General features: G+C 73.7%; 52 protein-coding genes (3 of these 52 running past the window's edge). 32 read left to right on the top strand and 20 right to left on the bottom strand.

Features of this window, described 5'->3' with window-relative positions; all coding sequences use genetic code 11:
* On the top strand, positions 1-61 hold the final stretch of the coding sequence (locus O7628_RS24670) for a PaaX family transcriptional regulator C-terminal domain-containing protein (RefSeq protein WP_278134075.1). It extends 827 nt beyond the left edge of the window; only the last 61 of its 888 coding nucleotides appear in the window; its start codon lies off the left edge, out of view; it ends in the stop codon at positions 59-61.
* On the opposite strand, the gene O7628_RS24665 is transcribed toward O7628_RS24670, so the two are convergent.
* The 4 genes from O7628_RS24665 to O7628_RS24650 form a co-directional block, all read right to left on the bottom strand.
* Positions 1-1,511, bottom strand: partial view of a long-chain fatty acid--CoA ligase gene (locus tag O7628_RS24665; RefSeq protein ID WP_278134073.1) — the 5' portion only. It extends 16 nt beyond the left edge of the window; the window shows 1,511 of its 1,527 coding nt (coding positions 1-1,511); it begins with the start codon at positions 1,509-1,511; its stop codon lies beyond the left edge, outside the window. The genes O7628_RS24670 and O7628_RS24665 overlap by 77 nt on opposite strands.
* A gap of 87 nt (positions 1,512-1,598) precedes the next feature.
* A complete protein-coding gene (locus O7628_RS24660) occupies positions 1,599-2,051 on the bottom strand; it encodes a MaoC family dehydratase (protein ID WP_278134070.1) in 453 nt (150 codons plus the stop codon).
* A gap of 17 nt (positions 2,052-2,068) precedes the next feature.
* The gene (locus O7628_RS24655; RefSeq protein ID WP_178064308.1) at positions 2,069-2,950 is read right to left on the bottom strand and encodes an amidohydrolase family protein; all 882 of its coding nucleotides are present in this window, start codon (positions 2,948-2,950) and stop codon (positions 2,069-2,071) included.
* Positions 2,951-2,975: 25 nt separating this feature from the next.
* On the bottom strand, positions 2,976-3,902 hold the full coding sequence (locus tag O7628_RS24650; protein WP_178064307.1) for an SDR family NAD(P)-dependent oxidoreductase: 927 nt from the start codon (positions 3,900-3,902) through the stop codon (positions 2,976-2,978).
* An 82-nt stretch (positions 3,903-3,984) separates the two neighbouring features.
* On the opposite strand from O7628_RS24650, the gene O7628_RS24645 reads away from it, so the two are divergent.
* On the top strand, positions 3,985-4,464 hold the full coding sequence (locus O7628_RS24645) for a MarR family winged helix-turn-helix transcriptional regulator (protein ID WP_178064306.1): 480 nt from the start codon (positions 3,985-3,987) through the stop codon (positions 4,462-4,464).
* A gap of 22 nt (positions 4,465-4,486) precedes the next feature.
* Here O7628_RS24645 and O7628_RS24640 read toward each other — a convergent pair whose 3' ends face one another.
* The 4 genes from O7628_RS24640 to O7628_RS24625 form a co-directional block, all read right to left on the bottom strand.
* Positions 4,487-5,227: an IclR family transcriptional regulator gene (locus O7628_RS24640; RefSeq protein WP_074478739.1), complete on the bottom strand. Its 741-nt coding sequence runs from the start codon at positions 5,225-5,227 to the stop codon at positions 4,487-4,489.
* Between the two features lie 29 nt (positions 5,228-5,256).
* Positions 5,257-5,559 (bottom strand): 2Fe-2S iron-sulfur cluster binding domain-containing protein, encoded by a 303-nt coding sequence (locus O7628_RS24635; RefSeq protein ID WP_278134064.1) that lies wholly within the window; start codon positions 5,557-5,559, stop codon positions 5,257-5,259.
* Positions 5,556-6,599 carry an aromatic ring-hydroxylating dioxygenase subunit alpha gene (locus O7628_RS24630; RefSeq protein WP_278134062.1) on the bottom strand — a complete coding sequence of 348 codons (1,044 nt, stop codon included), beginning with the start codon at positions 6,597-6,599 and terminating at the stop codon, positions 5,556-5,558. The genes O7628_RS24635 and O7628_RS24630 overlap by 4 nt, the downstream gene beginning before the upstream one ends.
* Before the next feature lie 287 nt (positions 6,600-6,886).
* Positions 6,887-8,425 carry an endo-1,4-beta-xylanase gene (locus O7628_RS24625; protein WP_278134060.1) on the bottom strand — a complete coding sequence of 513 codons (1,539 nt, stop codon included), beginning with the start codon at positions 8,423-8,425 and terminating at the stop codon, positions 6,887-6,889.
* Positions 8,426-8,750: 325 nt separating this feature from the next.
* Between O7628_RS24625 and O7628_RS24620 the strand changes: the two genes are divergently transcribed.
* Both O7628_RS24620 and O7628_RS24615 read left to right on the top strand, forming a co-directional pair.
* Entirely contained in the window at positions 8,751-9,230 is a 480-nt protein-coding gene (locus O7628_RS24620; protein ID WP_278134058.1) for a GNAT family N-acetyltransferase, read from the top strand.
* A 104-nt stretch (positions 9,231-9,334) separates the two neighbouring features.
* The gene (locus tag O7628_RS24615) at positions 9,335-10,189 is read left to right on the top strand and encodes an SMP-30/gluconolactonase/LRE family protein (RefSeq protein WP_278134056.1); all 855 of its coding nucleotides are present in this window, start codon (positions 9,335-9,337) and stop codon (positions 10,187-10,189) included.
* Between the two features lie 20 nt (positions 10,190-10,209).
* Here the strand turns inward: O7628_RS24615 and O7628_RS24610 are convergent, their stop codons facing one another.
* Together O7628_RS24610 and O7628_RS24605 are read right to left on the bottom strand one after the other, a co-directional pair.
* Positions 10,210-11,742: a bifunctional 3-(3-hydroxy-phenyl)propionate/3-hydroxycinnamic acid hydroxylase gene (locus tag O7628_RS24610; RefSeq protein ID WP_278134054.1), complete on the bottom strand. Its 1,533-nt coding sequence runs from the start codon at positions 11,740-11,742 to the stop codon at positions 10,210-10,212.
* 226 nt (positions 11,743-11,968) lie between these two features.
* Entirely contained in the window at positions 11,969-13,783 is a 1,815-nt protein-coding gene (locus O7628_RS24605) for an RICIN domain-containing protein (protein WP_278134053.1), read from the bottom strand.
* A gap of 760 nt (positions 13,784-14,543) precedes the next feature.
* Here O7628_RS24605 and O7628_RS24600 point away from each other — a divergent pair.
* From O7628_RS24600 to kduD, 9 genes are all read left to right on the top strand, one after another.
* Positions 14,544-14,681: a hypothetical protein gene (locus tag O7628_RS24600; RefSeq protein WP_278134051.1), complete on the top strand. Its 138-nt coding sequence runs from the start codon at positions 14,544-14,546 to the stop codon at positions 14,679-14,681.
* A gap of 44 nt (positions 14,682-14,725) precedes the next feature.
* The gene (locus tag O7628_RS24595) at positions 14,726-15,796 is read left to right on the top strand and encodes a sugar ABC transporter substrate-binding protein (protein ID WP_278134050.1); all 1,071 of its coding nucleotides are present in this window, start codon (positions 14,726-14,728) and stop codon (positions 15,794-15,796) included.
* Positions 15,793-17,334 (top strand): sugar ABC transporter ATP-binding protein, encoded by a 1,542-nt coding sequence (locus O7628_RS24590; RefSeq protein ID WP_278134048.1) that lies wholly within the window; start codon positions 15,793-15,795, stop codon positions 17,332-17,334. The genes O7628_RS24595 and O7628_RS24590 overlap by 4 nt, the downstream gene beginning before the upstream one ends.
* Positions 17,327-18,364 (top strand): ABC transporter permease, encoded by a 1,038-nt coding sequence (locus O7628_RS24585; RefSeq protein WP_178064296.1) that lies wholly within the window; start codon positions 17,327-17,329, stop codon positions 18,362-18,364. The genes O7628_RS24590 and O7628_RS24585 overlap by 8 nt, the downstream gene beginning before the upstream one ends.
* Positions 18,365-18,452: 88 nt before the next feature.
* The gene (locus O7628_RS24580) at positions 18,453-19,772 is read left to right on the top strand and encodes an enolase C-terminal domain-like protein (protein ID WP_278134045.1); all 1,320 of its coding nucleotides are present in this window, start codon (positions 18,453-18,455) and stop codon (positions 19,770-19,772) included.
* On the top strand, positions 19,769-20,674 hold the full coding sequence (locus tag O7628_RS24575; protein WP_278134043.1) for an amidohydrolase family protein: 906 nt from the start codon (positions 19,769-19,771) through the stop codon (positions 20,672-20,674). Before O7628_RS24580 ends, O7628_RS24575 begins: the two co-directional genes overlap by 4 nt.
* Before the next feature lies 1 nt (position 20,675).
* Complete coding sequence (locus tag O7628_RS24570; RefSeq protein ID WP_178064293.1) at positions 20,676-21,011, top strand: L-rhamnose mutarotase; 336 nt, start codon at positions 20,676-20,678, stop codon at positions 21,009-21,011.
* Entirely contained in the window at positions 21,008-22,033 is a 1,026-nt protein-coding gene (locus O7628_RS24565; protein WP_278134040.1) for an alcohol dehydrogenase catalytic domain-containing protein, read from the top strand. The genes O7628_RS24570 and O7628_RS24565 overlap by 4 nt, the downstream gene beginning before the upstream one ends.
* Complete coding sequence (gene kduD, locus O7628_RS24560; RefSeq protein WP_278134037.1) at positions 22,030-22,791, top strand: 2-dehydro-3-deoxy-D-gluconate 5-dehydrogenase KduD; 762 nt, start codon at positions 22,030-22,032, stop codon at positions 22,789-22,791. Before O7628_RS24565 ends, kduD begins: the two co-directional genes overlap by 4 nt.
* 62 nt (positions 22,792-22,853) lie before the next feature.
* Here kduD and O7628_RS24555 read toward each other — a convergent pair whose 3' ends face one another.
* Complete coding sequence (locus tag O7628_RS24555) at positions 22,854-24,935, bottom strand: family 43 glycosylhydrolase (protein WP_278134035.1); 2,082 nt, start codon at positions 24,933-24,935, stop codon at positions 22,854-22,856.
* 466 nt (positions 24,936-25,401) lie between these two features.
* On the opposite strand from O7628_RS24555, the gene O7628_RS24550 reads away from it, so the two are divergent.
* The 6 genes from O7628_RS24550 to O7628_RS24525 are packed head-to-tail and all read left to right on the top strand — an operon-like array spanning position 25,402 to position 30,531.
* Complete coding sequence (locus O7628_RS24550; RefSeq protein ID WP_278134033.1) at positions 25,402-26,568, top strand: glycosyltransferase; 1,167 nt, start codon at positions 25,402-25,404, stop codon at positions 26,566-26,568.
* Positions 26,565-27,884: an aromatic ring-hydroxylating dioxygenase subunit alpha gene (locus O7628_RS24545; RefSeq protein WP_278134032.1), complete on the top strand. Its 1,320-nt coding sequence runs from the start codon at positions 26,565-26,567 to the stop codon at positions 27,882-27,884. The genes O7628_RS24550 and O7628_RS24545 overlap by 4 nt, the downstream gene beginning before the upstream one ends.
* The gene (locus O7628_RS24540) at positions 27,881-28,393 is read left to right on the top strand and encodes an aromatic-ring-hydroxylating dioxygenase subunit beta (RefSeq protein ID WP_278134030.1); all 513 of its coding nucleotides are present in this window, start codon (positions 27,881-27,883) and stop codon (positions 28,391-28,393) included. Before O7628_RS24545 ends, O7628_RS24540 begins: the two co-directional genes overlap by 4 nt.
* 7 nt (positions 28,394-28,400) lie before the next feature.
* On the top strand, positions 28,401-29,609 hold the full coding sequence (locus O7628_RS24535; protein ID WP_278134028.1) for an MFS transporter: 1,209 nt from the start codon (positions 28,401-28,403) through the stop codon (positions 29,607-29,609).
* A 3-nt stretch (positions 29,610-29,612) separates the two neighbouring features.
* A complete protein-coding gene (locus tag O7628_RS24530; protein WP_074475993.1) occupies positions 29,613-30,005 on the top strand; it encodes a carboxymuconolactone decarboxylase family protein in 393 nt (130 codons plus the stop codon).
* Positions 29,995-30,531 carry a hypothetical protein gene (locus O7628_RS24525; RefSeq protein WP_278134026.1) on the top strand — a complete coding sequence of 179 codons (537 nt, stop codon included), beginning with the start codon at positions 29,995-29,997 and terminating at the stop codon, positions 30,529-30,531. The genes O7628_RS24530 and O7628_RS24525 overlap by 11 nt, the downstream gene beginning before the upstream one ends.
* On the opposite strand, the gene O7628_RS24520 is transcribed toward O7628_RS24525, so the two are convergent.
* The 5 genes from O7628_RS24520 to O7628_RS24500 all read right to left on the bottom strand — a co-directional run bounded on the left by O7628_RS24520 (position 30,474) and on the right by O7628_RS24500 (position 35,529).
* Positions 30,474-31,130, bottom strand: a complete 657-nt coding sequence (locus O7628_RS24520; protein ID WP_178064284.1) for an NAD(P)H-dependent oxidoreductase — start codon at positions 31,128-31,130, stop codon at positions 30,474-30,476. The two genes, O7628_RS24525 and O7628_RS24520, sit on opposite strands and share 58 nt — an antisense overlap.
* Positions 31,131-31,299: 169 nt before the next feature.
* Positions 31,300-32,127: an SDR family oxidoreductase gene (locus O7628_RS24515; RefSeq protein ID WP_278134023.1), complete on the bottom strand. Its 828-nt coding sequence runs from the start codon at positions 32,125-32,127 to the stop codon at positions 31,300-31,302.
* Complete coding sequence (locus O7628_RS24510) at positions 32,124-32,966, bottom strand: amidohydrolase family protein (protein ID WP_278134021.1); 843 nt, start codon at positions 32,964-32,966, stop codon at positions 32,124-32,126. The genes O7628_RS24515 and O7628_RS24510 overlap by 4 nt, the downstream gene beginning before the upstream one ends.
* The gene (locus O7628_RS24505) at positions 32,963-34,150 is read right to left on the bottom strand and encodes a mandelate racemase/muconate lactonizing enzyme family protein (RefSeq protein WP_278134020.1); all 1,188 of its coding nucleotides are present in this window, start codon (positions 34,148-34,150) and stop codon (positions 32,963-32,965) included. Before O7628_RS24505 ends, O7628_RS24510 begins: the two co-directional genes overlap by 4 nt.
* Positions 34,150-35,529, bottom strand: coding sequence for an aspartate aminotransferase family protein (locus O7628_RS24500; RefSeq protein ID WP_278134019.1), 1,380 nt, complete (start codon positions 35,527-35,529; stop codon positions 34,150-34,152). The genes O7628_RS24505 and O7628_RS24500 overlap by 1 nt, the downstream gene beginning before the upstream one ends.
* Before the next feature lie 237 nt (positions 35,530-35,766).
* Between O7628_RS24500 and O7628_RS24495 the strand changes: the two genes are divergently transcribed.
* The 12 genes from O7628_RS24495 to O7628_RS24440 all read left to right on the top strand — a co-directional run bounded on the left by O7628_RS24495 (position 35,767) and on the right by O7628_RS24440 (position 50,586).
* Positions 35,767-36,582: an IclR family transcriptional regulator gene (locus O7628_RS24495; protein ID WP_278134018.1), complete on the top strand. Its 816-nt coding sequence runs from the start codon at positions 35,767-35,769 to the stop codon at positions 36,580-36,582.
* A 280-nt stretch (positions 36,583-36,862) separates the two neighbouring features.
* Positions 36,863-38,962 (top strand): hypothetical protein, encoded by a 2,100-nt coding sequence (locus O7628_RS24490; RefSeq protein WP_278134016.1) that lies wholly within the window; start codon positions 36,863-36,865, stop codon positions 38,960-38,962.
* A 25-nt stretch (positions 38,963-38,987) separates the two neighbouring features.
* Entirely contained in the window at positions 38,988-41,204 is a 2,217-nt protein-coding gene (locus tag O7628_RS24485; protein ID WP_278134014.1) for a hypothetical protein, read from the top strand.
* A gap of 32 nt (positions 41,205-41,236) precedes the next feature.
* Complete coding sequence (locus O7628_RS24480; protein ID WP_278134012.1) at positions 41,237-42,499, top strand: Gfo/Idh/MocA family oxidoreductase; 1,263 nt, start codon at positions 41,237-41,239, stop codon at positions 42,497-42,499.
* Between the two features lie 23 nt (positions 42,500-42,522).
* On the top strand, positions 42,523-43,758 hold the full coding sequence (locus tag O7628_RS24475) for a sugar ABC transporter substrate-binding protein (RefSeq protein WP_278134011.1): 1,236 nt from the start codon (positions 42,523-42,525) through the stop codon (positions 43,756-43,758).
* Between the two features lie 91 nt (positions 43,759-43,849).
* Positions 43,850-44,701, top strand: a complete 852-nt coding sequence (locus tag O7628_RS24470; RefSeq protein WP_278134009.1) for a sugar ABC transporter permease — start codon at positions 43,850-43,852, stop codon at positions 44,699-44,701.
* A gap of 46 nt (positions 44,702-44,747) precedes the next feature.
* Complete coding sequence (locus O7628_RS24465) at positions 44,748-45,641, top strand: carbohydrate ABC transporter permease (protein ID WP_077937264.1); 894 nt, start codon at positions 44,748-44,750, stop codon at positions 45,639-45,641.
* Between the two features lie 5 nt (positions 45,642-45,646).
* Complete coding sequence (locus O7628_RS24460) at positions 45,647-46,669, top strand: NAD-dependent epimerase/dehydratase family protein (protein WP_278134007.1); 1,023 nt, start codon at positions 45,647-45,649, stop codon at positions 46,667-46,669.
* 2 nt (positions 46,670-46,671) lie between these two features.
* Entirely contained in the window at positions 46,672-47,679 is a 1,008-nt protein-coding gene (locus O7628_RS24455; RefSeq protein ID WP_278134005.1) for a hypothetical protein, read from the top strand.
* A complete protein-coding gene (locus tag O7628_RS24450) occupies positions 47,663-48,742 on the top strand; it encodes a hydroxyacid dehydrogenase (RefSeq protein WP_278134003.1) in 1,080 nt (359 codons plus the stop codon). Before O7628_RS24455 ends, O7628_RS24450 begins: the two co-directional genes overlap by 17 nt.
* A 63-nt stretch (positions 48,743-48,805) precedes the next feature.
* The gene (locus O7628_RS24445; RefSeq protein WP_278134001.1) at positions 48,806-49,645 is read left to right on the top strand and encodes a fumarylacetoacetate hydrolase family protein; all 840 of its coding nucleotides are present in this window, start codon (positions 48,806-48,808) and stop codon (positions 49,643-49,645) included.
* The gene (locus O7628_RS24440) at positions 49,642-50,586 is read left to right on the top strand and encodes a GNAT family N-acetyltransferase (RefSeq protein ID WP_278133999.1); all 945 of its coding nucleotides are present in this window, start codon (positions 49,642-49,644) and stop codon (positions 50,584-50,586) included. Before O7628_RS24445 ends, O7628_RS24440 begins: the two co-directional genes overlap by 4 nt.
* A gap of 67 nt (positions 50,587-50,653) precedes the next feature.
* On the opposite strand, the gene O7628_RS24435 is transcribed toward O7628_RS24440, so the two are convergent.
* Both O7628_RS24435 and O7628_RS24430 read right to left on the bottom strand, forming a co-directional pair.
* Positions 50,654-51,523, bottom strand: coding sequence for an NAD(P)-dependent oxidoreductase (locus tag O7628_RS24435; protein WP_278133998.1), 870 nt, complete (start codon positions 51,521-51,523; stop codon positions 50,654-50,656).
* An 82-nt stretch (positions 51,524-51,605) separates the two neighbouring features.
* The gene (locus O7628_RS24430; protein WP_278133996.1) at positions 51,606-54,755 is read right to left on the bottom strand and encodes a BTAD domain-containing putative transcriptional regulator; all 3,150 of its coding nucleotides are present in this window, start codon (positions 54,753-54,755) and stop codon (positions 51,606-51,608) included.
* Positions 54,756-54,898: 143 nt separating this feature from the next.
* On the opposite strand from O7628_RS24430, the gene O7628_RS24425 reads away from it, so the two are divergent.
* Positions 54,899-55,855 carry a hypothetical protein gene (locus O7628_RS24425; RefSeq protein WP_278133994.1) on the top strand — a complete coding sequence of 319 codons (957 nt, stop codon included), beginning with the start codon at positions 54,899-54,901 and terminating at the stop codon, positions 55,853-55,855.
* A gap of 207 nt (positions 55,856-56,062) precedes the next feature.
* Here O7628_RS24425 and O7628_RS24420 read toward each other — a convergent pair whose 3' ends face one another.
* Positions 56,063-56,668: a hypothetical protein gene (locus tag O7628_RS24420; protein ID WP_278133992.1), complete on the bottom strand. Its 606-nt coding sequence runs from the start codon at positions 56,666-56,668 to the stop codon at positions 56,063-56,065.
* Between the two features lie 189 nt (positions 56,669-56,857).
* Positions 56,858-56,917, bottom strand: partial view of a hypothetical protein gene (locus O7628_RS24415; protein ID WP_278133990.1) — the 3' portion only. It continues 954 nt past the right edge of the window; the window shows 60 of its 1,014 coding nt (coding positions 955-1,014); the start codon falls outside the window, past its right edge; the stop codon is at positions 56,858-56,860.

Here is a 56,917-nt window from a genome sequence, read left to right as displayed (position 1 = left end):
GCCCGCAGCTCGGCCTTCCGCACCTTCCCCGACGCCGTCCGCGGCAGCTCGTCGACGATGACAACGTTCTTCGGCAGCTTGTAGCGGGCGATCCGGCCGTCGAGGCGCGCCCGCACGGTGTCGGTGTCCACCCGCGCCCCCGCCCGCACGGTGACGACCGCCCACGGCACCTCGCCCCAGCGCTCGTCCGGCACGCCGATGACCGCCGCCGAGACCACCCCGTCGATCTCGGCGAGGAGCTGCTCGACCTCGGCCGGGTAGATGTTCTCGCCACCCGAGATGATCATGTCCTTGAGCCGGCCGGAGATGTAGAGGTAGCCGTCGGCGTCCAGGTGGCCCAGGTCGCCGGAGCGGAACCACCCGTCGTCGGTGAACGCCTCGGCGGTCGCCCCGGCGAGCCCGTGGTAGCCGGCGAAGACGTTCGGCCCGGCCACCTCGATCTCGCCGACCTCGCCGGTGGACGCCGGCCGGCCCGCCGCGTCGGTGACCCGCACGTCGGTGAAGAAGTGCGGCAGGCCGACGCTGCCCTGCTTGGCGCGGGTCATCGCCGGCGGCAGGGCGGTCGCCCCCGGGGACGCCTCCGTCATGCCGTAGCCCTGCGAGAACGACAGGCCCCGCGCCTCGTACGCGTCGAGGATGCGCGCGGGCACGGCAGAGCCGCCGCAGGTGAGCTTCGCCAGCGTCGACAGGTCGGTCGACGCCCAGGCGGGATGGTCGGCCAGCAACTGGTAGGTGGTCGGCACGCCGCTGAGCATGGTGACCCCGTGCCGCTCGATCTGCGCGAGCGCCCGCCCCGGGTCGAAGCCCTTCTCGACGACCAGGGTGGCGCCCTTGAGGATGACCGGCAGGGCGCCCATGCCGAGCGAGGCGACGTGGAACAGCGGGGAGATCATGAGCGCCACGTCGGTCGAGACGACGTCGTAGTCGACCACGCAGTTGAGCGCGACCCAGGTGAGGTTCCCGTGGGTCAGCACCGCGCCCTTGGCCCGGCCGGTGGTGCCCGAGGTGTAGACGATCGCCGCCGGGTCCCCGTGACCGGTCTCGACCGGGCCGGCGGCACCGGCGTCGGCGGCCCGCGCCAGGTCGGCCAGGCCCGGCCGGTCCGCGCCGCCCGCGCCGGTGACGACGACGTGCGGGGGCCGGGCGGCCGGCCCCACGACGGCCACCGCACCCGCGAGGTCGGGGTCGTGGATCAGCACGCGCGCGCCGCAGTCGGCGAGGACGTGGCCGATCTCGGGCGGCGCGAGGCGGGTGTTGACCGGCACGAAGACCGCGCCGACCTGCGCCGCCGCGAACATCACCTGGAGGAACTCCGGGCTGTTCTCCCCCAGGTAGGCCACGGCGTCCCCCCGGCCGACGCCGAGCTGACGCAGCGCCGCCGAGACCCGGTCCACGGCGTCGGCGAGCTGCCGGTACGTGACGGTGTCGCCCTCGCCGTGGACGAGGGCGACCTTGTCCGGGGACTTGAGCCGACGCCTGGCCGTCCAGACGCCGATCCCGTGCTGGTGCATCGTCGGTCTCCTGGTGGTGGAGGTGGTGTGCCGGTCCGGCCGGCGGACTCCCGGGCTCAGGCGTGGAAGCGGTACGGCCTCCCACGCTCAGGCGTGGAAGCGGTACAGCCCGCGCGCGACGACCGCCGGCTTCGTCCCGCCCTCGATCTCGATCGTCTGGTCGACGACGAGCTGGTAGCCGCCGCGGACCTCGGTGACCTCGACGACGGTGGCCCGCATCCGCACCCGCGACCCGACCGCGACCGGGGCGGGGAAGCGCACCCGGTCGAGCCCGTAGTTCACCTTCGTGGCCACGCCCTCGACCTCCAACAGCTCCGTCCAGAAGGGAACGGCCAGCGAGAGGGTCAGGAAGCCGTGCGCGATCGGCGCGCCGAACGGGCCGGTCCGCGCCCGTTCGGGGTCGACGTGGATCCACTGGTGGTCGTCGGTGGCGTCCGCGAACAGGTTCACCTGGTCCTGGCTGACCGTCCGGTAGGCGGTGCAGCCCAGGTCGACGCCGGCGAGGTCGGCGAGCCGCTCGTAGGTGGTGGTCGTCGTCATGGCGCTTCCTCTCGTCGTCACCGGGCGAGGCCCAGCAGCCGGGCCGCGTTGTCCTTGAGGATGCCCGGCAGCACGTCCGGCCTGAGGTCGGTGGCCGCCACGTCGCGCAGCCAGCGGTCGGGGGTGAGCAGGGGGTAGTCGGTGCCGAAGAGGACCCGTCGCCGCAGCGACGAGTTGGCGTGGCGCACCAGCTCGGCCGGGAAGTACTTCGGGCTCCAGCCGGACAGGTCGATCCAGGTGTTGGGCTTGTGCGTGACCACGGACAGCGCCTCGTCCTGCCAGGGCACCGAGGGGTGCGCCAGGATGATCTGGAGGTCGGGGAAGTCGGCGGCGACCGGGTCGAGCAGCATCGGGTTCGACAGGCCGAGGCGCAGGCCGTGGCCGCCGGGGGTGCCGGCGCCGATGCCGGTCTGTCCGGTGTGAAAGATCGCCGGGACGCCGGCCCGCTCGATCAGGCCCCACAGCGGCGCGTACTCGTCGTGGCTGGGGTCGAAGCCCTGCACGGTGGGGTGGAACTTGAAGCCGCGCACGCCCTCCTGCTCGATCAGCCGGGCGGCCAGGTCGAGGGCCGCCGCGCCGGTGCGCGGGTCGACCGACCCGAAGGGGATGAGCACGTCGGCGTGCTCGGCCGCCGCGCGGGCGATGTCGACGCTGGACAGCGGCGGGTGCCGCAGCTGGGTGCGCGCGTCCACGGTGAAGACGACGGCGGCCATGCCGCGCTCGCGGTAGTACTGCGCCACCGCCCCGACCGCGGGCCGGGGCCCGTCGGTCCGGAAGTAGGCCGACGCCGCCGCCACCAGCGGCTCGGGCAGCGAGGCATGGCCGTGGTCGTCGACCTCGATGTGCACGTGCACGTCGATGGCCGTGACGGCGTCGAGGTCGATCGCGGGCTGGTACATGGGGGGCCAACCTTCGTCGGGCGGGTCAGGAGGTCGCGGGCCGGAACTCCTCGGGCAGCTCCGGGAAGCGTTCGCCGACGCTCTGCGCGGCCCCGGCGAACGTCGTCGGCCACGCCTGGCGCAGCGCGTCGTAGGTCCAGCCGCCCGCGCGGTGGGCCGTCAGCGCCGCCTCGGGGTGGGTCCAGATCTGGAGCCGGTCGCCACCCACCCCGATCACCTGACCGGTCACCGAGGCCGCCGCGTCGGAGCCGAGGAACGCGACGAGCCCGGCCACGTCGTCCGCCGTGCCGAACCCGAGGTCGTGCCGGAAGAACGCGGGCACCGGCTCCCCGTTCTCCTCGGCCCGCACGGCCGCGGCGAAGTAGGGGATGGTGGCGGTCATCGCGGTCGCGGCGACCGGGACGACGGCGTTGGCGGTGATGGCGGCCCGCCGCAGCTCCAGCGCCCAGGTGCGGACCATGCCCACGATGCCCGCCTTGACGGCCGCGTAGTTGGTCTGGCCGAAGTTGCCCCGCTGCCCGGTGGGCGACCCGACGCAGATGATCCGGCCGCCCTCGCCGGCCTGCCGCATGTGCCGCACCGCCTCGCGGGCGGTGGTGAACGTGCCGCGCAGGTGCACGTCGACGACGGTGTCGAAGTCGTCGTCGCTCATCTTCCACAGCACGGTGTCGCGCAGCACGCCGGCGTTGGTCACCAGGACGTCCAGCCGCCCGAACCGCCCGACCGCCGTGGCGACCAGCTCCTTCGCGGTCTCGGTCGGGCCGACCGGCGCGACCACCGCGACGGCCCGGCCGCCGGACGCCTCGATGGCCGCGACGGCGTCGGCCGCGGCCCCGGCGTCGACGTCGTTGACCACGACGGACGCCCCGCGCCGCGCCAGCTCCCGCGCGTAGGCGAGCCCGAGGCCCCGCCCGGATCCGGTGACGATGGCGACTCTGCCGTCCAGTGACATGGCTGCTCCTTCGCGTCGATGCGATCTGAGCACGATCCATTGATAAAGTCAATTATTGACAGATCTTGCTACCATCGGCGGCATGTCGCCAACTGGGAAGACCCGGCCGACCGGACCCGACCGGCTGCGGGACAGCGTGCTCGCCGGCGACCTGAGCTTCCTGCTGGCCCGCGCCAACGCACTCACCCTCGCGGCCGCGAACGCGGCCCTCGCCGAGCACGGGCTGAAGGCGCGCTCCTACTCGGTGCTCGCCCTCGCCGCCGACGACACCCGCCCCACCCAGCGGGAGCTCGCCGAGTTCCTCCGCCTCGACCCGAGCCAGGTCGTCGCCCTCATCGACGGCCTGGAACGGCGGGAGCTGGTAGAGCGGCGCACCGACCCCGCCGACCGCCGCGCGAACGTCCTCGTCGCCACCGACGCCGGCCGGGCCCTGTTCGCCCGCGCCCAGGCCTCCGCGCGGGCCGTGGAGCTGGGCCTGCTGGCCGCCGTGCCGCCCGAGGACCACGAGCGGCTGGCCCACCTGCTGCGCACCGCCGCCGGCCTGGCCCGCCCGCTGCCGTGACCGGCCGCGCCCCGCCGCGCGCTCAGCCCAGCGCCCGGGAGAGCACCCGGCCCGCGGCCCGCACCAGCGGGACCAGCGCCACCGGGTCGGCCCGGTCGTGGGCCACCACCAGCGAGATCGCCGCCACCACGCCCTCCGGCGCGCGGATCGGCGCGGCCACCGAGAGGGCGTCCATGGTCACCTGGCGGTCGCTGACCGCGTAGCCGGTCCGCCGCACGTCGGCGAGGCAGCGGCGCAGCCGGCCCGCGTCGGTCACGGTCAGGTCGGTGTACCGCCGAAGCGGCGCGGCCAGCACCCGTTCCTGCACCTGCGCGGGCGCGTGGGCGAGCAGGACCAGCCCGACGCCGGTGGCGTGCAACGCGAAGCGGCCACCGACCCGGGTCAGCACCGGCACCGCGTGCCGCCCGGCGATCCGTTCGACGAAGACGACTTCGAGGTCCTGCCGGACGGCGAGCTGGACGTTCTCGTGAGTCACCTCGTACAGGTCCTCCATGACCGGCAGGGCCACCTCCCGCAGTCCCAGGCCCCTCGGCGCGAGCGAGCCCACCTCCCACAGCCGCAGGCCGATGCGGTACCGCCCGTCGTCGCCGCGCTCCAGCGCCCCCCACGCGAGGAGCTCCGCCGCCCGCCGGTGCGCGGTCGGCAGCGGCAGCCCCGCGCGGCGGGCCAGCTCGGTCAGGGTCAACGCCGGGCTGGCCGGGGTGAACGCGGCGAGCAGCGCCAGCGCCCGCCCCGTCACCGACCGTCCCGGCTGCCCGCGCACCCCGCCATCATCCCGCCCGCGCCGGCCGGTCACAGCTCCAGGACGAGCCGGGGCGTACGGGCCCGGGAGACGCAGATCAGCATGGTGTCCCCGGCGGCCCGCTCCCGCTCGGTGAGCAGGCTGTCGCGGTGCTCGGGAACGCCGTCGAGCACCGGGGTCTCGCAGGTGCCGCAGGTGCCCTCCCGGCAGGACGACAGGACCCCCACGCCGGCCTCCTCCACAGCGCTCAGGATCGACGTGCCCGGCGGCACGGTCACCGTCCGCCCGGAGAGCGCGAGCTCGACCTCGATCGCCGTGTCCGCACCGCCGGCCGGGTCGGGCGAGGCGGTCACCGGGGCGCTCCCGCCGCCCCCGGCCCGACCATCCGGGCCAGCAGCCGCCGGGCGGCCAGGCCACCGGCGTCGATGTTGACGCTCAGCTCCTGGTACCGGTCCGGCTCGGCCGCGATCACCCGCTCCAGGACGTCGAGCGCCGCCACGTCCTGCATGACCACGGTGTGGTTGCTGTGGTGCAGGTACTCGCTCACCGACCCGTCGTCGACCGCGAAGTCACGCGCCACCGCCCAGAAGTCGTACGTGGTGTGCTCGGTCGACGGCGTGATGGCGTACACGATCTCGGCGTGGAACGCCCCGCTGTCCTCGCCCTCGGCGGGCGGCAGGACGCCCCGCGGCGCGATCCGGCTGTGCAGGAGATAGAGGCAGGGCGGGTGGTACTCGACGTCCTGCCACCGGGTGATCCGGCCCCGGATCCCGGTCGACCGGGCGTAGAACGGCGGGCACTCGGCGTCGTCCATGTGCCGGCTGACGCGGACGACGCCCCGCTCCTCGTCCACCTCGGTGACGATCGGGGTGTCCGCCACCTCCGGCGTGCCGATGTAGCCGCCGTGCAGGTACGTCTCGTGCGACAGGTCCATCAGGTTGTCCACCAGCAGGCCGTACCGCGCGTTCAGCGGCGCCATCCCGCGCACCACCGCGTACCGGGGATCGGCCAGCCACGGCGCGCGGGGTATCCCGGCCGGGTCGGCGCGCTCCCGGTCGCCGATCCACACCCAGACGAGGGAGTCCTGCTCCACCACGGGGTACGCGACGACCCGCGCGGTACGGGGAATGCGCTGCTGGCCCGGCACGAAGACGCATGCGCCGGTCGGGTCGTAGGTGAAGCCGTGGTACCCGCAGACGATCGTGTCACCGTCGAGGCGGCTCTCCGACAACGGGTAGCGCCGGTGCACGCACCGGTCGGCGAGCGCCACCGCCGCCCCGGCTCCGGTGCGGTAGAGCACCAGCGGCTCGCCGAGCACCGTACGGGCGAGCAGGTCCCGCCCGACCTCGGCACCGTAGGCCGCCACGTACCACTGGTCACGGGCGAACGCCATGCGAGCGACCTCCTCGCGAACGAACATCGATGAGGACGAATCATCCCGTACGGTGTCCACGGCGGGAACCGGAGCTTTCACTGAATGGAAGCCTCAGGAAGGTCGCCGCGGTGACGATGGCGATCGCCGCCCGCCGTCGCGCGCACACGAACACCGACCGGCGGCGGCCGGCCCGCACGACGCCACCGGCCGGCGCCGGGTGAGTTCCCGGGGCCGGCCGGTGGCCGATCACCGTCCCGCCCGTCCTGGGCGGGTGTCGCGCGCCCGTCGGGGACGGGCGGTGGTGCTCAGGAGGCGGTGCACACCGGGGTCAGGCCGGTGGCGGTCCCGGTGCCCTGGAAACCGAACTCGGTGGACTGGCCGGCGTTCACCGCGCCGTTGTAGCTGACGTTGGTGAACTGCACGCTGCCGCTGGCGCCGCTGGCGGTGGCGCTCCAGGTGCCGGTCACCGTGGTCCCGGCCGGCAGGGTGACCTGGACGGTCCAGCCCCTGATCGGCGAGGTGCCGGCGGTGACCCGGACGGTGGCGACGAAGCCCCCGGGCCAGGAGTTCAGCGAGACCGTGGCCGAGCAGCCCGCGGCGGGCGGGGGCGTGGTCGGCGGCGGGGTGGTCGGCGGGGGCGTCGTGGGCGGGGGCGTGGTCGGCGGCGGGGTGGTGGGCGGCGGCGTCGTGGGCGGGGGCGTGGTCGTCGGCGGCGTGGTGGTGCGGCCCTTGTTCAGCTCGTCGAGGACCGCGTGGTAGGCGGCCTTCTTCTGGTAGTTGCCGTTGCCGCCGGTGAACAGCAGGCCCCGCTCGGAGGAGCGCCACGACTCGCTGTCGGAGATGCCCCAGACGGTGATGCCGGTGCACTTGGGGACGTTCAGGCAGGCCCGCACGACCTTGCGGTAGTTCTCCGCCTGACCCGCGCCGATGTCGTTGTTGCTCAGGTCGTCGTCGATGTCCACCTCGGAGAGGTGCACCTCGACGCCGAGGTCGGCGAAGCGCTGGATGTTGGCCTGGAGGTCGTTGGTGATGATGCTGTTCGGGTTGTCGTTGAAGTGCGACTGGAACCCGACGCAGTCGATGTACTGCCGGTAGGTGCGGACGATGTCGTACAGGGCGTTGGCCTTGCGGTTCGGCCCGCCGCCCTGGACCGTGAGGCCCTCGACGTCGTAGTCGTTGATGCAGAGCTTGGTGGAGTATCCGCCGGCCTGCACGACCTGCTTTGCCCGGATGAACGAGTCCCGGATGACGTCGGTGTCGCCGGCGTCGAAGTAGTCGCCGTCGCCGTTGGCGTCGCGGTTCATGGTGTGCGGCCACTGGTTGCGCCGCCGGCCGGTGTTGTTGTCCTCCAGGGCCTCGTTGACGACGTCCCAGTAGGCGATCTTGCTGCCCCAGCGGTTGATGGCGTTGCCGATGAAGGTGTTCAGCGTCGCCTGGCTGGCGCCCTGCAACGCGCCGGCCTGCGAGTGCCACACCAGCGTGTGCCCCCGGACCAGCATGTTGTTGCTCTGGGCGTGGTTGACCAGGGTGTCCGCGCCGCCGGTGTTCTGCAACCCGCCGCTGGACGTGGCGATCCGGTCCGGCTTCATGTCGTTCTCGGGGGTCAGCTGGTTGAATTCCTGACCGACGATCGGGTAGAGCCGGTTGGGTGAGGCGGCGACGCCGAAGAACAGCCCCGCCTTGGCCGCCGCGGCCCGCAGCGTGGTCTCGGCCGCGGCGGCGGGGGCGGTGGACTGGACCGCCACCGCGCCGCTCACCACCAGCAGCACCGCCGCCGGCAGGGCGGTTCTCGTCAATCGCTTCCGCTGTCTCAGGCTGCCGGTCACAGACCCTCCTTGAGGCATGCCGCCAATAATCGAAGTTCATGCATCCTTATCGGAGGGCCAGTATCGATACGGGTCAGCCACAGTGTCAACAACTTCCGGAAATGTTTCGGAAACCTCGCCGCAGGCCCGGCGTGCCGGCGGGGGCACGTCGGCGCAGGCAGGAGCGGGGCGTCGGCGACCAGCCGGGCTCCGGAGGAAGGGCACCGCCCGCCCGTCGTCCCCAGTCCACGCACCCGGTACCGAAACATTCGGAACCACCGCCGCCCGGAGCGCCGTGGCTGCCGCCCGGCCGCGCCGGGATATTGCGTTGCCCACCGCCGCGCCGACCGCAAGGCTGCGCCGGATGGGGACAGAGCCCGAACCCGAACGCCCGGTCCGGCCGGCCACCGCGTCCGACGCCGACCTGGTCGCCGAGCTGCTGGACGCCTTCAACCGCGAGTTCGACACCCCGACGCCGGGGCCCCGGGTGCTCGCCACCCGGCTGCGGCGGCTGCTCGCCGGAGAGCACTTCCTGGTGCTGCTCGGCGGCGCGCCAGCCGTCGGGGTCGCGGTGCTCTCCTTCCGGCCCAGCCTCTGGTACGCCGGCCCGGTGGCCACCCTCGACGAACTCTACGTGCGCCCCGAGATGCGCGGACAGCGCTACGGACACGCCCTGCTGGACGCCGCCTGCCGGCTGGCCGGCGAACGCGGCGCCGGATCGCTGGAGATCAACGTCGACGGCGAGGACGTCGACGCCCGCCGCTTCTACGAGGCGCACGGCTTCACCAACGTCGAGCCGGGGGCACCCGAGCCGATGTTCTACTACTATCGCGAGCTGGACTGACCCGGGGCGATCCCGACGCCGGCACGCCACCGCCCGGGCCAGGGCGGCCGATCCCCTGCCGCGACTCGACGTGACCGGCGAACGGATCGACTGAGGAGTGTCGGATGGTCGACGTCGAGCAGGTCACCCCGAGCGTGGCCGGGCACGGGGAGGGGCCGGTGTGGTGCCCGGCCGACCAGCGGCTGCGCTGGGTCGACATGCTGGCCGGGGACGTCCTGGCGCTGGACCCGGCCACCGGCACCATCACCCGCCGACACGTCGCCCCGGTGGTCGCGGCCCTGCGCCCCCGGTCCGCCGGTGGGCTGGTCGTCGCCGTCGAGCGGGGCTTCGCGCTGCTGGGGGACGACTCGGTCGAGCTGCTGCCCGAGGTCTGGTCGGACCCGTCGATCCGCATGAACGACGGGGCCTGCGATCCCCTGGGGCGTTTCTACTGTGGCTCGATGGCGTACGACGCGGCGCCGGGTCGGGCCGCGTTGCACCGGCTCGCCGCCGACGGGACGGTCGAGACGGTGCTCACCGGGCTCACCGTCTCCAACGGGCTGGCCTGGACCCGGGACGGCGGCACCGCCTGGTACGTCGACTCGGCCACCCAACGGGTGGACGCCTTCGCCTTCGACCCGGCGACCGGCGAGCTGCGCGACCGGCGGCCGGTGGTGGAGGTGCCGCCGGCGGTGGGCACCCCCGACGGGCTCTGCGTCGACAGCGGGGGCGGCGCGTGGGTCGCCCTGTGGGACGGGGGCGCCGTCCACCGGTACGCGCCGGACGGCCGCCTCACCGCCGTCGTGGAGCTGCCGGTCCGGCGGCCGACGGCGTGCGCGTTCGGCGGCCCCGACCACGCGGACCTCTACGTCACGTCGTCCCGCCTGGGCCTGCCGGACGACGACCGTTCCCCGGCGGGCGCGCTGTTCCGGTTCCGCCCCGAGGTGCCCGGCTTCCCGGCCCATCCCTTCGCCGGCTGAGCCGCGCCCCACGGGGACGGTCACACCCGGCCGGTCGGCGGGTGCCGCGCCGGCGGCAGCCCGGGCACGGCCCGGCAGAGGTCGGCCAGCGTCCCGCCGGCGGCCAGAACGGTGCCGTCGGGGCGGACGACGGCCGCCCGGGCGCGGCCACCGGCCAGCCACCGGCGCAGTTCGCTGCCCGGTGGGGCGTCGACGACGACCGCTCCCCGGCGGGTCAGGTCGGCCCGCTGCTCGGCCGACGGCGTGACGGAGGTGACGACCGCGAACCGGCCCGCCGCCACGTCGTCGAAGCGGACGTCGCCGTCGAGCACGGCGTTCGGGCACAGCCGGCCCGCGACGCCACGGCCCAGCGGGGGCCGCCGCACCAGGGCGGACCGCCGCAGCGCGGGCGTCTCGCTGTCCGTGGCGAGGCGTTGCAGGCCGGGCACGAGGCGCAGGCGCGGCGCCACCACCCGGCGGACGGCGTCCCCCCACCGGCCGCCGGCCGTCATGGCGACGCCGACCAGCTTCGCCAACCTGATCATGGCGTGGGCGTGCCGCCGGCGTTCGGTCTCGTAGGTGTCGAGGACGCCCTCGGGCAGGCTCCCGTCGAGCACGCCGGCGAGTTTCCAGGCGAGGTTCATCGCGTCGCGCAGCCCGGCGCCCAGGCCCTGACCGACGAACGGCGGCGTGAGGTGGGCGGCGTCGCCGAGCAGGAAGATCCGCCGGTCGCGCCACCGGTCGGCGACCTGGGCGCGGAAGGTGTACTCGGCCGCCCGGACGACCTCCAGCTCCGCGCGGGGCACGGCCCCCGTCCACGGGGCGACCAGCGGATACAGCCGGGCCGGGTCGCGGAAGTCGGCGGCGGCCTCGCCGGGGGCCAGCAGGAACTCCCAGCGGTGCCGGGTCGGGCCGACCCGCAGGTAGGTGCCGGCGCGGACCGGGTCGCAGAGCTGGTGCACGCCCTCCCAGTGGCCGAGCTCGGCCTCGGTGACCACGTCGACGACGAGCCAGCGCTGGGTGAACCCGAGGTCGCGCATGCCGGCGCCGATCGCGGCCCGGGTCGACCCGTTGGCGCCGTCGCAGCCCAGGACGTAGCCCGCGCGGACGACGCCCGGCGCGCCGGTGACCGTGTCGGTGACGCTCACCGCCACGCCGTCCGCGTCCTGGGTCAGGGCGGTGACCTCGGTGTCGCCGCGCAGGGTGGCGTTGTCGTGCCGGCCGAGGTTGCGGCGCAGGATCGCCTCCAGCTCCGGCTGGTCGAACAGGCTCCCCTGCGGGTAGCCGTGCCGGCCCGGCGTCACGTCGCGGGGGAACTCGGCCAGCACCCGCAGGCTCCGGTCGACCAGGCGCAGGCCCCGGTGCGGCCGGGAGATGGCGGCGAACTCCTCCCGGAGCCCCAGCCGGGCGAGGATGCGGTGCACCTCGTCGTCGAGGGCGACCGCCCGGGGCAGCGGGTAGATCTCCGCCCACCGGTCGAGGACCAGGCACTGCACGCCGTGCTGGGCGAGCAGCGTCGCCGCGGTGAGCCCGGTGGGACCCGCGCCGACCACGACGACCGGGACCACGGTCACCGTGCCGCCCGCCTCATCCCGCAGAGCCTACCCACGGCGGTGACGCCCGGCCGGTCGAGCAACGTCCCGGCTCCCCGGCCGGCTGCGGCTGCGTCTGCGTCTGCGTCTGCCGAGCGTGGTACGCCCGCCTACCGCAGCCGTGGTCGCGGACGGCGGGCGCGGGGTGCCCCGGCGGGGCCGGCGCGGCGGATCGGCGTCGGCCCCACCGGGGGCGGGTCTCCGGCCGTCAGGCGCGGGACCACTGCATGCTGGTCGCGGAGCCGCAGGCGCGCTGTTCCAGGGCCGCGCCCGGGGTGGTCGAGCCGCCGACCACGTTGAGGCACTTGGCGCTGTTCAGGTTGACCAGCTGGTAGTAGCCGTCACCGGTCGACCGCCAGGTGAAGGTCTGGTTGGCCCCACCGTGGCAGGTGTACTGGACGATCTGCGCGCCGTCCGCGGTCGAGGCGTTGACCACGTCGACGCACTTTCCGCTGTTGACGCTCTGGAGGGTGACGTTGCCGTTGCCGGCGTCGTTGAACCGCCACTGCTGCCAGGGGTTGCCGTTGCTGGTCCACTGGCCGATGACGGCCAGGTCGTTCAGGTTGGGCGCCTGCACGTCGATGACCTGGCCGCTGTTGCGGTTGGTGACGCGGTAGGACGTGCCGGCGCCGGTGCCGGCGGTGAACTGCCACCAGTTGAGGTTGAACAGGTTGCCGCTGCCGCCGACGAACCGTAGGTACAGGTCCTGGGTGCCGGTCGCGCCGGTCACCGGGCAGGACACCGTCTGCCACGTCTGCCAGCCGCCGGTGACCGGCACCGTGCACGCGGCGACCCGGGTGCCCGTCGGGCTGCCCAACCGCGCCTCGATCGTGCCTCCACTGCCGGCCGAGGCCACCCGCGCGCTCAACGACGCCGCGCCCGACCCGAACGCCACCCCCTTCACCTTGACGTAGTCACCGTTGTTGAGGAAACCCACGTTCATCCCGCCCTCGCTGGCGGGCTCCGTCTCCACCCCCACCGACCAGGCGATCGTCTCCGCCTCCTGCCGCACATACGGATTCAACGTCCCGATCTGCGGCGCCCCGCCGGTGGTCATGTTCATGCTCGGGATCGTCCCGTCACTACGGTAGGAGAACTTCTCCACCGCCACCGACCGGGTGTAACCACCCCCACCCGGCAACGCCCCGTTGTGATAGAAGAAATACGACCCGCCGTTGAAGTCGATCACCCCCGGATGGTTCGTGAAACTACCGCCCTGCCGCGGCATCACCGTCCCCCGATACGTCCACGGCCCCGTCGGACCCGGCGCCGTCGAGTAACCGATGAACTCCGAACAACACTCCGCCGCGAACACGTTGTAGTACATGCCGTTACGCTTGTACACCCACGGCCCCTCCTCATACAGAGTCGGCCGGGACGCGTTACCCGTCCGCGTCCCGAACCCCGCCGTGGTCAACGGAATCTTCGTCGGACTCCCCGAATACGAGACCATGTCCGCGTTCAACTTCACATACCACAGGTTCGGGTTACCCCAGTACAGGTACGCCTGCCCGTCATCGTCGATCATCACGTTCGGATCGATCTCACCGTTACCCACCAACGGCCGGCCGATCGCATCCCGGAACGGCCCCGTCGGACTGTCAGCCACCCCGACACCGATCACCATGCCGCCGCCACGCTGCTTCACCGGCACATACCAGTAGAACTTGTTGTTCCGCGCCACGACGTGACCCGCCCACGCGTCCGCCTCCGCCCACGAGAACGTGGCCAGGCTCATCGGCGAACCATGATCAGTCCAGTTCACCATGTCCGCCGACGAGAACACCCGCCAGTCCTTCATCGTGAAATACGTCGACCCATCCTCGTCGTGACCGGTATAGAGATAGATCCGACCGTTGTAGACCAACGGCGCAGGATCCGCCGTATAGATCGTCTGCACGATCGGATTGTCGGCGTGGGCCGGGCTCGCCGGGAGCAGCGTGGCGATCAGGAAGAGGCTCACGAGCCAGGCGCCGGCGCGTCTGATCCGGGCCCGGGTCACGGATGGGCTTGCGGCTGTCATCGTCATCTCCTGGTGGTGGCGTGCGGGGCTGTCGGCGCGGCCGGCAGCCGACCGGGCGGGTCGCGTTCCCCCTCTCGGCGACGGTGGCGGTCTCGTGGCGGGAGAGCTGGCGCCCCGCTGGCGCAGGCGTCGGCCGGGGAACCCGTGCGTGCGCAACGGAGACCGGCCCGAGCGGGCCAGGTCGGCGACCCGGAGGACGGTCCCGTCGACGCGGCGGGCGGCGGTGTCCGTCGTCCGCCGCGAGCGTGCCGGCCGGCGTTTCCCCACTGTGAGCGATCACATAGCTGCTCGTCAAGATTTAACGGCGCAGATGCGAGGCGGAAACCCTGCCCGCCTACCGGACTCCCACCCACGCCCCGAAATCGGGGCCGACAGGCAGCCCTCCATCACCGACGCCGCGATGTTATCGCTCACACGAAGCCGCGGGAGGCGGCCCGCCCACCGAAACTCCCACGCGCGCCGCGTCGCGTGAACCCGGGGCGATCGGGGTGAAGATGAAGGTCCTCAATGTTAACGTTCATACGGCCGCCGCGCGCAGCACGGCCGACACCCCGCCGCCCGACGGGTGCCGCGGGTATTGGTCTGATGCCTGCGGGGCGCAGGCCCGCAACCCGGCCCGGAAAATGCCGCAGGCGCGGCCCCCACGAGAGCGCCGACGTGCATTGACGTTACGTATCGGAAACCTTTAACGTCTGACGTCTTGGCCGCGAGGCACGCCACCCCACCACCGCCGCCCCACTCCGCCGCTGGAGGGAGCATCATGTCCCGTCCCTCGCTCTCCCGACGTTCGCTGCTGGCCGCCCCGGGCGGGCCCACCGGCACCGCGCCGACCAGCGTCAACGCCGACACCGGCCACGACGGCGGCGGCAACCTGCTCTGGGCCGTCACCACCGCCTGATCCCCGCGGCGCGCCGCCCACCACCGAGAGATGGAGAGGACACGATGAACCGAAGAAACCTGTTGGGTACGGGGCTGACGTTGCTGCTCGGCGCGACGACGGCCCTCACCGCCGGCTGCGGTGACCAGGCGGGCGACGGGGCCGGCGCGGGCGGCGGCCGGCCGCTCGTCGGGGTCGACTACCCCCGCTCGGACACCGACTTCTGGAACTCGTACATCACCTACGTGCCGAAGTCCGCCGAGGAGCTGGGCGTCGAGCTGAAGACCACCAACTCGCAGAACGACATCGCCAACCTCATCTCCAACGCGCAGACCTTCTTGAGCCAGGGCGTCAAGGGGGTGGTGATGGCCCCGCAGGACACCGCCGCCATCGCGCCGACCCTGGCCCAGTTCGAGAGCCGCAAGATCCCGGTGGTCACCATCGACACCCGGCCGGACACCGGCAAGGTGTTCATGGTGGTGCGCGCGGACAACCGCGCCTACGGCACCAAGGCGTGCCAGTTCCTCGGCACCAAGCTGGGCGGCAAGGGCAAGGTCGTGATGCTCCAGGGCGGCCTTGACTCGATCAACGGCCGGGACCGCACCGAGGCGTTCAACGAGTGCATGCGCAAGGACTTTCCCGGCATCACCGTGTTCGGCGAGGCCACCGACTGGAAGGCCGACGTGGCGGCGTCGAAGCTGCAGACCCGCTTCGCGTCGGACCCGGACGTCAAGGGCATCTACATGCAGTCCTCGTTCGCGCTGTCGGGCACGTTGCAGATCCTCAAGCAGCGCGGCCTCCAGGTGCCGCCGACCGACCCCCGGCACGTCTTCGTCGTCTCCAACGACGGCATCCCCGAGGAGCTGAAGAACATCGGCGACGGCCTGATCGACGCCACCGTCAGCCAGCCGGCCGACCTGTACGCCAGGTACGGGCTGGAGTACGTCAAGGCGGCGATCGAGGGCAGGACGTTCCAGCCGGGCCCCACCCCGCACGGCAGCACCATCATCCAGGTGCGCGACGGCCTGCTGGAGGACCAGCTCCCCGCGCCGCTGGTGACGTTGGACGGCGCGCCGGTCGCGGGGCAGCCCACCGTGAAGTTCGACGACGCGTCGCTGTGGGGCCGCAACGCATGAGTGCCGCCCCGCACCGCCCCGGCGACGGGCCGGCCGGCGACGGCCAGCCCGTCGTCGAGGCCGTGGACATCACCAAGCGCTTCGGGTCCACGCTCGCACTGTCCGGGGCGGGCATCCTGGTCCGCCGCGGCGAGACGCACGCCCTGGTGGGGCGCAACGGCGCCGGCAAGTCGACGCTGGTGAGCATCCTCACCGGGTTGCAGGCCGCCGACTCCGGCGCGGTCGCCTTCGACGGCCGTCCGGCCCCGCCGCTGGGTGACCGCGACGCCTGGCGGCAGCGGGTGGCGTGCGTCTACCAGAAGTCGACGATCATCCCCACCCTCACCGTGGCGGAGAACCTGTTCCTCAACCGGCACGCGCGGGGCCGCAGCGGGCTGATCCGCTGGTCGGGCCTGCGGCGGGAGGCGGAGCAGCTGCTCGCGGCGTGGTCGGTCGACGTCGACGTGCGTCAGCCGGCGTCGACGCTCACCGTCGAGCAGCGGCAGTTCGTGGAGATCGCCCGGGCGCTGTCCTTCGGGGCCCGGTTCATCATCCTCGACGAGCCGACCGCCCAGCTCGACGCCGCCGGCATCAGCCGGCTGTTCGCCCGGATCCGGGACCTGCGGGCGCACGGGGTGACATTCCTGTTCATCAGCCACCACCTCCAGGAGATCTACGAGCTCTGCGACCGGGTGACCGTCTTCCGCGACGCCCGGCACGTCGTCACCGCGGACGTGGCCGGGTTGAGCCGGCAGGCGCTGGTGGCCGCGATGACCGGCGAGGACGTGACGATGCCGGAGGCCGAACACCGGCGGCTGGCGTCCGACGCGCCGGTGCTGCTGTCGGTGCGTGACCTGGTCACCTCGTCCGGCGCGCGGCTGTCGCTTGAGGCCCGGGTGGGGGAGGTCGTCGGCATCGCCGGTGGCGGCGGCAGCGGCAAGGTGGAGGTCGCCGAGGCGATCGTCGGTCTGGCCCGCCCGGCGGGCGGGACGGTCGCCGTCGGTGGCCGGGCGCTGCGGCCGGGCAGCGTGCCCGACGCGCTCGACGCGGGCGTGGGGCTGGTGCCGCAGGACCGGCATCGGGAGGGCCTGGTGCCGGCGCTGTCCATCGCGGAGAACGTCACGATGACCGTGCCGCGCCGCGTCGGGCGGTACGGTCTCATCTCGTCGGCCCGGCGCGACGCCCTGGCCCGGGGCACGATCGCCGACCTGGCGATCAAGGCGGCCGGGCCGCAGGTGCCGGTCTCGGAGCTCTCCGGCGGCAACCAGCAGAAGGTCGTGATGGGCCGGGCGTTGGCCAGCGACCCCCGGGTGCTGGTCCTCGTCACGCCGACCGCCGGGGTCGACGTGCGGTCCAAGCAGACCCTCCTCGGCGTCGTCGAGCAGGTGCGCGGCCGGGGCAGCACCGTGCTGGTGGTCTCCGACGAGCTCGACGACCTGCGGATCTGCGACCGCGTGCTGGTGATGTTCCAGGGCCGGGTCGTCGGCGAGATGGCCCACGGCTGGAGCGACAACGATCTGGTAGCCGCCATGGAAGGGGTGGACCTCCACCATGTCTGACACGCTGTCCACCGCCACGGCGTCGTCCCCGGTGCCCCCGCCGTCGCGCGCGCCGTCGCGGAGCCTGGTCGTCGCCCGGCTGCGGGACCTGGCGCTGGTGCCGGCGATCATCGCGGTCGCGGTCGTCGGGTCGATCGTCAACCCGGTCTTCCTCAGCTCCGACAACATCATCAACGTGCTGCAGAGCATGTCGGAGATCGCCATCCTGGTCCTCGCCCAGACCATCGTGCTGATCACCGGCAGGATGGACCTGTCGCTGGAGTCCACCTTCGGCCTGGCGCCCGGCATCGCCGCCTGGCTGATCGTCGACCCCGCGCTCACCCGGGGGCTCGGGCTCGGCGTGCTGCCGGACGGCTGGGCGATCCCGGTGGTCCTGCTCGTCGGCGCCCTCGTCGGCGCGTTCAACGGGCTGCTCATCGTCCGGTTCGGCCTCAACGGCTTCATCGTGACGCTGGGCATGCTCATCATCCTGCGCGGGCTGCTCACCGGCATCTCCGGCGGACAGACCTTCTTCGCGCTGCCCGGGTCGATGACGTACCTGGGCTCGGCGAGCTGGTTCGGTGCGCCGGCCTCGATCTGGGTGTCGCTGCTGCTGTTCGCCGCCGGGATCGTGGTCCTCGGGCACACCCGCGCCGGCCGGGCGCTGTACGCGATCGGCGGCAACGAGGACGCGGCGCGCGCGGCGGGCATCCGCACCGACCGGGTGCTGTGGATCGCGCTCGTCGTGGCCAGCGTGCTCGCGGCGCTCGCCGGCCTGCTGATCAGCGGACGGCTCGCGGCGGTGCCGTCGGCCCAGGGCAGCGGCGCGATCTTCCAGGTCTTCGCGGCGGCGGTGATCGGCGGCGTCAGCCTCAACGGCGGCAGGGGAACCGTGTTCGGCGCCTTCACCGGCGTGCTACTTTTATTTATGATCATCAATGTCTTGACCCTGGCGGGGGTGCCCGCGCAGTGGACGAACTTCCTCAACGGCGCCGTCATCCTGGTGGCCCTGGTGGTCTCCCGCATCACCGGGGGCAAGGCGCAGACGTGAGGCGACCCGGCCCGCCGGTCGGGCCCGTCACGAGGCAGACCCCACGAGCCGGGCGCCCGCCGGCCGACGTTCTACCCCAGGAGTTGCGGTGACCGAGCGCATCACGTCCGTAGCCACCATCGACGTACGATTCCCCACCTCCCGGCACCGCGACGGGTCGGACGCGATGAACCCGTTCCCGGACTACTCCGCGGCGTACGTGATCCTGCGGACCTCGGCGGGGGCCACGGGCCACGGCCTCGTCTTCACGGTGGGCCGCGGCACCGAGATCCAGGTCGCGGCCGTCCAGTCGCTCGCCCCGATGGTGGTCGGCCAGCCGGTCGACGCGCTGACCGCCGATCCGGGCGCGCTGGCCCGCCGGCTCGTCGGCGACAGCCAGATCCGCTGGCTGGGCCCGGAGAAGGGCGTCGTGCACATGGCGGCCGGCGGCCTGGTCAACGCGGTGTGGGACCTCGCCGCCCGGCGGGCGGGCAAGCCGCTGTGGAAGCTGCTCGCCGACCTCACCCCGGAGCAGCTCGTCGCCCAGGTCGACTTCCGCTACCTGCGCGACGCCCTCACCGAAGACGAGGCCCTCGCGCTGCTGCGGGCCGCCGCCGCCGGCCGGGCCGACCGGGAGCGCCGGCTGCTCGCCGAGGGCTACCCCGCGTACACCACGACCCCCGGCTGGCTGGGCTACGACGACGAGAAGCTGGCCCGGCTCTGCGCCGAGGCGGTGCGCGACGGGTATGGGCTGATCAAGCTCAAGGTCGGCGGGAACCTGGCCGACGACGTCCGCCGGATGGGCATCGCCCGGCAGGCCGTCGGGCCGGACATCCGCATCGCGGTCGACGCCAACCAGATCTGGGGCGTGCCGGATGCGATCCGGTGGATGCGCGAGCTGGCCGCGTTCGACCCGTACTGGATCGAGGAGCCGACCTCGCCGGACGACGTGCTCGGGCACGCCGCCGTGCGTAAGGCCCTCGCGCCGGTGAAGGTGGCCACCGGCGAGCACGTGCACAACGCGGTGATGTTCAAGCAGCTCCTCCAGGCCGACGCCGTCGACGTGGTGCAGATCGACGCGTGCCGGGTCGCCGGGGTCAACGAGAACCTGGCGATCCTGCTGCTCGCCGCGAAGTTCGGGGTGCCGGTCTGCCCGCACGCGGGCGGGGTCGGGCTCTGCGAGCTGGTGCAGCACCTGGCCATGTTCGACTTCGTCGCGGTCAGCGGCAGCGCCGACGACCGGGCCATCGAGTACGTCGACCACCTGCACGAGCACTTCGTGGACCCGGTGCGGGTCACCGGCGGGCGGTACCTGGCGCCCACCGCGCCGGGGATGAGCGCGGAGATCGTCGCCGCGTCCGTGACCGACTACCGCTACCCGGACGGCCCGCAGTGGACGCCGGCGGCGGCGGGAGCGCCGACCGCATGATCATCGACGCGCACCACCACCTGTGGCGGCCGGAACGCGGCTACGCCTGGCTCGACGCGCCCGAGCTGGCGACCATCCGCCGGCCGTTCACCCCGGCCGACCTGACCGCCGAGCTCACCGCGGCCGGCGTCGACGGCACCGTGCTGGTGGAGGGGGGCCGCTGCCACCCCGACGAGGCCGCCGAGTTCCTCGGCTACGCCGCCGACACCCCGGCGATCCTCGCGGTGGTGGCCTGGCTCGACGTCGCGTCCGGCGACGTGCCCGCCACCGTCGAGCGCTACCGCGGGCTGCGCGGCGGCGAGTACCTGGCCGGGGTGCGCTCGCAGGTGCAGGGCGAGGCCGACCCCGACTACCTCGACCGGCCCGACGTGCGGCGCGGGCTCGCCGAGCTCGCCGCCGCCGGGCTCGTGTTCGACCTGGTGATCCGCGCCGACCAGCTCCCGGCGGCGGCCCGGGCCGCCCGGGCGGTGCCGCAGCTGCGGTTCGTCCTCGACCACCTCGGCAAGCCCCGCATCGACTCCGGCGGGGCGGGGCTGCGGCGCTGGCGCGGCCCGCTGGCCGACCTGGCCGCCTGCCCCAACGTCACCGCCAAGCTGTCCGGCCTGGTCACCGAGGCCGGGCCGGACTGGACTCCGGAGCACCTGCGCCCGTTCGTCGAGGTGGCCGTCGAGGAGTTCGGGCCGCAGCGGCTGATGTTCGGCTCCGACTGGCCGGTCTGCCTGCTCCGGTCGGACTACGCCGGCGTGGGCCGGGCGTTGGCGGCGGCGCTGCCCCCGCTGTCGGCCGCGGAGCGGCAGGAGATCCTCGCCGGCACCGCCGTGCGCGCCTACGACCTGGCGCGGCGGGTCGCGCAGCTCCCCCCGGCATCCGCCGGGGGACGACACCCGACGGAAAGGGCCTGACGTGCGACGCTACGGCTGGGTGATCCGGCTGCGCCCGGATCGCCGCGAGACCTACCTGCGGCTGCACGCCGCCGTCTGGCCCGACGTCGAACGGCGGCTGCGCGAGGCGAACATCCGCAACTACAGCATCTTCCTGCACCGGGACCTGCTGTTCGGCTACTACGAGTACGTGGGCGAGGACCACGACGCCGACCAGCGCCGCATCGCCGAGGACCCGCAGACGCGGGCCTGGTGGAAGCTGACCGATCCGTGCCAGGAATCGCTCGCCGAGCCCGGCTCGGGGCACTGGTGGGCCCCGATGGACGAGGTCTGGCACCTGACCGAGGAGGCGTCGTGAACCGCAGCGCGCAGTACCTCGGCGACAACACCTTCGTCGTCGCCGACACCGACCCCGTGCCGCCCGGCCCCGGCGAGGTGCGCCTCGACGTCGCGTACACCGGGATCTGCGGCACGGACCTGCACGTCGCGCACGGCGCGATGGACCGGCGGGTCCGGGTGCCCGCGGTGATCGGCCACGAGATGTCCGGCCGCGTCGCCGAGGTCGGCGCGGGCGTCGAGGGCTACCGGGTGGGCGAGCCGGTGACCGTCATGCCGCTGGACTGGTGCGGCGAGTGCCCGGCCTGTCGCGCGGGCCACCGCCACGTCTGCCACCGGCTCAACTTCGTGGGCATCGACTCGCCCGGCTCGATGCAGCGCTCCTGGACGGTGCCCGCGCGGCTGCTGGTGCCGCTGCCCGAGGGCCTGCCCCTGGCCCACGCAGCGCTGGTCGAGCCGACCGCGGTCGCCGTGCACGACGTGCGGCGCTCCCGGCTCGTCGCCGGCGAACACGCGGTGGTCGTCGGCGCCGGCCCGGTCGGGCTGCTCATCGGCACGGTCGCCAGGGCGGTCGGCGCCGAGGTGACGGTGCTCGAACTCGACCCGCACCGCCGGGCGCTCGCCGCCGAGCTCGGGCTGCGCGCCCTGGACCCGGCGGCGGTCGACGTCGCGCGGCACGTCCACGAGGCGACCGGCGGGGCCGGCGCCGCCGTGGTGTTCGAGGTGTCCGGCTCCGCCGCCGGGGTCCGCACCGCGACCGACCTGCTCGCCGTACGCGGGCGGCTGGTGGTGGTGGCGATCCACCCCACCCCGCCGGCGGTGGACCTGCACCGCGTCTTCTGGCGCGAGCTGGAGCTGATCGGCGTGCGGGTGTACGAGCGCGACGACTACACCGAGGCCGTCCGGCTGGTGCACGACGGGCAGGTGCCCGCCGAGCGGCTCATCACCCGGATCGTGCCGCTGACCGAGGTGGCGGAGGCGTTCCGGGCGCTCGCCGCCGGTGGCGAGGTGAAGGTCCTCGTGGACTGTGGAGGTGCGGCGTGAACCCGTTCGACCTGAGCGGCCGGCTGGCCGTGGTGACCGGCTGCCGGCGCGGGATCGGCCTGGCCATGGCGGAGGCCCTGGCCGCGGCCGGCGCGGACGTCGTCGGCGTCAGCGCGGCGCTGGAGGAGTCCGGCAGCGAGGTCGGCCGGCGGGTGGCGGCCCACGGCCGGTCGTTCGAGGCGTACCGGACGGACCTGTCCGACCGCGCCGCCGTCCGCGCGCTCGCCGAGCGGCTCGGGCAGTCGCCCCGGCCGGTCGACATCCTGGTCAACAACGCCGGCACGATCCGCCGCGCCCCCGCCGCCGAGCACTCCGAGCAGGACTGGGACCACGTGCTGGAGGTCAACCTGTCCGCACCGTTCCTGCTCGCCCGGGAGGTCGGCCGGGAGATGGTCCGGCGCGGCAGCGGGAAGATCATCTTCACGGCGTCGATGCTGAGCTTCCAGGGCGGCGTGACGGTGCCGGGCTACGCGGCGGCGAAGTCGGCGGTCGCCGGGCTGACCCGGGCGCTGGCCAACGAGTGGGCCCCGCACGGGGTCAACGTCAACGCGATCGCGCCGGGCTACATCGACACGGACAACACGCGGGCGCTGCGGGAGCAGCCGGAGCGCAACCGGGCGATCCTGGAGCGGATCCCGGCCGGTCGCTGGGGGCGGCCCGACGACCTCGCCGGGGCCACCGTCTTCCTCGCCTCCGACGCGGCCGCGTACGTCAACGGGGCCGTCATCCCGGTCGACGGGGGCTGGCTCGCGCGCTGAGCCGCCGGGGGCCGGCAGGCCGTGGCGCCGGGCCGGGGGCGTCGCCCCCGGCCCGGCGTCGGTCACGGGGTGGTCAGGTCGAACCGGCGGACGGTGACCGCGCCGCCGAGCGCCTGGGTGGCGTAGTTGAAGACCGCGAAGCGGTAGCCCATGAAGAACTGCCAGGCGTTGTTCAACGTCAGCGCGTTGCCCAGCGGGACGAAGTTCACCCCGTCGGTGCTGTAGGAGAAGGACGCCTGCCGCCCGCTGCCCGGCCTGATGTCGGCCTTGGCCCGCAGCCAGATCCGGCCGCCGCTGACCGCCGCGCTGGCGATCTCGGTGCCGGTGCTGGTGGTCCGCCAACTGCCGTCCATGGTCAGGCCGTTGGTCATCACCACCCGGGTGGCCCCGTTGTCCCGCCGCACGCCGATCCAGGCCGACGAGTCACGGAGCATGGCCAGCCCGGAGCGGTCGCCGTCGCGCATGGTCGAGTAGTCCAGCTCGATGGTGGCGGTGGAGGTGGGCCCCTGGATGCGCCGGGTCGCGGTGTTGCGGGCGCTGTAGAGGTCGTTGGTGACCGTGGCCGTCTGCAGGCGCAGCCCGCTGCCGGTCGACCACTTCGTGTTGTCCGGGTTGTGGTTCCACTCCCACTGCGGGCTCAGCGTCGTGCCGGCGAAGGTGTCCGCGCCGGTCATCGGCGCGACCGGCCGGGCCGGCAGCGGCGACGGGTAGCTGCTGCCCCAGGCGCCGTTGACGGTCTGGATCTGCGGCCAGCCGTCGGAGGTCCAGGTGATCGGCGCCAGCGCCGGCACCCGGCCACCGGGATACGCGTCGACGAAGGCCATGTAGTACCACTGGCCGTTCTGGGTCTGCACCAGGCCGCCCTGGTGCGGCACGCCGCCGCCGGAAATCGGGCCGGGCATGTTCAGCAGCACCTGCCGCGTCTCGTACGGACCCCAGGGGCTGGTCGAGCGCAGGATGTACTGCCCGTTGGCCGGCCTGGTGACGAAGATGTAGTAGTAGCCGTTGCGCTTGTAGAACCGCGAGCCCTCCAGCGTGCCGATGTTCGACGGCGTGGTGTAGACCTGCTGCGTGCGCACCTGGCTCAGCCCGTCCGCCGACAGCTGCGCCACGTGCAGGGTGCTGTTGCCGTAGGCGACGTACATCGTGTCGTTGTCGTCGATCAGCAGCCCCGCGTCGTAGTAGCAGTTGTTGATCTCCGAGCGCTTCTGCCAGGTGCCGCTGACCGAGGTCGACGTGTAGACGTACGACTTGTTGAAGTCGATGCAGCCGATCCAGTAGAACGTGCCGTTGCTGGCGCGGTAGTTGAGCGTCGACGCCCAGATGCCGTTGACGTAGGCCCGGGAGGTGGAGCTGGGCAGGTCGTACTTGGTGCCGAAGTCCAGCCGGGGCACCGAGTGCCCCACGAACTCCCAGTTGACCAGGTCGTACGAGCGCAGCACGGGCGCGCCCGGGGAGTAGTGCATGGTGGACGAGGAGAGGTAGTAGGCGTCACCGACGCGGATGATGTCGACGTCGGCGAAGTCCTGCCAGACGACCGGGTTGGTGTACGTGGAGCCGCCCGGGTTGCCGCCGTCGCCGACGCGGACGAGCTGCCACTGCTGGTTGTTGCCGCCCCAGTCGGCGTACTGGACGACGTTCCCGCCGTCGGCGGTGGAGGCGTTCTGGATCTCCACTGCCTTGTTGGAGTGCCGGGCGATCAGCCGCACGTACCCGCCCGCGGAGTCCGCCAGGCGGAACTGCTGGTTGGTGCCGTTGGTGTCCGACCACTGCACCACCGCCGCGCCGTCGGCGGTCGACGCGCCGGTGACGTCCAGCACCTTGCCCGAGTGGCGCGACTTCAGCCGGTAGTAGCCGCCACCGGAGTCGACGAACTGCCACTGCTGCCAGGCGCCGTCGTTGCGCGTCCACTGGGTGATCCGCGCCCCGTCGTTGGTGGCCTGGTTGTACAGGTCCAGCGCCTTGCCGCTGTTGCGGTTCACCAACACGTACCACGCGGTCGTGTCCACCGTCGCGGCCACGGCCGCCGACGGCACCACCGCGACGATCCCCGCGCCGAGCAGCATCGCCAGCACGGCGGCGGCGACCCGGGACAGCCGGCCACGCCGTCGCGCGCCCGGCACGACCTGTCCGATGAGTGCCATGTCCCTCCTTCGTGGACGGTCGATGCGCGGCGGGAGCCGCCGACACCAACTCCTGTTAGCGCTCACATCGAGCACATTGACTGTGTGCGATAACACTCCGGACGTCAAGCCGTAACATCCGGCGGCCCGGGGCGGCAGCCAGCGGAACCTCCCCCACCGGCGGTCCATGGCCGACGGTCACGGCCGGTTCGCACCGCGACACGCACAGGCATTGACATCGATTGCGCGCCCCGGCAGGCTTTGTGCACCGTCTGCGGGCAGGCGGCGAACCGGGTTGTTTCGAGTTGTGCCGAGTAACGTCAATCGACGTTTCCCTCAGCGGTGAGGGATAACGCATAGCGCCTCGTAGTAGTACCTGGACGTCGACGGTCCCTTTCGCCTGCCGGGCGTTTCCCGCCTGTCCGGGGGGCGAAGTCCTGCCGTTCGTGCGTCGCCGTCCCGGCTCTTTCGACGGATCGGAGATCTGATGCGCGTCGCCCTGCTCACCACGACTCAGCACGGCCACCTGAACCCGTATGTCCCGGTGGTCAACGCGCTCCAGGCCGCCGGCGGCGAGGTCGCGTTGTTGCTGTTGTCCGCCGACGGCGGCGCGCTCGACGAGCGGCGTCGTCAGGCCCTGGGCAAGGCGCAGGTCCACGAGGTCGGTGAGGTCGAGATGGCGCCGTGGAGCGGCGACCCGGCGAGGATCGGCCCGATGCTGCGGTCGTCGCCGGTGGCGCAGCAGACGGCCGACGCGATCCGGGCGGCCGAGCCGGACTTCGTGCTCGTCGACTCGCTGCCGGTCACGGCGGCGGCCATGGTCGGCGCGCACGCCTCCGGCGTGCCGTACGGGATGATCTGGGCCAACCTGGGCGGGGTGTGCCCGGCCGAGCACCGGCGGGGCCGCTGGGCCTACGACGAGCAGGTCGGCGACTACCTGACCGAGCACGGGGTGGGGTGGTCGACCAGGACCCACTCGGCGCGGTCGCCGATCCTCAACCTGATGCCGACGATCCCCGCCCTCGTCGGGGCCGACGCGGTCACCGACGACGGCGTGCAGCTCGTCGGCCTGCCGGGCGCGGCGGGGGCCCGCGGCGACGAGGTCGCCTTCGCGGCCCTGGACCGGCTCGACCCCGACCGCCCGGTGGTCTACGTCTCCTTCGGCACGATCTTCTACCGGCGGCCGGACCTGCTGCGCACGGTGATCCTCGGTGCGGCGGCGACCGGCGCGCAGGTGATCGCCTCCGTGGGCGACCTGGCGGCGGAGCTGGCGCTGCCCGACGACGTGCTCACCGCCCCCTACCTGCCGCAACGTGAGGTGCTCGACCGGGCCGACGTGTTCGTCACCCACGGCGGCTACAACTCCGTGGCGGAGTCGATCCGGGCGGCGACGCCGATGTTGGTGGTCCCGCTGGCGGTGGACCAGCCCATCCAGGCGCACTTCGTGGCCCGCGCGGGCTTCGGCACGGCGCTGGAGCCGGCCGCCGTCACCGGGCAGGCCGTCGCCGACGCCGTCACCGACCTGCTCGATCCCGCCCGGGGCCACCGGGCGCGGCTGCGCGCCGCGCAGCCGGAGTGCGGCGACTCCGCCGCCCGCACGGCCGAGCTGGTCGCCGGCACGGTCGAGAGCCTGCGGCGGCAGGTGACGCGGTGACCATCGAGCTGCACCGGCCGGTGCACGACCCGATCGTGCTCGACGACCCCGAGCGCCTCTCGTTCCGGGTGGACCGGCGCGCCTACACCGACGAGGACCTGGCCGCCCGGGAGCTGACGAGGATCTTCGACCGCTGCTGGCTGTACGTCGGGCACGAGTCGGAGGTGCCCGCGCCGGGCTCGTACGTGGCCCGCGACGTCGGCGGGCGTCCGGTGGTGCTGGCGCGCGGGTCCGACGGGGTGATCCGGGTGTTCGCCAACAGCTGCCCGCACCGTGGGGCCCTCGTCTGCTCGCAGCCGGCCGGGCAGGTCCGATCGTTCCGCTGCCCCTACCACGACTGGACCTTCTCCAACCGGGGCGACCTGGTGGGTGTCCCGATCCCCGACGGGTACGGGCCGGGGTTCCGCAAGGCGGACTTCGGCCTCACGCGGCACCAGAGCGACAGCTACCGCGGTTTCGTGTTCGTCACCTTCGATCCGCAGCAGCCGCGCACCCTGACGGAATACCTGGCGGGCGCGACGGAATACCTCGATCTCGTCGACGACCAGTCCGCGGCCGGAATGGAGGTGATCCGCGGCGCGCAACTGCACGGGGCCCAGGCCAACTGGAAACTCATGATGGAGAACAGCGTCGACATCTACCATTTCCGGGCCCTGCACAAGCGATACGTCGGCTACATGGAATCGCTGGGGTCGGTGCCGCCCCGGCGGCGGGGCGGCTTCGGCCGCGCCCTCGGGCTGGGGCACGGGGCCAACGAGCTGCCGCCGGCGGCGGCGCGCCCGCTCGCCTACTGGACGCCGATGTTCGGCCCGGAGGTGCGGCCCCGGATCGAGGCGACGGCCGCGCGGTTCGTCGAGCGGTTCGGCCCCGAACGCGCGCAACGGATCACCGGCACCAACCGCGCCCTGCTGATCTTCCCCAACCTGATGATCATCGACGCGATCGCGATCACGATCCGCAAGATCGACCCGGTCGGCGCCGGCCGGATGGCCATCACCTCGGTCGCCCTGGCACCCAGGGACGAGGACCCGGACATCCGCGAGCTCCGCAAGAGCCACTACCTGACGTTCCTCGGCCCCGCCGGCTTCGCCACCCCCGACGACATCGAGATCATCGAGTCGTGCCAGCGGGGCTACCTCAACCGCGCGGTCCGCTACTCGGACCTGTCCCGGGGCATGAACAAGGAGGTCCCGGAGACGACCGACGAGCTTCCCGCCCGCGAGTTCTGGCGGCAGTGGGACCGGCTGATGCACGGCGACGACGCTCACGACGAGCCCGGCCGCCGGGCCGGGGCGCAGGGGGCGGGGCCACGATGACCATCGAGTTGAGCGTCGACGGGGCGGCCCAGGTGCGGCTGTGGCACCGGGTGAGCCAGTTCCTGTTCCGCGAGGCACGGCTGCTCGACGAGTGGCGGCTGCGCGAGTGGTACGACGAGATGCTGACCGACGACATCCGCTACGCGGTGCCGGCCACCGACGTCCGCGACGGCGCGGGCGACGCGCTCGGGCTCGTCGACGACGACGCCGCCCGGCTGCGCCAACGCGTCGAACAGCTCCTCAACGGCGAGGTGTGGTGCGAGAACCCCCGGTCGCGGACGAACCGGATGATCGGCAACGTGGAGATCCTGGCCGATCGGGGCGGCCACCTCGACGTGGCGGCCAACGTCGTCGTCCACCGGTTCGGGCACGGGCGCTCCGACGCCTACGTCGGAAAATACCGGTTCGAGCTGGTCGTCGACGGCGAGTCGTTCCGGATCCGGCGGCGGGTCGTGGTGCTCGACCACGAGACGTTGTACGAGCACGGCAAGCTCAGCATCATCCTGTGACCGGGCAGTGACGGCGGCCGGCACCGGCAACGTCCCACCCGTTGCCACCGCCCAGCCGGGCCTCCCGCGCGAGGTCCACGTCCTCAGCGTCGTCGGCGGCTGCGTCATGCTCGGCCTGGGACTGGTGCTCCCGGTGCTCCCGGTGTATGCGGCGACCTTCGGAGCCGGGCCCACCCAGATCGGGGTGCTCGTCGCCCTGTTCGCGTTGCTGCGGCTGGCCGCCAGCCCGTTCTGCGGCCGGCTCGGCGTCCGGTTCGGGGAGCGGCGGGTCCTGGTCGCCGGCCTGCTGCTGTGCGCGGTCTCCTCGGCCCTCACCGCGTTCGCCTCGTCCTATGCGCAGCTCCTCGTGTTCCGTGGCCTCGGCGGCGTCGGCTCGGTGCTGTTCTCGGTGTCCGCCCTGGCGATGCTCCTGACGATCGCGCCGGCCGACCAGCGGGGCCGGGCCAGCGCCGTGTTCGAGGCGGGCTTCCTGCTCGGCGGGATCTGCGGGCCGGCGCTGGGCGGGCTCCTCGCCCTCGTCGACCTGTCCACGCCGTTCCTGGCGTACGCCGGGCTGCTGCTGGCCGCCGCCGGGCTGGCCCTGGCGGTGCTGCGCACCGGCCCCCGCTCCGGCGCGGGGCCCGACCGGGGCGCGGTCGGGCTGCCGGTCCTGCTGCGGGACCGCCGCTACCAGGTGGCGTGCCTCGCCGCGCTGGCGCAGGGCTGGGTGCTGTTCGGGCTGCGCAGCGCGCTGGTCCCCACGGTGGTGGTGGCCTGGCGGCACGACGTGGCGTGGGTCGGCTGGGCGTTCACCACGTCCGCCGTCGTCCAGGCGCTGCTGATCGTGCCGGCCGGCCGGGTCGTCGACCGGGCCGGCCGCCGGCCCGCCATGATCGCCGGCACCGGGGTGGCGGCGGCGACCATCGCCGCCCTGGCGTTCGTCGACAGCTACGCCTGGCTCGTCGTGCTGCTCTGCGGGTACGCGGCGGGATCGGCGCTGCTCAACGCCGCGCCGGCCGCGCTGATCGGGGACGTCGTCGCCGGCCGCGCCGGCAGCGGCGTCGCCGTCTTCTCGATGTGCACCGATGTCGGCGCCGTGGTCGGGCCGGTCGTGGTCGGCCTCGTCGCCGAGCGGGTGGGGGTTCCGGCCGCCTTCGGCAGCGGCGCCGCGCTGCTGTTCGCCGCCCTCGTGGCGTCGTGGGCGTTGCCAACTGTTCGGCCCAAGCGAAGGAGTTGATCGATGAGTCAGCCGGATGCCCGGCACGAGCAGGGCGTGGCCATGTTCCACCAGGTCTTCGGCCGCGAACCGCGCCCGGGTTCCCACCCGGAGTTCCTGCGGATCACCGTCGACCACCTGTTCGGCGAGATCTGGACCCGCCCCCACCTCAGCGTCGAGGAACGGGAGCTGGTCGCGCTGACCGCGGTCGCGCTGGCCCGGACCGACTGGGAGCTGCGCGGCCACATCGGCGCCGCCCTGCACCTCGGGATGTCGCGGGAAAAGGTCGTCGAGGTCATCATCCAGCTCGCCTACTACGGTGGCTGGCCGGTGGCCAACAACGGGCTGCGCGTCGCCCAGGAGGTCTTCGCCGAGCTGGACGCCGCCGCGGGGAAGGATGCGGACCGTGACCGGTGAGCCGTCCCCCCTCGGCCCGGCCGAGAAGGTCGACCTGTGGCGTCAGCGGTTCTTCGAGGCCCAGGCCGCCGCGGAGGAGTTCGTCCTGGGCGAGCACGGCGAGGAGGGCCTCGCCGCGTGGATCCAGGCCAACTCCCGGATCACCGCGGAGCTGCTGCGGGCGCAGCGGCCCGCCGACGTGTCGGCCACCGACCACTTCATGACCCGGCTGCGCAACCAGCTCCTGCTGTACGACTCGGCGGTGACCAGTGAGCCCGGCCCCTCGGGCACCGTCCTGCGCAACGCCGACTGCGGGATCCTGCGGTACCGCAAGCGGGCCGCCCGCGCGGGCGTCGTGCTGACGTTCTCGTCGCCGTGCGCGTACTGCCAGGAGCTCAACACCGCCATCGCCGCCCGCTACGTGGAACCGGACGTCACGGTCACCTGCGAGCAGGCGGGCGACGGGTGCACCTGGCGCGCGGAGTCCCCTCAGCCCACGGAATGCGACGCGGCCGGGTCGCCGCAGCGGGGACGCGCCACCGGCTGAACCACCGGCAGCGCCGTGCGGTCCGGGGCCGGCGACCGGCTGACGTCGAGCGTCATGCCGAGTTGCCGGCCCACGGCCACGCACAGGTCGATCGCCGCGGTGCGGGTCAGGTCCTGGTGGTCGTTCTGGGTGACGCACGCCGACGCCACGTTGCGGTTGCGTAGGCGCAGGTACCAGGGGAACAGCGAGCCCAACGCGGGCTCGGTCAGCATCGTGCGCGAATGGACGATCGTCCCCACCAGCAGGTTGCCGAACGGGCGCTGCCGGGCGTTCATGAAGCTCTTCAGGCGCTCCTGGAAGATCTTCAGCACGGCCGGCACGTTCCCCGCGTACACCGGCATGGCGAGCAGCATCGCCTGCGCGCCCTCGGCCAGGTCGACGACGTGCGCGAAGTCGTCGTCCAGGGTGCACCGGCCCACCTCGGGATCGAGGCAGGTGTCCTCGCCCTCGCACATCCCGATGCGGTGGTCGATCAGCCGGATCCGTTGGATCCGCGCGTCGCCGACCTCCCGGACGACGCCGCCGATCGCCGCTTCGAGCAGCGCGTCGGTCACCGACGGCAGCCGCTTCTGCGTGCAGGACAACGCGACGATCTTCATTCGAGGGCCTCCCCTGTCCGCTCGGCGCCAACCCGGGGCCGGCCACCTCACGACGCCCCGTGGCCGTCACGCGGAGGCAGCCTCAACCTACCGACAGTGGGGCACCGCCGGAAGCGGTCGCACCGCCCGCGCTCCCGGCCCGGGACACCACGGCGGGACCGGGCGCGGGTCAGAGGCTGCTGCGGTAGGGCGGCATGAACCGCAGCCGGGGCATCTGGTCGGCGAGCACTCCGCCGTCGACGACCAGGTGGGTGCCGTTGATGTAGCGGCCCGCGGCGGAGGCCAGCAGCAACAGCGCGCCGACGCAGTCGGCCGGCGTGCCGTAGCCGCCGCGCAGCGGGATCCGCTCCGCCCAGGCGGCCTCGAACGCCTCGCGGTCCAGGGGGAACTCGCCGTCGATCGGGGTGGCGATCATGCCGGGGGCGATCGTGTTGGCGGTGATGCCGTGCGGCCCCAGCTCGGCGGCGAGCGACCGGGTGAGCAGCTCGACGGCGGCCTTGGAGGCGTTGTAGTGGGCCAGCCCGGCCTCGGCCACCAGCCCGTTCTTGGAGGAGACGTTGACGATCCGGCCCGCCACGCCGTCGGCGATCATGTGTTCGGCGGCGCGCTGGGCGAGGAAGAAGACGGCGTCCACGTTCACCCGCATCACGTCGCGCCAGGCGGCGACGGTGATCTCGTTGAAGTGCTCCAGCCGGGCCACGCCGGCGTTGTTGACCAGGATGTGCACCGGGCCGCAGTCGCGGCGTACCCCGTCGAACCAGGCCGCGATCGCCTCGGTGTCGGCGAGGTCGAAGGGGTACGGGTGGCAGGCGCGGCCCTGCCCGGTCACCGCGGCCACGACCGGGTCGAGGTCGACGCCGGGCCGGTCCACCACCACCACGTCTGCGCCGGCCGAGGCGAGGCCGGCGGCGAACGCGGCGCCGAGCCCGCGCGCGGCGCCGGTCACCACGGCCAGCCGGCCGGACAGGTCGAAGGAGGGCGGGACGCGGGGGGTCATGCCAACCCCAGCAGGTCGAGGGACGGGCGGTGGATCAGCCGCTCGATCTGCTCGGCGTCGAGCGGGTCGAGGCCGGGGATGCCGGGCACCCGCCCCACCGCCCGCAGCCCCTCGATCGAGGCGTCGACGGTGGTGAAGGGGTAGTCGCTGCCGAACATCAGCTTGTCCCACACGCCGTAGTCCTGCACGAGCCGCAGGCTGTGCCAGAGCTGGAAGGGGCGGTAGTGCAGCGCGGACACGTCGGCGTAGACGTGCCGGTGCTTGCGGACGACCGCGATGCACTCCCCCTCGTACGGGTGGCCGAGGTGGGCGAGCACCATGCGCAGCTCCGGGTGGCGGATGGCCACCTCGTCGAGGTGCACCGGGAGCGCATAGCGCAGCGGCGCGGTGGAGACGAACGTGGTGCCGGTGTGCACCAGCAGCGGCAGCCCGTGCCGTTCGGCGTAGGCGTACAGGTCGTCGTACGCGGGGTCGGCGGGGTCGAACCCGGCGTACATCGGCATCAGCTTGATGCCGCGCAGGCCCAGGTCGCGGTGCCCGTGCTCCAGCTCGTCGCGCCACCCCGGCTGGGTGGGGTCCAGGGCGAGGTAGCCGACGAGCCGGTCCGGCCGGGCGGCCACGTACGCGGCCACCGCGGCGTCGTCGACCCACAGCCCGGACCGGCGGGCCTTGCCGCCGACGACGACGGTGCGGGTGTCCGCCGGGGCGGTGGCCGCGTACTGCGACCACCGCACCGTCAGGTCGACCTCGCCGCCGTGGGCCCGCGCCGCCTCGGCGGCGAACGGGTCGCCGACGTGGTCGGGGCAGTCGAACAGGTGCGAGTGCACGTCGACGATCATCGGCGGTCCCGCTTCTCCCACCCCTCGGCGAACATGTTCCAGAAGCCGTGGCTCGGCGGGTGCTCGGCGAACACCTCGTCCACCAGCTCGACGCCGAGGCCGGGCGCGGTGGGCAGGTCGATGTGCCCGTCGACCACCGGCAGGGCGCCCCGCACGGCGTCGAAGACGTAGTCCTCCAGCAGCCCGTCGAAGGTCTCCAGGATCTTGAAGTTCGGCATCCCGAGGACGGCGTGCACCGAGGCGGTGGTGCACAGCGGCGAGTTGGAGTTGTGCGGGGCGACCACCATGGCGTGCTGGTCGGCGATGGCCGCGAGCTTGCGCACCTCGGTGAAGCCGCCGGCCATGGAGAGGTCCGGCTGGATGATGTCGACGGCGTCGGTGGCGAACAGCCGGGCGTACTCGTAGCGGTTGTGGAAGTGCTCGCCGCCGGAGATCGGCATGGTGGCCCGGGCGCGCAGCTCGGCGTACCGCTCGATGTGGGTCCACGGCAGCGGCTCCTCGAACCAGCCGAGGTCGAACGGCTCCAGCTCCCGGACCAGCCGGGCGGCGGTGTGCATGGCGAAGCGGGCGTGGCCCTCGACGAACAGCTCGATCTCGGGGCCGACGGCGGCGCGGACGGCGGCGACGATGTCGATCGAACGGCGCAGCTCGGCCCGGGACAGCTCGCCGAGGCCGGCGCCGAACGGGTCGAACTTCAGCGCCGGGTACCCCCTGGCAACGGTGGCCCGCGCCCGCTCGGCGAACGCGTCGGGCTCCCGGTCGCCGGTGTACCAGCCGTTGGCGTAGACCCGGACCCGGTCGCGGCAGGCGCCGCCGGTGAGCCGGTACGCGGGCACCCCGAGGGCCTTGCCCATGAGGTCGTAGAGGGCCTGGTCGACGCCGGAGACGACGATCCCCCCGACGTCGCCGCCGCGCAGGAAGTCGCCCTGGTACATGCGCAGCCAGATCTCCTCGACGTCGAACGGGTCGGCGCCGATCAGGTGCCGCCCGGCCATCGCCTCGGCGAGCTGGCAGGTCTCCCGGGCCCGGTACGGGTGGGTGATCTCGCCGACGCCGGTCAGCCCGGCGTCGGTGTGCACCCGCACGTAGGAGAAGTCGCGCCAGGCAGTGCCGAGGGTGAGGGTCTCCACCCGGCTGATCCGCCCGGCCGGCCCGACCGGCCGGGTCTTGTCGACGGTGAGCATCAGCGCCCCTCCCCGCCGGCGACCGCGCCGCCCATGGTGGCGGTGCCGGCCAGCTCGGTCGTCCCGCCGGAGGCGAGGGTGTCGCGCACCGCCGCCCGGGTGGCCTCGACCAGGTGGTCGATGTCGGCGTCGGTGTGCGCGTAGGAGATGTGGTTGCGCTTGAGGTTCAGCGGCAGCTCGAAGATGCCGTGCTCGGGCATCCGCCGACGGTAGCCGATGAACATGCCGGCATCGTTGCGCAGCAGGTCGTCGTAGCTGCGGGGTGCCGGGCCCGGCATGAAGTAGGTCACGAACACGGAGCCGTACCCGGTGACCACGGCGGGGACGCCGAGGTCGGCGAGGACCTCGCGGATGCCGGCGCGGGCCCGCTCGCCGAGGCGGTAGACGTGCTCGTGCACGGGCTCGGCGCGCAGCTTGCCGAGGGTGGCGAGGGCGGCGGCGACCACCGCGGGGTGCCCGTTGTAGGTGCCGGCGAAGAAGGCGGGCGCGCCCGGACGGGTGCTGAACAGGTCCATCAGGTCGGCGCGGCCGCCCAGGGCGCCGATCGGGTAGCCGTTGGCGATGGCCTTGCCGAGGGTGGTCAGGTCGGGGGTGACGCCGCTGATCCGCTGCCAGCCGCCCAGGTCGTGCCGGAAACCGGTGATCACCTCGTCGAAGACCAGGACGCTGCCGGCCCGGGTGCACTCGTCGCGCAGCGCCCGGAGGAACTCCTGGTCGGGCAGGAGGCAGCCGACGTTGTGCGGCACCGGCTCGACGATGACGGCGGCGATGTCGTCGCCGTGCGCGGCGAAGGCGGCCCGGACGGCGGCCACGTCGTTGAAGCGCAGCACGAGGGTGGCGTCGAGGACCTCCGGCAGGATGCCCGTGGAGATCGGGTCGGGCAGGCCGACCCGGTCGGGGGCGGAGATCACGTTGAGGCTGACCGAGTCGTGCCAGCCGTGGTAGCAGCCCTGGAACTTGACCACCAGGCGTCGGCCGGTGGCGGCGCGGGCGACCCGCAGGGCGTGGAAGGTGGCCTCGCTGCCGGTGCTGGTGAGCAGCACCTTCTCGATGCTCGGGACCAGCTCGGCGAGGGTCTCGGCGAGCTGGATCTCGCCGTGGGTGACGGCCACCCCGCACAGGTCGACCCGCGTGCCGGCCTCGGCGACGGCGGCGTTGACGTCCGGGTCGTTGTGGCCGAGCAGGGGCGGCCCGAAGGCCGCGTGGTAGTCGGTGTACTGGCGGCCGTCGGCGTCCCAGAAGCGCGCGCCGGAGGCGCGGGCGATCACCATCTCGGTGAGGCCCGGGATGCTGCGCTGCCCGCTGTTGACGCCGCCGGGGATGACCCGGCGGGCCCGCTCGGCGAGGGTGACGCCGGACGGGGCCGATCGTGAATTCACACCTTCTCCTCATCGGTGCGGCGCGGCGACCCAGCCCGGTCGCGGCGCCGCGGTCTTGTCCGCCGCAGGAGGAACCAGCAAAAACTCTGAACAGTGTTCGGCTATACCAAACGATGTTCGGCATACTAGGCAGGTGAAATCGCGAAGGTCAACAGCGGGGGGCCCGATTTCCGAACGGGCTTGCTAGGCTGTTCGGCCTTGGCGAACAGCTTCAGCTTCCTGATCGAAAGAAGGACCATGGCCACCACCGAAGACGTCGACAGCTCCCGCTACCTGGTGCGCAGCGTCAGCCGCGCGGCCGAGGTGCTGGAGGCGCTCTCCGCCGCCACGCCGGGCGAGGGGCTGAGCGTCACCGACGTCGCCCGCTCCTGCGGCCTGTCCAAGAGCGCCGCGTTCGCCACCCTGCACACGCTGTGCCATCACGGCCTGGCCGCCGACGACGGCGAGGGGATGAACCGCCGCTACCGGCTCGGCATGGCCCTGGCCCGCCTCGGCGTCCGCGCCCAGGAGCAGCTGTCGCTGCGCGACATCGCCCGGCCGGTGCTGACCGCGCTGACCCGCGACACCGGGCTCAGCTCCCGGCTGGCCGTCCCCGAGGGCGCTCACGCGGTCGTCATCGACCAGGTCAGCAACGGCGAGCGCATCCAGATCGAGCTGCGGATGGGCACCCGCGAGCTGCCGCACTGCACCGGGCTGGGCAAGGCGTTGCTTGCCGAGATGACCCCGGCGCAGGTCGCCGAGCTGATCGGCCGGGTCGGGCTGCCCCGGCGCACCGACCACACCATCACCGACCTGGACTCGCTCGTGGCCCACCTGCACGACGTCCGCAAGGCCGGGTACGCCCTGGACGACGAGGAGGACGCCGAGGGGGTGTTCTGCATCGGCAGCGCCCTGCGCGACCACAGCGGCGGGTGCTGCGGCGCGATCAGCGTGACCGGGCTGAAGCTCGGCCTGCCCAGCTGGCGCTACCAGGAGCTGGGCCGGCAGGTGCGCCAGGCCGCCGAGGCCATCTCCGTCCGGCTGGGCCACGTCCCGGCGGGCCAGACCCCTTGACAGCCGGTTCACCTGCTGTTTAACGTTCCCGCCAACGTCACGGCCCCGGTCGTGGCAGGTCGCGGCCCCCGGCCGCGGCCGTCTCGGGCGAACAGCTGACTCCCGTCGCGCCGCAGCCCCGGCGCCGGGCGTTCCGGTCAGCAGCTCCGCCGCCTGCGCGCCTCGCGCGTTTGCCCGACCTTCCCCCGCCCTGCGGTCGCCCCGTGGCGTCCGCAGGCCCCCAAGCAACCGCCGTCCGGCGCCCCGCCGGACGGCTGGACCGCGAAGGTTGAGGCTCTCCATGGGTCTACTTGGCACGTCCACGCCCACCCCCCACGACCAGATGCTGCGCGTCGACACCGTCGCCGACCTGGCCCGGCTCGCCCCCGCCACGCCGGCCGCCCGCGCCCTGGTGCGGGTCGCCGGCTACCACCGCCCCGGCGACGGCGGCGGCGGCCTGCTGCGCTGGGACCCCACCAGCACCGCCGCCGGCAACGGCGGCACCGTGCACGACCCGTACCCGGGCCGCGGCGACCGGCGCGGCCGGTGGCTGGCCGTGCACGACGGGACCGGCGACTTCCGGCGGTTCGGCATCTTCGGCCGGGACACCCCCGCCGACGCCGCGCTGGACGCCATGGTCGGCGACCCGGCGATCCGCCGGATCGAGGCCCACACCGACCTGCGCTTCGTCAGGCGGCACACCTTCGGCCGCAGCGACATCGAACTGGACTTCGGCGGGCACACCGTGCACACCGACGGCATCGAGCGCAACACCCACGACAACCCGTTCGGCGCGGTGCTGTACTTCCGCGGCACGGTGACCGACACGGTGATCACCCACACCCTCACCGAGACCGTCCCCGAGCTGACCGACGTCTTCCAGGTGCCGGACTCGGCGCGGTTCGCCGTCGGCCAGTGGTGGACCGCCACCAGCGACGCCCTCACCGGCGCCGACGAGCGCGAACTACAGAAGATGGTCCAGGTCACCCAGATCGTCGACGGCACCCACATCCGGGTGGGCTACCTCAACGGCTGGACGCTGGAGCCGGGCCGCCGGATCACCTGGCAGCGGGTGGAGCCGGTCCGGCGGGCCCACGTGCGCGACATGGTCTTCCTCGGCCACGTCGCCTTCACCGGCGAGTACCCCGGGTCGGGGCCGGACGACCGCGAGTACAGCGGCTCCCACCCCGTCGCCTACGAGTACGCCGTGCGCTGCGACGTCTCCGGCATCGACGCCACCGGCACCTGGTGGCCGGTGATCATGCGCCGCTGGTGCACCCACTTCACCACCGCGAACTGCACCCTGAAGAACCCGCCGGCCGTGATGTACGGCGGCGCCGGCTACCTCACCCAGCAGATCTACTGCCTGTACGGGCACGTGGTGGACTGCCGCAGCAGCAACGCCCGGCACCTCAACGACCTCACCGCCTCGGCGTACTGCACCGTGGAGAACTGCCACGGCGACGGCGACGACGCCGGCGGCAACCCGTTCACCACCCACGGGCAGTACGAGCACGACCTGGTCTTCACCGGCAACTCCGGCCTGATGGACATCGCCAACAGCGGTGGCCAGTGGGGCATCAGCGCCAAGCGGATCACCGTCCGCCGGCACGTCTGCTCCTGGTTCGTCGCCGGCACCAAGATCACCGACCTGACCCTGGAGGACGTGCGGGTCGTCCCCCGCTCGACGTTCGACCCGGCCGGCACGCTCCAGGTCAACGCCGACGGCGCGCAGCTGCGCGGCTGCTCGGCGCGGACGCTCAGCATCGCCCAGCGCTCGGCCCGGTCGGGCCGGCCCACGATCATCGCCGACTGCGACTTCGACCAGCCCGCCGGCACGGTGATCGTGCAGACCCCGGTGAGCAACCCGGTGCACTTCGTCCGCACCACCTTCCGCGGCCTCGACGGGGCGATCCTGCGCGGCTCGGGCCCGGTGCGCTTCACCGACTGCACGCTGACCGGGACGCCCGGCGCGGCCCCGCTGCTGATCGGCGCGGCCGAGGTGGTGGTGCGCGGGGGCACCCTGACCGACACCGGCATCGAGCTGTCGGCCGTGCGCGACCAGCGCCTCGTCGTCGACGGCGGCGCGGCGGTCACCGGCACCAACGCCCGCCGGGCCCTGCTGACCCGGGCCGCCGGCAGCGGGGCCGTCCGGATCGAGCTGGGCGACTACCGCAGCACCGCGGCCGACGCGCAGACCGCGCACGTGCGCGTCGACGCCGGGGTCAACCGGTACCGCGCCGTCGGCGCGCGCTTCTCCGGCGGCCGGCTGACGCTCGCCGACGCCGCCTTCGGCGTCGGCTCCACCCTGCTGCACACCGGGTGCGTCGAGGAGGGGGTCGCCCGCGAGCTGCCCGCCGAGTCCGCCCGCGTCGTCACCCGCGACAACCTCGCCCTCTGACCGCCCCCGCAGGAGGAGACACCCCATGCACGCCGACAACGCCAACCCCGACGGGACACCCACCCACCGCCTCGCGCCGGCCTCCCGTCGGGCCGTGCTGCGCGCCTCCGGGCTCGGCGGGCTCGCCCTCGCCGGCACCGCCCTCGCCCTCTCCCCCGCCACCGCCGCCTCCGCCAAGCCGGACGGCCCGCCCGCCCCGCCGACCCCGCCGGCCCCCGGCCTCAACGGGGTGCTGCACGTGGGCACCGTCGCCGCCCTGCTCGCCGTCAAGCCCCACACCCTGCGCGCCGGGCAGGTCGTGCACGTCGACGGCTACCACGCCGCCGGCGACGGCGCCGCCCGCCTGCTCCGCTGGGAGGCGGCCAGCACCGCCCCCGCCAACGGCGGCACCGTCCTCGCCCCCGACGGCAACCGGCCCGGCCGCTGGCTCCAGCTCCACGACGGCGTCGTCGAGTTCCGGCACTTCGGCATCTTCGACGCCGGCACCCCCGCCGACGCGGCCCTCGACGCGATGGTCACCGACCCCACCGTGCACCGCATCGAGGCCCACTCCGACCTGCACTTCGTGAAACGGCACCGGTTCACCCGCAGCGACCTGGTGCTCGACTTCGGCGGGCACACCATGTCCACCGACGGCATCGCCGACGCCGGCCGCGACGACCCGTTCGCCGCCGTGCTGTTCTTCCAGGGCAAGGTCACCGACGAGGTACGCACCCACACCCTCACCGAGGCCGTCCGGGAGGGCTGGGACTCGTTCCAGGTCGCCGACTCCGCGGCGTTCGCCGTCGGCCGGTGGTACGCCGTCGAGGTCGACCGGCTCGCCGGCACCTGGGAACGGGAGCTACAGAAACTCGTCCAGGTCACCCAGATCGTCGACGGCACCCACATCCGGGTCAACTACAAGAACGGCTGGGAGCTGGCCGCCGGCCGCACCCTCACCTGGACCCGGGTCGAACCGGTCAGCCGGGTGCACGTGCGCAACCTCGTCTTCACCGGCAACGGCGCGGACCAGTACACCGGCTCCCACCCGGTCGCCTACGAGTACGCGGTGCACTGCGACGTCGCCGACATCGACGCCACCGGCACCTTCTGGCCGGTGATCATGCGGCGCTGGTGCACCTACTTCCACACCGCCCGGTGCACCCTGAAGAACCCGACCTCCGTCACCTGGGGCGGCGCCGGCTACCTCACCCAGCAGATCTACTGCCTGTACGGGCACGTCGAGGACTGCCGCACCTCCAACGCCCGGCACCTCAACGACTGGACCGCCTCCGCGTACGGGTACGTCACCAACTGCCACGGCGACGGCGACGACCAGGGCCCCTTCGTCACCCACGGCCAGTACGAGCACGACCTCGTCTACACCGGCAACTCCGGGCTGATGACCTTCGCCAACTCCGGGGCGGCCTGGGGCTCGGCGGCGAAGCGGATCACCGTCCGCAAGCACGTGTGCTCCTGGTTCGTGGCCCGGGTCAAGGTCACCGACCTGACCCTGGAGGACGTCCAGGTCATCCGCAAGGCCGGGCTGGCCGGCTCCGGGATGCTGTGGGTCAACGCCGACGGGGTGCAGCTGCGCGGCTGCTCCGCCGACGACACGCTGATCATCTCCCAGCAGTCCACCCGGTCGCAGCGGCCCAACGTCATCGAGGGCTGTTCCTTCACCCTCGCCACCGCCGGCACCGACGTGGTGCAGGCCAGCGTCACCACGCCGGTGCACCTGGTCCGCACCACCATCCGCGGGGTCGACGGGCACACGTTCAGCGGCACCGGGCGGCTGCACCTGACCGACGTGACCCTCGTCGGCGCGCCCGACGCCGCGCCGGCCACCGTCAAGTCCGCCGACCTGCGCGTGACCGGCGGCACCCTCACCGACACCGGCATCCGCCTCGCGGGCACCGCCGACCAGCGGATCACCGTCGGCGGCGGCGCGGTGCTCAGCGGCACCAACTCCGCCGGGGCGCTGCTGTCGCGCGCCGCCGCCACCGGCGTCGTGCGGTGGGAGCTGGGCGGCTACCTCAGCACCACCGCCGACGCCGGCACCGCGCACGTCGCCGTCGACGCCGGCAGCAACCGGTACTCCGCCGTCGGCGTCCAGTTCACCGGCGGGAAGCTGCGGCTGGCCGACGCCGGCTTCGGCGAGGGCTCGTACCTGCACCACACCGGGTGCGTCGAGGAGGGCGTGTCCCGGGAGCTGCCCGCCGCCGGCCCGCGCGTCCGCGACGCCGGGAACCTCACGGTCTGACCACCCCACGACGAGAGAAGGCGAGGAGCCAGGTGCGACAGCAGGACCGGCCGGTGCGGGTGGCGCTGGCGGGCGCGGGCAACCGGGGCCAGACGTACGCCCGCTGGGTGGCCGCCAACCCCACGCGGGCGCGACTCGTCGCGGTCGCCGACCCGCGTCCCCACCAGCGGGGTCTGATCACCGCCGCCCACCCGGGCGCGGCGGAGTTCGCCGACTGGCGGGACCTGCTGGCGGCGGACCCCGCGGTCGACGCGGTCGTCGTCGCCACCCAGGACCGGATGCACGTCGAGCCGGCCGTCGCGTTCGCCAAGGCCGGCCGGCACCTGCTGGTGGAGAAGCCGCTCGCGCCGACGGCCGACCAGTGCCGCGAGATCGTCGACGCGGTACGCGCCACCGGCGTGCTCTTCGCCGTCTGCCACGTGCTGCGGTACACCCCCTACACCGACCTGGTGAAGCGGGTGGTGGACAGCGGGTTGCTGGGCGAGATCGTCAGCGTCCAGCACCTCGAACCGGTCGGCTGGTGGCACTACGCCCACTCCTACGTGCGCGGCCCCTGGCGGCGGGAGGAGCTGGCCACCCCGATGCTGCTGGCCAAGTCCAGCCACGACCTGGACTGGCTCGGCTACGTCACCGGCCGGCGCATCGAGCGCGTCGCCAGCTTCGGCGGGCTGCGCCACTTCCGGCCCGACCAGGCGCCGGCCGGCGCGGCCGCCCGGTGCCTGGACTGCCCGGTCGAGCCGGGCTGCCCCTACTCCGCGCCGAAGCTGTACCTGCCGGTGCTGCGGAAGCACGGGCCGATCTGGCCGGTCAGCGTGGTCACCGACGGCGTCGACGAGGCCGCGCTGGTCGAGGCGCTGCGCACCGGCCCGTACGGGCGGTGCGTGTACTCCGGCGACAACGACGTCGTCGACCACCAGGTCGTGGCGATGGAACTGACCGGCGGCGTCACCGCCACCTTCACCATGGCCGCCTTCACCGAACAGACCCACCGGCAGACCCAGTTGTTCGGCACCCACGGCTGGCTGTCCGGCGACGGCGAGCGGGTCCGGGTGCACGACTTCCGCACCGACCGGATCGAGGTCCTCGACGCCGGCACGGTCGGCGGGTCCACCGCCGCCGACGACCACGGCGGCGGCGACACCGGGCTGATGGACGCCTTCGTCCGCGCCGTGGCCACCGGCGACCGCCACCACATCCGGTCCGGGCTGGACGAGACCCTCGCCAGCCACCTCGCGGTCTTCGCCGCCGAGGCGGCCCGGCACACCGGCACGGTCGTGACCGTGCCCGCGCAGTGAACCACTTCGAGAGGAACGCACAGATGAGACTTCGCAGGTTCGCACCGGTCGCGGCCGTCGCGCTGGCGGCCGGGCTGCTCACCGCCTGCGGCGGCGGCTCCGAGGCCGGCGGCGACAGGCAGAGCGTCACCATGTGGATCTACCCGGTGGTCCCCGACGAGGCCACCCACAAGGGCTTCTGGGACAAGCAGGTCGCCGCGTTCAAGGCCGACCACCCCGACGTCGACGTCAAGGTCGAGATCTTCCCGTGGGCCAAGCGGGAGGAGTCGCTGACGGCGGCGATCGCCGGCGGCAAGGGCCCGGACGTCGTCTACCTGATCCCCGACCAGCTCGGGAAGTTCCAGAAGATGATCGAGCCGGTGGACGACCACCTGCCCGCCGACGCGAAGGCCGACTACCGGGAGAACGTCCGGACCGCCGTCACCCTCGACGGCAAGATGCTCGGCGCGCCGCTGCTGACCAGCAGCAACCCGCTGATGTGCAACGCGAAGGTGTTCGCCGCCGCCGGGCTCACCGAGTATCCGAAGACCTGGGCCGACCTGCTGGCCCTCGCGCCGAAGCTGAAGGCGAAGGGCTTCGACGCCACCAACTACTACGCCGACCCGAGCGCCACGCTCAACCAGTCCTTCTACCCGCTGCTCTGGCAGGCCGGGGGCGACGTGTTCACCGCCGACGGCACGTCCGTGGCCTTCGCCGGGCCCGAGGGCGTCAAGGCGCTGACCTTCCTCAAGCAGCTCGTCGACGGCGGCTACGTCCAGAAGGACCTGATCACCAGCATCCCGGCGTTCGAGCAGACCAACGTGGCGAAGAACAAGGTCGCCTGCACCTGGCAGCACGTCCCCGCCGACGTGGAGCAGTTCTGGGGCAAGGAGAACATCAAGATCTTCCCGCCGCTGAGCGACGTGAAGAGCGTCGGCTACGGCACCGTGGGCAGCCTGTCGATCCTCAAGGGCAGCAAGGCCAAGAAGGCCGCGGGCGAGTGGATCACCTTCGTCACCGCGCCGGCGGTCGCCTCCGCGTACGACGTCGCCGGCGGCTACTTCTCCGCCAAGACCTCCGCCGGGTCGCTGTACCCGCAGGACCCGGTGAGCACCGAGATGGAGAAGACCCTGGGCGCCACCACGGTCGGCCCGCTCCACGAGAAGAGCCGCGAGGTGATGGGCGTGCTCGCCCCCGAGATCCAGGCCGCCCTGATCGGCAAGAAGACCCCGGAGCAGGCGCTCGCCGACGCGGCGAAGGCCGCCGACGCGCTGCTCTGAGCCCCGCCGGCCCGCCGCGGTGCGGCGGCGGGCCGGGCACCACCACACCGGCCCGACCGGCCGGTGTCGAATCTGCGAAGAGGATGGCGAGATGGCCGTACCTGCTCAGCTGCCGGCCCGCAGAGCCCGGCGGGTGATCGCCCGGCGCGAGGCACGATGGGGTCTGCTCTTCGTCCTCCCCGCGTTCCTGCTGTTCCTGGCGTTCCGCTTCGGCCCGGCGATCGCCGGCCTGGTGCTCGGCTTCATGGACTACACGATCGGCGGCGACGCCGAGTGGACCGGCCTCGACAACGCCCGGCGGCTGGCCGACGACCCGGTCTTCTGGCAGGCGCTGCGGGTCACCGCCGGCTACACCGTGCTGTACGTGCCGCTGACCGTCGCCGCGTCGGTCGGGCTGGCGCTGCTGGTCCGGCGCGGCTTCCGCGGCGTCGGCCTGTTCCGGTCGGTGTTCTTCCTGCCGGTGGTCACCAGCCTGGTGCTGGTCGCCACGATCTTCTCCTGGGTGTTCTCCTCCGACGGCCCGTGGTCGCGGATCCTCGGCTGGGTCGGCCTGCCCGACGGCTCCTGGCTGGCCTCCAGCACGCTGGTGCTGCCGGCGCTCGCCCTGGTCGGCGTCTGGTCGCACTTCGGCTACGGCATGCTGATCGTGCTGGCCCGCCTCCAGGACCTGCCCCGCGAGCAGGAGGAGGCCGCGCTCACCGACGGCGCCGGCCCGTGGCAGCGGTTCCGCTGGATCGTGCTGCCCCAGCTCAAGCCCGTGCTGTTCTTCCTGCTGGTGATCGAGACGACCGCCTCGTTCCAGGTCTTCGACCTGGTGTACGCGATGACCGGCGGGGGCCCGCCCGCGCCAGCTACACCCTCGTCATGGCCCTGTACGACCAGGGCTTCAAGTACTTCGACCTCGGCTACGCCAGCGCGATCGGGGTGGCCCTGTTCGTGCTGACGCTGGTCGTCGCGCTGATCCAGCGGCTGACCCTCGGGAGGGACACGTGACCGCCACGACCACCGCCCCCGCGCCCACCCCGGCGCCCCCGCCGCGCCGCCGGCGGCGCTCGTACCGGGCCCTGCAACCCGGGCCCGGCGGCGTCGTGCTGCGCTACGTGCTGCTCGCCGTGGCCAGCGTGGTCACGCTGTTCCCGTTCTACGCGATGGTGGTGCTGAGCCTCAAGCCCGCCGCTGCCGTCGAGTTCCCGGGCAGCCTGCTGCCCTGGCCGATCGAGTTCGACGCGTACGCGACGGTGCTCGACTCGCGGGACATCCTGCGCTGGCTGCTGAACACCACCATCTACTCGGTGGTCAGCGTCGTCGCGGTGCTGCTGCTGGCCGCCATGGCCGGGTACGCGTTCGCGAAGAAGCGCTTCCCCGGCCGGGAGACCATGTTCTGGTCGTTCCTGGCGATGGTGATGGTGCCGTACCACGTCACCCTCATCCCGACGTTCATCCTCATCGCGAAGGTCGGCGGGGTCGACACGTACTGGGGGCTGATCCTGCCCACCCTGGCGAACGCGCAGGCGGTGTTCCTGATGCGGCAGTTCATCCAAGGCCTGCCCGACGAGCTCTTCGAGGCGGCGAAGATCGACGGCGCGTCCGAGTGGCGGATGTTCGTGCGGATCGTGCTGCCGCTGTGCAAGCCGATCCTGGCCACCCTCGGCGTGTTCGTCTTCCTGTGGCACTGGAACGACCTGCTCTGGCCGCTGATCATCGGGCAGAGCGGGGACATGCGCACCCTCACCGTCGGCATCGCCTCCCTCCAGAAGGAGCAGGTGCCGCTCAACGTCATGCTCGCCGGCTCGGTCGTCGCGTTCGTGCCGATCTTCGCCGCCTACCTCGTGGGCCAGCGGTACTTCACCGAGGGCGTCACGATGTCCGGAATCAAGGGATGAGTGCAGTGTTCACTAGTCAGTCCGAGTTGGAGGAGCGGCTCGCCCGGCCCTCGGCGGCGCTCGTCGCCGACCTGGCCGGCGGCGCCGGCGACCTGGTGGTCCTCGGTGCCGGGGGCAAGATGGGTCCGTCGCTGTGCCGGCTGGCCCGCCGGGGGCTCGACGCCGCCGGCCGCACCGGCGACCGGGTGTACGCGGTGTCGCGCTGGTCGGACCGGGCGACCGCCGACGCGCTGGCCGCCGACGGGGTGGAGCCGGTCGCGTTCGACCTGCTCGGCGACGGCGACCTGGCCGGGCTGCCCGACGCCGCCGACGTGGTGTTCATGGTGGGCGCGAAGTTCGGCACCGCCAGCGCCCCCTACCTGGCCTGGGTGGTCAACGCGGTGCTGCCCGCGGCGGTGGCCCGGCGTTACCCGGCGGCCCGGATCGCCGCCTTCTCCACCGGCAACGTCTACCCGATGGTGCCGGTGGGCACCGGCGGCTGCGTGGAGACCGACCCGACCGGGCCGCTCGGCGACTACGCGATGAGCTGCCTCGGCCGCGAGCAGGTGTTCGCGCACGCCGCCGCCACCCGGGACACCCCGGTCGCGGTGCTGCGGCTCAACTACGCGGTCGACCTGCGCTACGGCGTGCTCGCCGACATCGGCCACGCGGTGCTCGCCGGGGAGCCGGTCGACGTCACCACCGGCCACGTCAACGTGGTCTGGCAGGGCTACGCCAACGAGGTGGCGCTGCGCGCGCTCGGGCACGCCCGCAGCGACGTGTTCACCCTGAACCTGACCGGCCCGGAGACCGCCCCGGTGCGCCGGATCGCCGCCCGGATGGGCGAGCGCCTCGGCCGGCCGGTCGGCTACACCGGCGCGGAGGCGTCGACCGCGCTGCTCAACGACGCCACCCGCTGCCACGCGCTGTTCGGCTACCCGGACGTCGCGCTGGGCACCCTGATCGACTGGCAGGCCGACTGGCTGGCCGCCGGCCTGCCCACCTCGGGCAAGCCCACCAAGTTCGCCGTCCGCGACGGGAGGTTCTGACCGTGTCCCTGGACCTGCTGCGCGCGGGGACCGTCATCCCCGCGCACCCGCTCGCGCTGACCGCCGACCGCCGCCTCGACGAGCGGCGGCAGCGCGCGCTGACCCGCTACTACCTGGCCGCCGGGGCCGGTGGCCTCGCCGTCGGCGTGCACACCACCCAGTTCACGATCCGGCAGGCCGGCCTGCTGCGGCCGGTGCTCGCCCTGGCCGCCGAGACCGTCGACGCCGAGGCCGGGCGGCCCGTGGTGAAGGTCGCCGGGGCGTGCGGTGACACCGCCCAGGCCGTCGCCGAGGCCGAGCTCGCCGCCGGCCTCGGCTACCACGCCGTGCTGCTGTCCCCCGTCGTGCCGGGGGCCGACGAGGCGTACCTGCTCCGGCGGGCCCGGGCGGTCGGCGAGGTGCTGCCGGTCGTCGGCTTCTACCTCCAGCCGGCCATCGGCGGGCCGCGCCTGTCCCCGGCCTTCTGGCGCGCGTTCGCCGACCTGCCGTCGGTGGTCGCGGTGAAGCTGGCCCCGTTCGACCGGTACCGCACCCTGGAGGCGGTGCGCGGGATCGCCGCCGCCGACCGGGGCGCGGAGGTGGCCCTCTACACCGGCAACGACGACCACATCGTCGGGGACCTGCTCGGCGAGTTCGCCGGCCGCCGGTTCGTCGGCGGGCTGCTCGGCCAGTGGGCGGTGTGGACCCGCGCCGCCGTCGGGCTGTTCGCCCGGGCCCGGGCGGCCCGGGACGGCGACGCGGCGGCGCTGGCCGAGCTGACCGGCCGGAGCGCGGCGGTCACCGACGCGAACGCGGCCGTGTTCGACGCCGCGAACGGCTTCCACGGCTGCATCGCCGGGGTGCACGAGGTGCTGCGCCGGCAGGGGCTGCTCGACGGGGTGTGGTGCCTCGACCCGGCCGAGGGGCTGTCGCCCGGCCAGGCGGAGGAGCTGACCCGGGTGCGCGCCGCCTACCCGTGGCTGACCGACGACGACTTCGTCGCGGAGCACCGCGATGGCTGGCTCCGGTGAGCAGCGGGCAGCCGCCGGGCCGGCGGGCGGCCCGGCGGTGACCCCGACCACCGGCGCGCGCCGCCCGGTCACCGTGGTCAGCGTGTCCGCCGCGCTGCGGGCCCAGTTCTTCCCCGACCGGGTCGGCGACCGGCTGGCCGCGGCCACCGACGCCACCCTCGTCGACGACCACGCGGCGCTCACCGGCGTCGACCTGGCGTCGGTGCTGGCCCGGGCCGAGGTGCTGGTCACCTCCTGGGGTGTGCCACGGCTCGACGCGGCCCTGCTCGACCGGGCCCCGGCGCTGCGGCTGGTCGCGCACACCGGCGCGTCGGTCAAGCCGTTCGTGACCGCCGAGCTGTTCGCCCGCGGCGTCACGGTCACCCAGGCCGGGCAGGGCATGGCCCGGTCGGTGGCCGAGGCCGCCCTCACGTTCACCCTGGCCCTGCTGCACCAGACGCCCCGCTTCGACCACGCCCTGCACGCCGGCGCCGGGTGGCACCGGGCGGAGCAGGCGCCGCCCCGGCACGAGATCCTCGGCTGCCCGGTCGGCGTCGTCGGCGCGTCCCGCACCGGGCGGGCGTACCTGGAACTGGTCCGTGCCCTCGGCGCGGAGGTCAGCGTCTGCGACCCGACCCTGAACCCGGCGGACGCCGCCCGGCTCGGCGTCCGGCTGGTCGGCCTGGACGAGCTGCTCGCCGGCAGCCGCATCGTCGCGCTGCACGCGCCGACCCTGCCGGAGACCCGGCACCTGCTCGGCGCCCGCGAGCTGGCGCTGCTGCCCGACGGCGCCGGTCTGGTCAACACCGCCCGGTCCTGGCTGGTCGACGAGGCGGCGCTCGTCGCGGAGCTGGCCCGCGGCCGGATCGACGCCGCGCTGGACGTCTTCGACGAGGAGCCGCTGCCCACCGGCCATCCCCTGCGAGGGCTGCCCAACGTGCTGCTCACCCCGCACCAGGCCGCCGGCACCGTGCAGGGCCGCCGGCGTCAGGGCGAGATCGTCGTCGACGAGATCGTCCGGTACGCCAGCGGGCGGCCCCTCGCCCACGCGGTCACGCCCGAGCTGCTCGCCCGGACCGGCTGACCGGCGCGGCCACCCCCACCGGGGCCCGTCGAGGGGCCCGCCGCACCATCTGGAGAGGACACCATGAAGTTCATGCGGATCGGCCCGGTCGGCGCCGAACGGCCGGTGCTGTTCGACGGCACCGACCACTTCGACCTGAGCGGGGTCACCGCCGACATCGACGCGGCGTTCCTCGCCGGGGACCCCGTGGCGCGGGTGCGGGCGGCCGGCCCGCTGCCGCGTCTCGACGTGACCGGGGAACGGGTCGGCGCGCCGATCGCCCGCCCCGGCGCGGTGCTCTGCATCGGGCAGAACTACGCCGCGCACGCCGCCGAATCCGGCGTCGCCCCGCCCGAGCTGCCGATCCTGTTCCACAAGCCACCCAACACCGTCGTCGGCCCGTACGACCCGGTGCTCATCCCGCGCGGCTCGACGAGGACCGACTGGGAGGTCGAGCTGGCCGTGGTGATCGGCAGGCGCGCCCGCTACCTCGACTCCCCCGCCGAAGCCCTCGACCACGTGGCCGGATACGCGGTCGCCAACGACGTCTCCGAGCGGGACTACCAGTTCGCCGACCCGGGCGGCCAGTGGGCCAAGGGCAAGTCGTGCGAGACCTTCAACCCGCTCGGCCCCTGGCTGGTCACCCCCGACGAGGTGGGCGACCCGCAGGCGCTGCGGCTGCGCTCGTGGGTCAACGGCGCGCCACGGCAGGACTCCCGCACCACCGACATGATCTTCGACGTGGCGTACCTGATCTGGCACCTCTCCCAGTTCACCGTGCTCGAACCCGGCGACCTGGTCAACACCGGCACCCCGCAGGGGGTGGCGCTCTCCGGCCGGTTCCCCTACCTCGCCGCCGGCGACGTGCTGGAGATGGAGATCGACGGACTGGGCCGGCAGCGCACCGAACTCGCACCGGCGTGACCGCCCCGGTCGCGTACCGTCCGGCCACCGCGGCGGACGTGCCGTCGCTGCACGCCACCTGGGCGGAGGCGTTCGACGACGCGCACGTCGTCCGGCTGTGGTCCGGCGACCCCGGCCGCCTTCCGCGTACCTTCGTGGCGGTGCAGGCCGGGACGGTCGTCGCCGCCGTCTACTACCTGCCCCGCCGGATCCGGGACGCCGCCGGCGGCGTCGACCTGGTCGGCGGCGTCGCCAACGTGGCCACCCGGCTCCGGGCGCGGGGGCGCGGGCACGTCCGCCGCCTGCTCGACCTGGCCGTCACGGCGATGGCCGCGGACGGCTGCGCCTGGTCGCTGCTGTTCACCGGCACGCCCGGCGTGTACGCGTCCAGCGGCTACCGGCCCTTCGCCCTGCGCTACCCGGCCGGGCGGCCGGCGGCGGCCACCGCCACGGCCCCACCTGCGGGCTGGACCGTGCGGGCGGAACCCGGGGTGGACTGGGCGGAGCTGGCCCCGGTGCACGCGGCGTTCAACGCCGACCGGCCGCTGAGCACCGTGCGGAACGCCGACGACTGGCGGCTCCGGGTGCCGGTCTGGTATTCCCCGCCCACCGAACTGCTGGTGGCCCGCCACGGGGGCCGGGTGGCGGGCTACCTGGCCGCGACCTGGGCTCCCGGGCGCGTCCGGGTGGTCGAGGCCGCCGCCCTGCCCGACCGGCCGGACGCCCTGCCCGCCCTGTTCCGCGCCGTCGCCCGCGCCGCCGCCGCGCGCGACGTGCGGCACTGCGTGGCCCGGTTGCCCGCCGACCCGGCGATCGACGCCGCGCTGCCGTGCCTGCTGGCCGCCCCGGCGGCGGAGGCCGACACCACCGGAATGGTCCGGCCGGTCCACGCGACACCCGACCACGTCGCCGCGATCACGGCGGCGCCCGGGGCGTTCCACTGGCCCGCCGACTACCTGTGACGGCACGCCACACCCGGCCCCGCCGCCGTCGACCTCGTCCGGGCCGCCGCGCGGGGCGGTTGCCGGGTCAGGGGGTGAAGCTGGCGTAGTAGGACGCCCCCATGTCCTGCCCACCGTGCCCCTGGGCCGCCGCCCGCCGGAACCGTTCCGCGCCGGCGGCCACCACGTCGAGGCGTACGCCGTGGTCCTCGCCCGCCGCGACGATCAGCCGGGCGTCCTTCTCGGCGGTCTCCACCGCGAAGCTCGCCGGCGACAGCCGGCCCTGCCGCACGAGGTTGGCCTTGGCGTGCAGGTAGCCCATGTCGAGCGGGCCGCCCCCGATCACCTCGAAGAAGCGGTCCGGGTCGACGCCGAGCGCCCCGGCCAGCGCGAGCATCTCCGCCGCGCCGTGCGTCACCGTGAGCACCCAGCTGTTGGCCACCAGCTTCAACCGGGTGCCGTCGCCCCGCGCGCCGTCCTCGCCCAGCCACACCACCCGGGCCGCGATCGCGTCGAGCACCGGGGCGAGCCGCTCCCGGCCGGCGTGCGGCCCGGCGGCGAGCACGGTCAACTGGCCGGCCTCGGCCGGCTGCCGGGTGCCGAGCACCGGCGCGTCGTAGAAGGCCACCGAGTGCTCGGCGGCGGTCGCGGCGAGCCCGGCCACGTCGCCCAGGCTCGCGGTGGTCGTCTGCAACCAGAGCGCGCCCGCCCTCAGCCCCGGCGCGGCCTGCCCGATCACGTCGCGCACCGTGCCGCCGTCGTACAGCATCGTGATGATCACGTCGGCGTCGCGGACGGCGTCGGCCGGCGAGTCCGCCACGGTCGCGCCGGTCCCCGCCGCCTTCTCCGCAGACCGGTTCCACACGCGCACGGCGTGCCCCGCCTGGACGAGATTGCGGGCCATGGCGGCACCCATGATGCCCGTGCCCAGGACGCTGACGGTCAACTTTTCGGTCATGGACCCATCCTTGCCTACGGCCGGTCCCCGTCGGTCGCGCCGGACGCGACCCGCAGGGCGGCTCCGGGCCCTCCCGGTACGGCTAGCCGGGCGAGGTGACCGTCGGGAGCACGGCGAGCAGCTTCTCGATCCGCTCGGTGCCCGGCCGGTGGCCGGTCGCGGCGTGGCACTGCGCGGCGAGCCGCGCGCTGTGCCAGGCGGCGTCCGGGTCGCCGGCCCGGTACGCGGCGGCGGCGCGGGCGGCGAGCGCCCGGCCTTCGAGGAGCCGGTAGCCGCACTGCCGCGCGACGGAGAGCGCCGCGTGGCACCAGGACAGCGCCGCGGGCTCGTCGAGTTCGGCGAGGCTGACGATGATGTCGGCCTCGATGTAGCGGTCCGCTGACGCGCGCGCGTGCGTCAGCGCCTCCAGCAGGAGACCGACGTGCCCGCCGACGAGGCCCAGGACGTGGAGCGCGACCGCTTCGAGCCGGGGCTCGGCCGGTTCGCGCGCCATGTCGAGCGCCTGACGTGCGAGCGCCGCCGCCCGCGCGTCGTCGCCGCGGTCGTGGTGGACCCGCGCCAGCGCGCACAGCGCGGTGGCGCGGCCCCGGCTGCCCGTCTGCTCGTGCAGCTCCACCGCGGTGGTCAACGTCCGCGACGCCTCGTCGAAGCGGCCGAGGAGGTGGTAGACCGCGCCCAGGTTGTTCAGGATGAGCGCGCGGCTGAACACCGACCGGTTCTGGTCGGCCAGGGCGAGCGCCGCGTGGTGGTGGTTCGCGGCTTCGTCGAGCCGCCCGAGGTCGGCGCAGACCAGTCCGAGGTTGTTGTGGTTGACGGCGACGCCGGCGGTGCGGCGGATCCGCCGGTTGAGCTCCAGCGCCTGCTCCATGACCCGCAGGGCCTCGCGCGGCTGGCCGGTCATCCGGAAGACCGGCCCCAGGTTGCCCAGCGCCGCCGCCTGCCCGTCGTGCCAGCCCGACCGGTTCGCCGACCGCAGCGCCAGCCGGTAGTCGTCGGTCGCCTCGGGGAACCGTTCGAGCCGCCAGTTCAGGGCGGCGAGGCTCAGCCGGGCCGCCGCCTCGGCCTGCTCGTGGCGCGCGGCCTGGGCCGCGGCGAGGCCGAGCCGGGCGACCTCGGACCACTCCGCGGTGTGCATGCCCAGCCAGAGGTATCCCCGCAGCGCGTCCGCCAGCGCCCAGGCGTACGCGTGCAGTCCCTGGCGCGTCGCGTGCCGGGTCGCGGCGACGAGGTTGTGCCGTTCCGCGTCGAGCCAGGCGAGAGCGTCGACGTGGCTGGCGAACCGCATGGGGCGGGCGGGGACCGGCAGTTGCAGGGGCACGCGCAGCACCTGCGGGCACAGCCGGTCGGCCGCGGAGTGCACGCTGAACAGGTACCAGGAGAGCAGGTCGCCCAGCGTCCGCCGGTTGTCGTCCTGCGCCGCGAGCTCGGCGACGTAACGGCCGAGCAGGTCGTGGGTGCCGAAGCGGCCCGGCGTCCGCTCGTGCACCAGGTGCGCGTCGGCGAGGCTGGCGAGCATCCCGGCCGCCTCCCCGGCCGCACAGCCCATCCGCGCGGCGGCCGACTCCGCGGTCACGTCGGCGCCGGGCAGCAGGCCGAACAGGCGGAAGAGCCGCTGGAGCCGTGGCGGCAGGGTGCGGTAGGAGGCGGTGAACGCCGACCGCACCGCGATCTGCTCGTCCTCGCCCACGGCCAGCATGGTCAGCGGGTCGCCGGCGCGCAGCCGGGTCAGGTAGTCGCCGATCGTCTCGTGCCGACGGGTCTGCAGGTCGGCCGCGGCGATGCGCAGCGCCAGCGGCAGGTGGGCGCAGTCCCGGGCCAGGTCCGCGAGCGCGGCTTCCTGACCGACGACCCGGTCCGCGCCGATGACGCGGGCCAGGAGCGCGGTCGCCTCCGGGGGCGCGAGCACGTCCAGCGACAACCGCTGCGCGTCGTGCCGGGCGGCCAGTCCGCCGAGGCGGCCCCGGCTGGTCACGATGACCAGGCAGCCGGCGCCGCCGGGCAACAGCGGCCGGACGTGCGCCGTGTCCCGGGCGTTGTCGAGCACGAACAGCACCCGCCGGTCGGCGACCACGCTCCGGTAGAGGTTCGTCGCCTCGTCGACGTCGTCGGGCACCTGCGCCGGCGGCACACCGAGCGCGCGCAGGCAACGCGACAACGCGTCCAGCGGCGCGAGCGGCGCGCCGGGCGAGTATCCGGCCAGGTCGAGAAAGAGCTGCCCGTCACCGAACAGGGGCCGCACCCGGTGCGCCCACCGGACGGCGAGCGCCGTCTTGCCGACCCCGGCGGTGCCGACGATCGCGACGACCGCGAGGGCGTCGCTGCGCCGGGCCCGGTCCAGCATCGCGTCCAGGTCGGCGAGCGCGTCGGCGCGGCCGGTGAAGGTCGACAGTCCGGCGGGCAGCTGGGCCGGGCGCGGGGCCGGCCCGGTGTGCCGGCCGACGGGCCGCTGGGCCGGCCCGCCGTCCCGGGCGTCGGGCGCGGGCCGGGCCGGCGGGAACTGCTGCCGCAACACCCGCAGGTGGGTCTCCGCGAGCCGGGCTCCCGGCTCGACGCCCAGCTCGTCGGCGAGCCGGCGGCGGGTCCGCTCGAACACCCGCAGCGCCTCGGCCTGGTGCCCCGCCCCCGTCAGCGCCGTCATCAGCCGCACGACGAGGCCCTCGTGGCAGGGGTTCGCGGCCACCAGCCGGCGCAGCGGCGCCACCGCCTCGGCGTGCCGGCCGAGCGCGAACTCGGCGTCGAACAGTTCCTCGGACGCGGCGAGCCGCCGGTCGTGCAGGCTGGCGGCGGCCCCCGGCACGAAGACGGCCGACGCGCCCGCGAGCGCCGGGCCGCGCCACAGCGCCAACGCCCGGCGCAGCAGGGTCGCGGCCGGCTCGTGCTCGCCGGCGTCGGCGTGCCGGCGGGCGTCCGCGGCGAGGCCGGCGAAGACCCGCGCGTCCAGGTCGTCGTCGTCGAGGTCGAGCCGGTACCCGCCGGCCTCCGAGAAGATCGTCTCCGGCAGCTCGGCCGCGCGGGTCAGGTGGCGCAGCCGGGAGACGCACACCTGCACCTGCGCGCGCGCCCGGGCGGGCAGCGCCCCGCCCCACAGCGCCTCGGCCACCTGGTCCGCCGACACCAGCACGTTCGCGTTCAGCAGCAGGTAGGCCAGCACGGCGCGCTGCTGGGGCCGGCCCAACGGCACCCGCTCGCCCCGCGCCACGGCCTCGACCGGGCCGAGCAGGCGCCATCTCATGCAACCCCCAGTGATAGATCGATCACATTTTATTCGTCCACACCTGGGTGGCTATCGGACGGCTAGCCGATGGCAAGGCCGCCCCCGCAGCCTCGTGGGAGGAGCCGGGCAGACGACCCGGGCCAATCTGCAGAGGAGCTTCAATGGGAGGAAGAATCCGCGCCGCCCTGGTCGCCGCCGCGACACTCGGCCTGGTCCTCGCCGCCGCCGGCGTCGCGCAGGCCGACCCGTCGGCGCAGCCGTCGATGCGGGACGCTCGGGCCGCCGCGACGGCCTCGGGTGAGCTCGGCGCCGCCGCGAAGGGCGGGTTCGGCACCGCCGCGACGTGGTACACCGGGACGGTCGCGGCCGGCGGCACGCAGGGCTGGACCTGGACCAACGCCCCGGCCGACGCCGCCTACGTGGTCGGCTACAACCCGGTCGGCGCCACCACCTCGTCCATGTGCCAGTTCGAGACGATCAGCAGCCAGTACGTCCAGCTCTGGGGTGGGCAGCGGCAGTTCCAGTTCACCCTGAAGAACGTCGGCACGATCGCCTGCGGCGCGACGGTCCAGCTCGCGGCGGTGAGCAGCTCGGTCGCCACCTCCACCGGCGGGGTCAGCCCGGGTGGCACCCAGACGCACCTGTGGAACATCCCCTGGAACACCAACTGGGTGGTGGGGCTCAACCCGAGCGGCGCCACGAGCTCGGCGGCCTGCCAGTTCCGGGTGACCCGCACCTGGTTCGTGCAGCCGGCGGCGGCGGGCGCGCTCCGCCAGTTCTACGTGGAGGTCAAGAACGTCGGGACCATCGCCTGCCAGACCGACATCCGGCTCGGCTCCACCGCCGTCTCCTACAACTTCACCATCGCGACCATCGCCTCCGGCACCACCTGGTCCACGATCTGGTTCAACGCGAACCCCGTCACCTCGGTCTACCTGGTCGGCGCGTCGCCCCAGGGCAGCGCGCCCATCACCTGCCAGTTCGAGGTCACCCGCATGGTCTACCGGCAGAGCATCAACAGCGACGGATCGTCCCAGCGGCAGATCCTGATCTCGTTCAAGAACCTCGGCGGCACCACCTGCGGAGGACTCGCCCAGTTGCAGACGATCGCGGCCTGACCCCGTACACCCGGCCGTCGCGCGGCGACCACCACGGTCGTCGCGCGACGGCCGCGACCGGCCCGGCCCCGACGCGGGGCGGGCGGACCGGCCGCGCGCCTGCGCGGCTCTCCCGGTCGCCGCAGGCGGCGCAGCTGCCCATCGTGCTCCCTCCGCGCCGGCGGCCGACGTCGGGCGGCGGCGCAGTCCGCGCCTGTCGGCGACAGCTCAGGGCACGAGCCGCGAAGGCTGCCCGTGGGCCGGAGTCGCGTGGACCCCCGTGCCGTACTCGTACCGCAGGCCGGCGTCTGCGATGAGCCGGCCGGCGTGCGGCAGCACGGGGTGCGCGCCGATCCTGCTCACGGCCATCCGGCGGATCACCCGGTTCAGCCTGCCTGAGGCGCGGCTGACCGCCGGCCAGTCCCACGCGGCGGGATCGCCCAGTCGGGGCACGGTCGCCGCCCACGCCGCGGCCCGCTTCTCCGAGTTGTGGTTGGTGTGGCTCCAGCGCAGCTCCTGCGCGCCGAACGGCCCGCCGTAGTGGAGCTGGACGAGCCCCCAGCCCTCGCAGCAGTGCCGGAACGTCGGGTCGCCCGGCGCCTCCGCGAGCAGGTCGATCCGGCTGACCGTCGGCTCCGGCCCGGAGTCGACGACGAACAACTCCAGGTGTCGTCCCCGGGGCGCGGCGGCGGCCTCGACGGCGGCTCGGAACTCGCGCAGCTCGCCGCCGGGCTCGGAGTCGGACTCGAAGACACGGAACAGGCCAAGCTCGAAGACGGCCTCGACGACCGCCGACCAGTCGGCCTCTGCGGCGTAGAAGTCCAGGTTGGGCACAAGCTGATTGTCCCAGTCGGCAGGATCTCCGGTCACCGCCCAGCCGCGGTCCCGGCCTGCGGTCCCGCGCGGTGACGGGTCGGGTCGGGGACCGCATCGGGCCGCCCGGACGCGGAGTGGGACCCGGCGTAGGCCGGGTCCCACTCCGCGCCGCCTCAGCGGCGACAGCCGGTCAGCACGCCCCGGTCGTCACGCCCCGGTCATCCGACGGGAGCGACGGACGGCCAGTACGGCGCCCGCGCCGAGGGT

Origin of the sequence: Micromonospora sp. WMMD956 (assembly GCF_029626125.1) — a bacterium.
GTDB lineage: Bacteria > Actinomycetota > Actinomycetes > Mycobacteriales > Micromonosporaceae > Micromonospora > Micromonospora carbonacea.
The sequence above is the reverse complement of the archived record's forward strand: the minus strand, read 5'-3'. Positions and strand labels throughout refer to the sequence as shown.

Excerpts from the sequence above, each read along its gene's own strand:
- O7628_RS24660 (WP_278134070.1), bottom strand. The coding sequence starts at position 2,051 with ATGACGACGACCACCACCTACGAGCGGCTCGCCGACCTCGCCGGCGTC.
- O7628_RS24655 (WP_178064308.1), bottom strand. The coding sequence starts at position 2,950 with ATGTACCAGCCCGCGATCGACCTCGACGCCGTCACGGCCATCGACGTG.
- O7628_RS24650 (WP_178064307.1), bottom strand. The coding sequence starts at position 3,902 with ATGTCACTGGACGGCAGAGTCGCCATCGTCACCGGATCCGGGCGGGGC.
- O7628_RS24645 (WP_178064306.1), top strand. The coding sequence starts at position 3,985 with ATGTCGCCAACTGGGAAGACCCGGCCGACCGGACCCGACCGGCTGCGG.
- O7628_RS24630 (WP_278134062.1), bottom strand. The coding sequence starts at position 6,599 with ATGGCGTTCGCCCGTGACCAGTGGTACGTGGCGGCCTACGGTGCCGAG.
- O7628_RS24625 (WP_278134060.1), bottom strand. The coding sequence starts at position 8,425 with ATGCCTCAAGGAGGGTCTGTGACCGGCAGCCTGAGACAGCGGAAGCGA.
- O7628_RS24620 (WP_278134058.1), top strand. The coding sequence starts at position 8,751 with ATGGGGACAGAGCCCGAACCCGAACGCCCGGTCCGGCCGGCCACCGCG.
- O7628_RS24615 (WP_278134056.1), top strand. The coding sequence starts at position 9,335 with ATGGTCGACGTCGAGCAGGTCACCCCGAGCGTGGCCGGGCACGGGGAG.
- O7628_RS24605 (WP_278134053.1), bottom strand. The coding sequence starts at position 13,783 with ATGACAGCCGCAAGCCCATCCGTGACCCGGGCCCGGATCAGACGCGCC.
- O7628_RS24600 (WP_278134051.1), top strand. The coding sequence starts at position 14,544 with ATGTCCCGTCCCTCGCTCTCCCGACGTTCGCTGCTGGCCGCCCCGGGC.
- O7628_RS24595 (WP_278134050.1), top strand. The coding sequence starts at position 14,726 with ATGAACCGAAGAAACCTGTTGGGTACGGGGCTGACGTTGCTGCTCGGC.
- O7628_RS24590 (WP_278134048.1), top strand. The coding sequence starts at position 15,793 with ATGAGTGCCGCCCCGCACCGCCCCGGCGACGGGCCGGCCGGCGACGGC.
- O7628_RS24585 (WP_178064296.1), top strand. The coding sequence starts at position 17,327 with ATGTCTGACACGCTGTCCACCGCCACGGCGTCGTCCCCGGTGCCCCCG.
- O7628_RS24575 (WP_278134043.1), top strand. The coding sequence starts at position 19,769 with ATGATCATCGACGCGCACCACCACCTGTGGCGGCCGGAACGCGGCTAC.
- O7628_RS24555 (WP_278134035.1), bottom strand. The coding sequence starts at position 24,935 with ATGGCACTCATCGGACAGGTCGTGCCGGGCGCGCGACGGCGTGGCCGG.
- O7628_RS24550 (WP_278134033.1), top strand. The coding sequence starts at position 25,402 with ATGCGCGTCGCCCTGCTCACCACGACTCAGCACGGCCACCTGAACCCG.
- O7628_RS24540 (WP_278134030.1), top strand. The coding sequence starts at position 27,881 with ATGACCATCGAGTTGAGCGTCGACGGGGCGGCCCAGGTGCGGCTGTGG.
- O7628_RS24530 (WP_074475993.1), top strand. The coding sequence starts at position 29,613 with ATGAGTCAGCCGGATGCCCGGCACGAGCAGGGCGTGGCCATGTTCCAC.
- O7628_RS24520 (WP_178064284.1), bottom strand. The coding sequence starts at position 31,130 with ATGAAGATCGTCGCGTTGTCCTGCACGCAGAAGCGGCTGCCGTCGGTG.
- O7628_RS24515 (WP_278134023.1), bottom strand. The coding sequence starts at position 32,127 with ATGACCCCCCGCGTCCCGCCCTCCTTCGACCTGTCCGGCCGGCTGGCC.
- O7628_RS24510 (WP_278134021.1), bottom strand. The coding sequence starts at position 32,966 with ATGATCGTCGACGTGCACTCGCACCTGTTCGACTGCCCCGACCACGTC.
- O7628_RS24505 (WP_278134020.1), bottom strand. The coding sequence starts at position 34,150 with ATGCTCACCGTCGACAAGACCCGGCCGGTCGGGCCGGCCGGGCGGATC.
- O7628_RS24495 (WP_278134018.1), top strand. The coding sequence starts at position 35,767 with ATGGCCACCACCGAAGACGTCGACAGCTCCCGCTACCTGGTGCGCAGC.
- O7628_RS24490 (WP_278134016.1), top strand. The coding sequence starts at position 36,863 with ATGGGTCTACTTGGCACGTCCACGCCCACCCCCCACGACCAGATGCTG.
- O7628_RS24485 (WP_278134014.1), top strand. The coding sequence starts at position 38,988 with ATGCACGCCGACAACGCCAACCCCGACGGGACACCCACCCACCGCCTC.
- O7628_RS24475 (WP_278134011.1), top strand. The coding sequence starts at position 42,523 with ATGAGACTTCGCAGGTTCGCACCGGTCGCGGCCGTCGCGCTGGCGGCC.
- O7628_RS24470 (WP_278134009.1), top strand. The coding sequence starts at position 43,850 with ATGGCCGTACCTGCTCAGCTGCCGGCCCGCAGAGCCCGGCGGGTGATC.
- O7628_RS24450 (WP_278134003.1), top strand. The coding sequence starts at position 47,663 with ATGGCTGGCTCCGGTGAGCAGCGGGCAGCCGCCGGGCCGGCGGGCGGC.
- O7628_RS24445 (WP_278134001.1), top strand. The coding sequence starts at position 48,806 with ATGAAGTTCATGCGGATCGGCCCGGTCGGCGCCGAACGGCCGGTGCTG.
- O7628_RS24435 (WP_278133998.1), bottom strand. The coding sequence starts at position 51,523 with ATGACCGAAAAGTTGACCGTCAGCGTCCTGGGCACGGGCATCATGGGT.
- O7628_RS24430 (WP_278133996.1), bottom strand. The coding sequence starts at position 54,755 with ATGAGATGGCGCCTGCTCGGCCCGGTCGAGGCCGTGGCGCGGGGCGAG.
- O7628_RS24425 (WP_278133994.1), top strand. The coding sequence starts at position 54,899 with ATGGGAGGAAGAATCCGCGCCGCCCTGGTCGCCGCCGCGACACTCGGC.